Here is a 57,671-nt window from a genome sequence, read left to right on the forward strand (position 1 = left end):
GATTTATGATAAACGTTTCATATTCGTGGATAATGTCGTTATGTATTTCAATCGGTTCAATCTGGCAATGCAATTCTTCTTCAATTTCCCTCGTTAGGGCAGAAAATAAATCCTCATTAGGTTCAACCTTCCCACCTGGAAACTCCCACATATTCGGAATCGACATTTCTGGTGATCTTAGAGCACATAGGATTTCATTTTGTTCATTATCAATGATTGCTGCTACTACCTTTAACTGTCTTCTTCATGAGGACCTCCGTTTAATTCAGTACTAATAAACATAATAACATTTTTAAAAAAACGTGCCAGGACATATGAATTTTAGTTTGGGAAAATATCTTTATATAGTTCCACTATTTTAAGCTTTATAGCAATATGCAGTTTTTTCAAGATGAACATATATTTGGTTTGTATAACGATGAGAAGATTAAGTTTGGTTATAGTAGAAACTTTTATGGTACTGAGAGCTTTTTTTCAATGGTATCTCAAGGTTCAACCGGTCATACCTAACTAGTGTTTTTTCATTGTAAGAGTTTAATGTAAATTAATACAATATTAAGAAGGGAAGAGTAAATATCCCCTTTTTAAAAAGTAGAGAAGAAAGTAGTTGAAAGCATCTTGCAAAAAGAAATTGTTATTAAATTTCCTATGTTTAAAAAAAGTCATGGAGAATATATGTTAGCAACCGAAGAGTTTGAGGAAGTATGGGAAGAGCTTTCCACAATCTCAAATCTTAATGTTGATACAAAATATGGGGGAATTCATTTTTCATTTGATTGGAAAAATCATGTCGAAGAAATTAAGAATTATAACTTGTTAAGTAATATATATACTTTGGAAAATTACTATAATAAATTGTTTACCGAAGAAGAAGTACCTCAGGAATTATTTAATCCTAAAATCATTGAACTAAAATGTAATATTACGACACAACATGACCATTTTCCTCATCACGATTCCGATATGGAGGAAAGAATTGTTATTTACCATCTGGAGAATGTATTGGTTAAAGTTTTTTTAGCGATGAATATTAGTACTCCTGGATCCTTTAATCCTTTATCTCAAAAACTAAGTAGATTTGCTTATGATATATACTATTACACCCCGGATTATTTAGAATGTGCCAGAAGCAAAACTATCAAATTTCAATGGTTTACTATAGAAAGGTTAAAATTAAGTGAAGTTTGGCATTGGCTAGACTCTAATTTGGAATCAAGACAGTTGGCAGAAAACAGGACTGAAAGAGCACTATACTCAATTCTACATATAAGTAGGGAGGGCAGTATTACACCTGCTAGCATTTTATGGACGGCATTGGCTCTTGAGGCGTTATATAAAACCCCAAAATTCAATGCGAAAAACGTTATGATAAGAAGGATATTTTCAGTTTTGGATATCTCAGAAGATATGAAAGAACCATTAAATGAAAAAATAAATGAATTTTATTCACTTAGAAGCCAATTGATACATGGTGAATTAGAAATTAATAATCCGCTATCTAATAACGTATTAGATAATAGGATTTTTGATTATCAAGCTTTAATTATGGATACAGTCGAGTTTGGTCTAGCTATTGTTTTAGCTACTCTTCATAAAATGATAAAAGAAAACGTTAAGATCTTAGAGTTTTAAAAACCGTTAAAAAGGCGTTAGATTATTTAAAGCTGATTGAGCAGCTGCAAGCCGAAATTTCCGCTACCTCTAAAGACCTTGGAGTTGCTAAGGACTAGCTCCAAGTGAATTCAGAAATTTTATAGTATGTGCAAGGCACCTCTATGAATTTCAAAATATTTGAAAAAATGAGGGCGAGGGGGGAGTCCCCATGTTAAAATGAGAAGTATGGAATTATCTTACTTTTGGGAGGATTTTCAAGTGGATGATAAGTTTAGCAAGCCAAAGAGTGTTGGGGAAATTTTGGATCATACGTTTACACTGAGCAAGACGCATTTTAAGAAGTTCATGGCCGTGCTTTTGTTTATCATGGGACCGGTGTATCTCATTGATGCGCTGATTCAGGTGGGTGCGGGGAAACCATTGTTTCGCAATAAGAGTGGCGAAGGAGATTGGTTTGGGCAAATGTTGGCCAGCTTTGAGGGAACAGCTGAAGTTGCCCCCTCGGTTATGACGGGTGAAGTTGTTGGAATCGTCGTAATCGCGCTGCTTGGCCTGTTTTTATTTCCGATTGCCCAAGGTGCGATTCTTTTCGCGGTTAACCATGTTCGTAAAAACGAAGAGTACACGGTAGGTTCGGTATTCAAATTGGCGTTGTCACGCTATTGGGCAATGCTTGGAAGCTCGATTTTATACATTCTCATCGCCATCGCCTTTATAACCATCCCGACTACCGGAATAATCGCAGCCGGTATGATTGGCGCGTTATTCAATGATGCTACGGGCATCATCCTGGCCGTCATCGGTTCGATTGCTCTCTTCCTTGTGGCGGTACTGTTATTGACGCGCTTCAGCTTTTACTTTGGCTCAGTCGTACTGGACCGCAAATCGCCAGGGCTCGGCCGCAGTTGGAAGCTGACGAAAAAGCGGACATGGAAGCTGCTCGGAATCTATATTGTCTTTTCCCTCATTACGACTATTATTGCGTCATCAGTCGAGGTAGCCTTTACCGCCATTTTGGGGAGCAGTGTATTGTTGTCGATTATCGTCAACCTAGTTTCCATTTTGACAACGATGTTTTTCTCCGTTGGCTATTGTGTCATCTACCTTGATTTAAAAGTGAGAAACGAGGCGGATGACCTGAAGGAATTGCTTTCAGAATATGAGCCTCTTTCTTCTTAATAGCTAAAATCGAATTTGAGTTGGGTGAAGGATTTGATTGATTCTACTGAGGCAAAAAAAGAACTTGGAGAAATCCTTAAACAAGAGGAATATACAGTTTATTCTAAACCGCCTGGGCTCTTGGAAAAATGGTGGAATCAGGCGATGGCCTGGCTTGCTGATCTATTGGAAAGCTGGTTTCCTTCCCTGGAACAAGGATCCAGGTCAGCTGCGGCGCCACTGCTCATTGCGATTATTGCCATTGCTGTTCTCCTTCTAGCCTGGTTTGCCTATTTGCTGATTCGAAATAGCCGAAGGAAAATGCTGAACAGGGAACAAAAGCCGCTTCAGTTTTCCCGGGAAATCGACTGGACGTATGAGATGCATATGGAGAGGGCTTCCAGGCTGGAAGCTGAAGGCCAGCTCCGTTCGGCTGTCCGCCATTTTTTCCTCGCCCTGCTATTGTTTTTGCACGAGCAAAAGTGCATTGAAGCAAGACAGTGGAAAACGAACTGGGAATACTTCGCTGAACTAGGTAAATCCAGCAGGGCTGATGCGGATCGTTTCTATGAGCTTGCTTCTGTTTTTGATGAAGTGACATACGGTGAAAGACAAATCAGCAACAATGATTTTCTCGCCTTCCGCGGCAAAATTGCTGCATGGCTGGTGGAAGGGAGGGTGGAGCAGTGATGGGAAAACGTGGATCACTCCTGCGCTCATGGCTTCCCTTTGTTGGGCTGGTTACGGTTTTTATAGGCATTCTTATAATTGGATATCAGCCTGAAGCAAGAAAATATCCAAAATACATCGCCTCATCACCGGCACCATCTGGGGTGAAGGCGATCTATACGTTCCTGCAAGAAAAGAAAAGTGCGAAGGAATGGGTGCACCCGCCAAAGGTACTGCCCAAATCGGCCCACGGCCAGCTTCTGATTATGGTGGAGCCACTGAATATCTCGAAATCTGCAGAAATGAAGCAGTATGAGAAATTCATGGAGGCGGGAAATTCGATCCTGCTTCTGTCACACATACCGGATGGTTTCTTCGCTTTGAAAACCGAAGCGGTAGAACCGATGGAAAAACCGAACCTGCTGGCCGACGAAGAAGAGAATACATACAAAGTGAATGTAAACCTGTCTAACAGGCTGATTCCAGCCAAAAAGGATAAGGTCCTCTTCCGCGACCAGGAGGGTGCTGTCGCCACCCAAAGGGAGGTTGGAAAAGGGAAATTATATGTTCTCGTAGCGCCAGAACTTATCACAAACAGTGAAGTGCTGAAGGAGGACAACCTCGCCGTCTTTTTGAAAATCGTGAACGATGCTAACCCTTCTGCCGTTTTGTTTGATGAGTATGTGCACGGTGAGCGAACCGCCCTGTCAGGAGTATTCGTTTATCCGAAATGGTTTTTGCTCCTCGTCCTTCAGGGGATGATTGCCACTGCCATTTTCCTTTGGCTAAAAGGGAAACGGTTTGGTCCGGTTTACGCACCGCGTGAGGAGTACGTACGCTTCAGTGACGAAGGCATCCGGGCGCTCGCAGCTTGGTATATCCGCGGCAGGCGTTACGGGGACAGCATCAAGATTCAGGCCGACTTTACGAAGCGGATGCTTCAGGAAAAATGGCGAATTCCTTATTCAATGCCATGGAGCGATGCGGCAGATTATTTGGAAAGAAAATGGACTATGAGATCCGAAGAGGAAATAAAAGATTTTTTACAGGGGCTGTCCGCCGTTTTGGCGAAAGGCGGGCTGAACAAACAAGAGTACCTGCTTTGGTCGAGGATTCTCGACGACTTGAGGATAGAGGTGGAGAAAGGTTGAATAAACAGCTGCAAGCATTATTGGATTCCTACGAGGAAAGGATTCTTGGACAGGGTACGAATCTGCGCCTGCTATTGTCTGCGGTCCTGTCAGGAGGCCATGTGCTGCTCGAAGGAGTACCGGGCACCGGGAAAACAAAAATAGTGCGGACACTTGCCGGCCTGCTCGGCGGGGATTTCAGCCGCATTCAGTTTACGCCAGATCTGCTGCCGAGCGATATTACCGGAAGCATGATTTACAATATGAAGGAAGGCAGCTTCCAGACACTGAAGGGGCCTATATTTACGAATATCCTCCTGGCGGATGAAATCAACCGCACACCCGCCAAAACACAGGCTGCATTGCTTGAAGCGATGGAGGAGAAGCAGGTGACGATCCAGGGCGATACCTACCGTCTGCCAGATGTGTTTTTCGTTGTCGCCACGCAAAACCCGATCGAATTCGAAGGGACGTACCCACTTCCCGAGGCGCAGCAGGACAGGTTCCTATTTAAGCTGACCATTGGCTTTCCATCCTTTGAGGAGGAAAAACAGGTTCTGAAAAACGACCTGCACGATGTTTTTGCTGTCGAAGACATACGGACGGTCCTTGATCTTGAAACGTTTATCTCTATTCGAAATGAAATCGCGTCGATTACAGTCGAGGACAAAGTGCTCGATTATATGATGCAAATAGTCAGGAAAACGAGGGAGTCCGACTATATCCGTTTCGGGGCAAGCACACGTGCCGCGATTTCCATCGGAAAAGCGGCGCGCGCCTGGGCCTATCTGTTGGGCCGGCAGTACGTGACGCCGGATGATGTGAAAATGGTGGCAAAACCAGCACTGAGGCACCGGATCCAGCTTGCACCGCATATGGAATTGGAGGGAGCGGCCGTTGACCAGATCATTGAAGAACTTGTGGGATCGGTTCCTGTTCCGAGATAGGGGCATTGTCCCGACTAAAAGGCTGCTAATGGCTTTTTTGCCGCTTTCCGCTCTTTTATTGGGTGCAGTCATGGTTAAGGTTTCCTGGTGGGTGATTTTTGGTGCGAATGTGCTTTTCCTGGCACTTAGCCTGGCCGATTTGCTTTTTACACCGAAGCGGAAGGAGCTGTCCTTCCGGAGGGTATTCCCCGGCGAAATGGAGCGGGGAATACCGGCCAGGATTGAGGTGCTGGTAGCAAACCAGTCGCGGCACGCATTCTTGTTCCGGTTCATCGACGGAGTACCGCAAACCTTCCGGCAGCCGTTTCCTGTCACAGGCAGTGCAAATGGGCACTCGGAAACAATCATCCCATATGAAACGGTTGCTTCTGTCCGCGGAGATTATCAGATTGGTAACTTATTCTTTCGTTACCGCAGCAGCATCGGGTTATGGGAAAAGCAGGTGACGCCTGACCTTGCCGACCTGGTCAAGGTGATCCCTGACTTGACGGAAACGCGCAGGTATCTGGAAAATGCCCAACAATTCCTGTTGCATGAAGGTACTGCTATTCGCCGGAAAAGGATGGGCGAAGGAGATTTTGCTAAGGTACGGTCCTATGTGCCCGGAGATGATCCGCGGAAAATCAATTGGCGCCAGACTGCAAAGCTGCACGAAGTGATGGCGAATGAATACGAACCCGAACATGGGAAGTACATCACGCTCCTAATCGATTGCGGGAGGATGATGGGAGCCGAATTGAAAAAAGGCAACCGTCTGGAACAGGTGCTGGAATCAGCGCTGACAGTGGCGGCCGCTGTGCTGCAAAAAGGCGACTATGTATCAGTCCTTGCTTTTTCAAAAAACATTAAGGTGTATGTCCCGCCTGCAAAGGGGATGAATCATCTGCAAACAATTCTTCAGGCGATTTACGGCCTTGAAGTCGACCCCGTCGAGCCGAATTACGGAGCAGTGCTACAGTATCTCGAGAATGTCCAGAAGAAGAGGAGCCTCCTGCTGCTGTTCAGCGATGTCCGGACCTTCCTTCATGAAGAAAACGCGCTCGTTTATTTGAAACGGCTACGGCAACGGCATTTGTTTTTCATGGTTGGAATCGAGGATGGAACCTTAAAAGAACGGATCGCAATGAAGCCTGACGAGGTGAAAGCGGCGATGATCAAAAGTATCGCCCAGCAGCAGGAGCTGCTTAAACAAAGAGGCAAAAACAAATGGGAAAAGCAGGGCCTCCAAATGGTGGAGGCCAAAGAGGAACATCTCGCCGTCACGGCGATTTCGCATTATATCGACATCATGAACCAAAATGCTCTTTAGGGGCTGTTCTTGAAAATCTCAGTCCTCCGACAATGGCATAAAGCAGAAGCGCAAGGACGGTTAAAACGGCCACCGTGTACTTCGCTTCGAGCGAAATGCTGGCAGGTGTGATATAGCCTTCAATGATCCCGGCGATGACAAACAAGGGAATTGTGCCGAGCAGCATCTGGACGGACCGTTTTGCCTGTCTTTTCAGCTGGGAGCCGCGAGACAGGTTGCCGGGTACAAACAGCTTGTAGCCCATCAAAAGGCCTGAACCGCCAGCGATGAAGATGGCAGTCAATTCAATCATGCCATGAGGGACAATATATGCCCAGAAATCATACGATTTCCCTGAGTGCCAGAAAAGGGCGGCAAGGGCGCCGACGATGACACCGTTGTAAACGAGCAAATACGCAGTCACGAGCCCGAATGTAATGCCGCCGGCAAAGGCGAAAAACGCGACCTGGATATTGTTCGTCATGATTTCCGTGGACATGACAGCCGAATCGATTGATTCATGCCCTTCCCCGAGCCGATCCGGGTCGACCGCATGCGAGATGCTATTGGGAAGAAGTGTATATATATGGAGCGGGTCGTTCATGACCGCAACAAAGCTGCCGGCCGCTCCAACGGTAAACAGCACGAACGCGATGAAGACGAACCGCCATTGTTCAAGCAGAAGCCCAATGAATTTTGTGCTGAAAAAATGGCGGATTTGCTTGCCGCTTGAGATTTGGTCTTTATACAGGAGATTATGAGCCTTTGAAACGAGGCCATTCAAGTATCCTGTGACGTCATCATTCGGAAAATGCGTCTGGCAATAGGATAGGTTTTGGGAGGCCTTCTGGTAAAGCCGGTGAAAAGAGTCGATTTTTTCTCCGGTGATTCCCTTCTTGCGCCCACCAAGTTCGGAAATGAGCTGTTCAAGCTGTTTCCATTCTTCGCGATGTTTTTTGATCAGCTGTTTTACGTCCATATAGGCACCTGCTTGTACTGGATTTCTTTGGTATTTCCTTCATTATAGATTTTTTTGCCGAGAATAGAAAGATTAATAGAAAACTGTAAGAGCCGGAGGAATAGCATGCAGCAAGAAAAAATCGATATCAAAACACCGGAATACGTTTCTTTACAATTCCAGACAGCAGGACTTGGCAGCAGGGCGGCAGCGTTCCTGATCGACCAGGCGCTGTTAATGGCATTCAATATTGCTGTTGTACTGATTGTTTTACTTTCCCTTGGGGCTGGCTTTGAGGTCTGGCTGATCCGCTATGCCGAATCATATGTACTGGGATTGCTTATTATCGGGCTGTTTGTCGTCAATTGGGGATATTTTTTTGTGTATGAGTTTTTCTCCGGCGGTAGGACGCTTGGGAAAAAGCTTCTAGGCATCCGTGTCATGCAGGAAAACGGGCACAGCATCACGCTTCTGTCGAGCCTGATCCGTAATCTGATCCGCATCATTGACATGCTGCCCGGTTTTTATTTCATCGGCATTGTCATGATTTTTCTCCATAAACGGCACAAGCGGCTCGGTGACCTCGTCGCCGGAACGATTGTCATTCATGAGCGAAAGGTGAAAAAGGGAAAAAAGAGTTCGCCGCTGGAAACGGAAATGAAGAACAGGGGCGTCAGCAAGGAAACGCTGGCACTTGACGACTGGACAATCAAATCCTTCAAAGCCAAGGACTGGAAGCTCATCAGCACATACGCCGCCCGCTTCCTCCAGCTCCCCAAAAACGAAAAAACCGAACTAACAAAGCAAGTTGCCGCCATACTATTTACAAAAGCAGGAGTCGAGTGGCACGCCCAAACAGAGGCAGAACTCGAAAATAACCTTCTCGCTCTTTACCTCCATTTGAAGGAAGAATGGGAGTTTGAAATGTAGCAAATTGCAACGGTCTACAGTTGGACAAAATACAAGCCGTTGACAGTATTGGGGTTTCCGTATAGATATTAAAATGGATGTGGGGTTTGAGAAAGCCGCTGAGGCACAAGAGAAAATTCGTCAAGCAGCCATCTCTGAGGGTTTACTAGATACTGCAGAGAAAAATGCGGAAAAAGCGTTAAAAGTATTTTTTGAGAATATTGGTTATACGGTTAATGTTAGGTTTAACTAATTGGACGGCCTGCCCATGTTACTTGGGGCAGGCCTGTTATTTACTGGGGAACCATAGAGATTTGTCGAATTCTACTTATTGTAGAAATCGCCAATTAATAACCAAATATTCTTACGTCCTTTTTTGCGATTATTTAAAGAGACACTTCAGATAGCAATAAGTAGTCTGACTCCTGATGCTCTATTGATTTTGCAGCAATCGCACAAGTTCTTCCTTCTCATTTGTTGTCAGGACCTTTTCTGCTAACGGAAATAGCACTTTCTCTTCATTGGCAAAATGCTGTGTTAAGGTGGTGAGCGCTTGCACAGCGTATACTGTAATTGTTTGGGCGCCGTCTTCATCTATCGTTAATCCCGTTCGGTCCGCTTCCGTCAGAAAATCAAATAGATGTTGATCCACTTTCTTGTGTTCCATTTCCAGTGTTTCAATAGTCCTAGTATTCTCCTCGAGGTGGCGCGCCATCATGGGGAATAACCCTTCTTCCTCTGCTAAGGAATGTGCCTTCAGCTTCTCATTGAAAGCTGTGACCAGCAAGTGTAATTGCATAAACAGTCCAATCACCATAGGACCCGACTCGAATTCAATGTCTTCTGTAAGTTCCTCCATTAGAATCATATCTACCCGAAGCGATGCATGCTCGTTCATTAATTGTTGAAGAGGAACGCAGAATTCAGCGCTTGATGCTTCCATTGTAAAATTTCTCCTTTATCCACAGGACTTTAACCACTATTTTTACTCTTCTTACTATCATACTGCAAAATTATCAATTACATTGTGATACGCATCATACACGAGGGTTGAATGGGTTCTTATCTCATTTTTGAAAGTCCGCGGCCAATTTGAACTATTTCAACTGAATTTTAATTACTTCTTAGTGCTGAATATTATTGCATATCATTGTTCAAAATCATGGAAAGGGAAAGTTCTTATGTTAAGGGACTTTCCCTATCTTTTTTGAGGAATTTAATTCCGACTTATGAATAGGGAGGAAAAGATAATAGCGCTTAAAAATATTGTTTTTATTTCAACTAAACCATTTGACTGGGTAAAGGAATGCCCATCCAACCCACATAGAGTGTGCTATAATTGCTAGGTTACTATTTTAATGGACAAAAATTTTTTGTTGTTCGTAAAGCAGGTGGACATATGGTGAAGACACAAAAAACTACATATCGATGTCCGATCACTTTGACCAATAAGGCAAAGGATAAAATGCGAGAGCTTGGGTTGGACGAGCGATCGTTTTTTTTATTGGAAAAATCCTTTCATATTTATATAGAAAAATATCCTCAATCGGAAGACGGTCTTGTTTCGGCTGCCTTGTTTTTTGACCCTGAGAGAAACGAAAGACTAAAAGACTTGTCCAGCAAGTTTGTTATTGTCCTGCATTGTTTGGTGAAGCAGGACCGAGTTGTTGCAATTAATGTAACGACGAGACCAATACATATTCCTTTGGCTTCCAATTGGCGCCGCTCGGTAAGTATAGCGTTTGACTCGAGTGCTCAAAACGGTGCCCCGGTACCGATTGAGTTATTGAAACTGATCCATACCATGCCGGTTGCCCAGGAAAGTTCGATGTACGTGAAAAAGCGGATTGCGAGCTGGGAAGGCTATTTGAAAATCCAGGAGCAGTCTGCGGATATTCCTGATATCACATCCCGCTATTCCGCGCTGATCTTTAATGCTGATTTTACCCGGGTAAAAATAATCGGCTGCCAGATGAGTGAGCAGGAATGGAAGTCACTCAAGGATATGAGCGTGAAGCTGAAGGGAAGCGGGCTGGATATCGGTAAAGTCCTGAAAGCGAATCGCTCGGCCTCCACGGTTGAGGTAGAATTGCACGCATATATGGAGGAACAGGCCCGCAGCCAGCGGCTTGATTCACACCCCAGGGAAGTGGTTTTTAGCAATTTCGCTACCTTGAGCCAGGTGAAAAGGCTGCGGCAAGGGTTTAAGCAATTGGAAAACGGCTTGGCCGCGAATCCTGAACTGGAACGGCTTTTATTTGAAAACAAACCGCCTGTCAAAGCGGTGAAAAAGCAGGTTGAGCTGCAGTTTCACAATCGATTGAACGAGTTCCAGAAGGCGGCTGTCACAGGGGCGATGTCTGCCGAAGATTTATACGTTATCCAAGGCCCGCCGGGAACAGGGAAGACAACCGTTATTTCGGAAATTTGCCTGCAAAATGCGAAGGCAGGACTGCGGACTCTCGTAGCGTCACAGTCCAACTTGGCGGTCGACAATGCCCTCGGCCGATTGCTTGCAAATAAGGATATCCGGATCCTCCGAGTCGGCCGTACGGAAAGTATTGAAGAAGAAGGAAAAAAGTTCATAGAGGAAAATGTAGGCCAGTATTGGAAAGACCACACACTGCAGGAAGTGTCCAATCAGGTTGAAACACGAAAACAACGAGAATCTGAAATAGAAAATGAATGGGCGGCGAATGAACGGGAACAAGAACGGCTCCAGCAAGAGCTTGTCCGGGTGGATGCGGAACTTGAAGCCAAAAAGGAAGCGCAACAGAAATATGAGGAATTCCAATCCGCTATCGATCAATATAAAAAAGACATCCAGGATGCTGAACAAGAACGGCATCAAGTCCAGGAGCTTTTACGAAAAGTAGAGCAGTCACTTCATATGTTGAATAGCACGATTGAAAAAGACGAAAAGTTCCTCGCTGGAGCGCCTGGCATTGTTGTGATTCAAGAACAGTTGAAAGCCAACCAGCAAGAAATTGTTCGGCTGCAAAATAGTGTTGCACTTCAGAAGATTAAAGACGAGATAAATGAAATGAATCAGGCGATCGAGCAAAGTGCTGCAGAATGTGAAAAATGGAAAGAGGCAGTGGGACAGAAGGATGCCCTGTCAGAACGAATAACCGCAGCCAAAAAAATCGACTCGTTGAAATGGATCATTCTCGAACAAAATTTTACCCGGTCTTTGCAAGTCCAGACACTCATCGGAAAGCTCGATTTTCTTCGTGAACGAAAAGACCAGCTCAATAAACTGCAGGACTATGACGCCAGACTACATGCTGCGATAAACTATCTTGAAAAGCTCTTGGGCAACCAATCCGGGCAGATGAAAAACACGCCCCCCATAGCTGCCAATGCAAATGAAATTGACCAATTTTTAACGCAACTGAGAAGTGAATTGATAGGAAATTCAACGATTCATTCTAAAAGACTTTCCACATACCTGGAAGGGCTATACGGCAGGAGACAGTATATCTGGCAAAAAGCGCATCGGGTCAAATTGAATGACTCTGATAAACGAATGGCCCAGGAAGCCATCCTCCAATTGAAGCAGGAACTGATTGGCCAGCTTAAGCCTGTCCATGACGATTATAAAATGATTTTTCAAAACAACCAGAGGCAGCTGGGTGAGCAGAGCACCAAGCTTGCTTTTTTGCAAATCAAGCAAAAGGAAATGAAGGAGACGGTGGAATTCATCCCTGATGCGAAGGACTTGCTGCATCAAAAAGAGGCCCAATCGCTTGAACTGCAGAACGAGAAAGACCAGGTTGAGCAAGCAAAGATCAGGTTTGAACTGAAACGCCAGAAGCATGAACAAGAGGCTCTTCAGCTAAAGGAAGCAGAGCAGAAACAAACCGGAATCGAAGCCCGTCTGGCAACACTCTCCACTTTGCTTAATGAAAAAGAAGCTGAACTGATTCCGCTGAAAGAATTGCTTTCTTCTGAACCAGAACGGGAGCACGAAGAGGTATTAAAAAAGCTTGCGAGCAATTCGTTTACACGGGAGTCGTTGAAACAGGAAAAGAAGAGGCTTCCGTTGTTCCAGTCAATCCAGGGAATGTGGCGTTCTTTGCTGGAAGAAGCAACTGACCATGACCTGAATGAAATCCGAAAACTTTATGTGAAACATGCCAATGTAATCGGAACGACGTGTGTGGCATCGGCCCGAAAAGATTTTATCGAAAGCTACCCGGAATTCGATGTTGTCATCATCGATGAAGTATCTAAAGCAACCCCGCCGGAGCTTCTTTTACCGATGCTGAAAGGCAAAAAGATCATTCTTGTCGGCGACCATCATCAGCTTCCGCCTTTGCTTGGAAACGATACACTTGAGGAAACACTTCAGGAAATGATGAAAGACAATGAAGACTTTGAGGGGATAGCTGAACTGAAAAAGCTGCTGCAGGAGTCGCTGTTTGAACGCTTGTTTAAAAACCTGCCGAAAAGCAATAAAACGATGCTTGCGATTCAATATCGGATGCATGAAACCATAATGGAAACTATTTCGCCTTTCTATCTGCAAGAAAACGAAGAACTGCAATGCGGCTTGACCGACTCCGATTTGGTCCGGGACCATAAGCTTGAGTCCCCACTCATCCAGCGCAAAAATCATCTTCTTTGGCTCGATATGCCGAATGAGCCTGGATTTTTTGAAGAAAAAATGCAAGGCGGCAAAAGCCTGTATAATCCAGCCGAGCTGAAAAGAATCGGGGAACTGTTGCTGGAATTGAATCAAGCAACGGCAGAAGCAAAGCGAGCAGGGAGAATGGGTTTGGAAGAGAAGAAAAGCGTTGGCGTCATAAGTTTTTATGGCGAGCAAGTGAAAAGGATCGACCGCCTTCTTCACCAGGAATTGCACTTGCCCCACTTAACGATCCGCACAGGGACAGTCGACAGATTCCAGGGCATGGAGATGGACGTGATCCTGTTAAGCATGGTGCGCAATCACGATCAGAAGCATGACGATATTGGCTTTGCCAAGGACTACCGCAGGCTGAATGTCGCATTGTCGCGGGCAAGGGAACTGCTTGTGATGATTGGCAGTACAAAAATGTTTATTGAAAAAACAAAACATGCGGGTGCAAAACAAATGTATAGCCACGTTTTGGAATCTGTAAAGAAACATGCTGGGCTGCGAACCGTGGAAGAGGTGAGCTTGCTTGGATAAATTAGCAAAGCAATTACGTGCGTCTTTACTGGAAAATCCAGCAGTCGAAATTAAGGATTCGATGATTTGGCAAGTGCCGGTAATCACTTATTCCGTTGCGTTCAGCCGGGTAAAGCGGTCCAGGATGGACATTCTCATGAAAATGATGCTGCTAACATTCGAACAAACCGAAATCCGCCGGGCAGCCAATTTGTCTGAGCTACTCCTGGTAGAGGAGCTGTTCATTGAAGATTTATTGAAAAAAATGCAGCTTATTGGCTTGATACGGCTGGAAAAAGGGACTTACATGCTGACACCGAAAGGGCATGGGCAGCTAAAAACCGGAATCATGGAAGAGGAATTGGAAGAAGAATCGACAAGTCTTTCATACAGCCCGTTCCACGATGAGTTTTGGCCGGAGATGAGCGAGCCTTTACCTGAAACAAACAAAGACCTGCCTCTTTTTCGGTATGCGGAGAATCAGAATCCTATAAATGAAGAAAGAATGTTGCAATTTCTCGCCGAGAGGGTGAACGGTGTGGAGGAAGACGGTTTTCAAACGGTCGTTACCTCTGTAAATAGCTTTGAACAGCAGGAAGTTGAACATATCCCGTGCCTGGAATTTCAACTGTACAATAAAGAACAGGACACATTTTACGTACGTGTTTGGAATACAAGGCACAGGCGCTGGGATGAAGCGTTAGAAAAACACATAGAAGAGCAGGAACGCTTGAAAAAAATAACAGCTTCGGCATACTCCATTAGAGAAACGGGAAAACCTTCAACACGCAGCGATTCTCAGTAATATAGTACAGTATTGTTAAAGGGTATTTATAGGGCAGCCCTATAGGACAAATGGAGGGGTCTTGTGTCTATACTATTTGCTTTGATTTTTATAATCGGTATTTATTGTCTGATACGGGATTTTATAAACCTTAAGAAGGCAATTCGCCTGGTTGAAAATGCGATTTTCCCTGTGACAGAAGAGCACTTTTCTAATGTCCTTATTGCGGGGGAATGGAAAATCGCATCGAGGCTGTCGAAACGGGCAAAATCCTATCACATCGTCAAATGGGGAACAGGAGTGGCCCTCGTTCTTTTGGCAGCCTTGCTGGTAATTGTTATATATACCGATTGGTTAGGTTCGTATCTCTTCAGTTCTGCCTATTTGTTCTATATGCTCCTAAATGCAGTCAAGCACCCCGGCAATTTTTATATTGTGCCGAATGGAATCATTCTGCAGAGCAAATTCATATCTTATTCGGATATAACGGATTACTCGGTGGAGAGGATTGTCCGTTGGCATAATTTGTACGGATACGATTCCCGGGTAAACAATGGATTTAAAGTCAGTTTCGATTTTAAGAAAAAGCTTACTCCATTAGATTATGTAGTAATTACTGAGAGAAAGGAGCTTGAGACGGTTATTGAACTGCTTGATGCCCAGGGAATACATTCAAAAAAACAAATCGATGAGCCTCCTATTGCAGCTGGTTTTAAGGGAGATAAAGGATGAGATCTACGTAAGGGATAAGATGTAGCACTAGCCTTTTTTAAAATTCTAAACAATAACAGCTAGCACTGTAAAAGATGGCGTCCATGAGCTGGGCGCCTTTCGTTGTTTTTGCCGGGCGGATAATGGGAATAAGTATAGTGAACGATACTGGTAAAGGAGGCGTTAGCTTTGAATGATGATAAGAAAAAGCTAGAGGAAGTCCTTACACATTCGCTTGAAGTGGAAGAGGATCTGATGCGGACATATTTAATCACAGCCGACAATATCCATGACGATGCTGAGCTAAAGAATCGGCTTGAAAATTTCGCGGAAGGCAATGCAAAGCGTACGGACCAGCTGATAAACGAACTTAAGGAGCTTAAGGGCGAGTAATTTGAAAAAGCTGCTAATTGGTAGACGCAGTTTTCAGGTGACAGACGCCATTAGATTTCACGGAATGGTCCCATAACGAAGACAATAGATATAGTAGATAAGTGCCAATAAGCCTCCTCTATTTCTTAGAAGGGGCTTATTTTATTTTAAACCGGCTAGAATAATAGAGACTTTTTTTCGACACTTATTGACAAACTTATTTGTAAAGCTATATACTAAATTTATGAAAGCGATAACATGTTTGAATATTTTTTTAGTTTGTATGTTAACCGGTTTCTAAACAGATCCTTGATTCAACTAATTTGATCGAGGTATTTTTTTAAACATTTAGTTAACCGGTTTCTAAAAACAGGTCAGTGATGAAATACAACAAAATTGACTTCCAGATTCTAGCTACATAATAGTGAAATTAAGAGATTGTTTGTTTTGTAAATCGGTTTCTAAAACCTGGTTGGCGATGATATGCTACAAAATTCATTCTTGGTCCTAGATGCCAAAATAGTAAATTTATATTTTTGCTTTGTTAACCGGTTAACTAAATCGGTAAACATCCATTTTAAATGAAAAGAAGGTGGGTTGATGATATGAGTCATAAGGCTAAAGGGGAAAAAATTCGGGTGACCATTAATGAGGTTGCTAAAAAAGCAAGCGTTTCCAAAACCACAGTATCCAGATATTTAAATGGAAAATATGAATACATGTCGGAAGAAACAAAGGAATTGTTAGAAGCTGTCATTGAGGAACTGGGCTATCGCCCTAGTAATCTTGCAAGAAGCTTGAAAGCGAAGAATTCCGGTGTCATTGGCTGTATTATTGCCGATATTGGGAGCCCGTTTTCCTCAATTGTTTTAAAAGGAATTAGTGATTATTGCAATCAATTGGGTTACAAAGTGTTATTCGCAAACATTGGCAATGATCCGGTCAATGAGAAAGAAAGCATTCAATCCTTATTGGATAACAAAGTAGATGGCCTAATTATTAACACAACCGGCAAAAATGATGACTATCTTTTATCCCTAAAAAATGAAGGAATCAAAATTGTTTTGGCGGACCGCAGTTTAAGCAGTCCCAATGTGTTGGATACGGTAGCAACGAATAATTATGACGCCACCTATGACTTGGTTAAATATTTGAACGAGCAGGGTTACAAACGGGTAGCATTTTTCACCCAGGATATGTCGGTTATTAGCAGCCGTTACAAGCGCCATGAAGGGTTTAATGACGCGATGGAAAACTATTTTCATCAGGATGGAAATTTGACTACCTATGTTATCAATATTGATGATCCCCAAAATACAGATGTTAGTTTAAAGGAGTTTGTAAGCGCTTCGAATGGTGAGCCCGCTGCTATTTTTACGGTTAATGGCATGACGTTATTAACAGTTCTGCATGGTATGAAGCGGCTAGGTATTGAAATCTCCCCGCAGTTGGGGATATGCGGATTTGATGACTGGGGTTGGGCCTCCTTGATTCCTCCTGGCATTACTACCCTGACACAGGAATCCTATGAGTGCGGCGTTCAATCTGCAAAGCTATTGATTGAGCGCATTAAAGAGTCAGGAGAATTCGAACCACAATATATAGAGTTGCCGGCTAAGCTTGTGAAACGCGGATCTACAAATCCGAAGCTATTAAAGGAGGTTGATCATAAATGAATAAACAGGAAGTAAAGGCGCAGCTGCAAGGAAAAATCATCGCGGTTATTCGCGGGAATGATCTAGAAGAGGCCAAAGAAATCTGTAAAACAATCGTACACTCAGGAATTACCACTTTGGAAATTACCTTCAGCCTTCCGAAAGCGGAAGAACTAATCAGTATTTTAAAATCAGAACTTCCGGAAGCCGTCATTGGAGCAGGTACGGTTTTAACGAAGGAACAAGCAGAATTAGCTGTTTCGCATGGAGCGGATTTTGTCGTTTCTCCTTGTGTTGTAGAAGAAGTGGGTGCCTATTGCAAAGAGCATGAAATTTTTTGCTCATTAGGGGCTGCTACCCCAACAGAGGCTTATCAGTCCTATTTGGCTGGAAGCGATGTGGTGAAATTATTCCCAGGTGAGTGTGTATCAATGAAGATGATCAAAGGGATTAAAGCACCAATGCCATTTATTGAAATGATGCCGACAGGGGGAGTGGATGATACGAATATTAACGATTGGTTTGAAAGCGGTGCCTTTGCAGTCGGATTAGGCGGTTATTTAACGAAAGGCATTCATACCGGCAATCTGGACGTATTGAAACAAAGGTGTGAAAAGATTTTACACGCATTAGAGTAGGAGTGAAGAAACTTGAAAAAGGATCAAATTGTCATTAATACACTTGTTTATCTAGAAGATTTAAAAGCTGGTGTACCTCAAAGTGAAATGCTCGACTGGGTTCAAGAACTCGGATTAAAAAACATTGAAGTTAGAAGAGAGTTTATCAAAGACCACAAAGAGCTGCAGGATATTAAAAACAAATCTGAGCAATATGGAATAAACGTCTTTTATTCCATCCCGGATGTGCTCTATGAAAATCAGCAACTAAAAGAAGAAACGCTGGAAATGTATTACAAGGAAGCTTACGACATGAATTGCCACTCTATCAAACTTACTATTGGCGATTATGGCCAAGTTTCTGAAGCAGATTTGAAAGCGATTACTAGGTTGACTGAACAATACAACGTTAAGCTCACCGTTGAAAATGACCAAACTGAAAGCAATGGAAGATCACAAAAAATCATTGATTTCTTGACCGAGGTAAAACAACTTGGCGGACCGATTACGTTTACGTTCGATATCGGGAATTGGCTGTTCCAAGGGGAAGACCCGGTCGAAAATGCCAAGCTGCTTCAGCCGTTTGTCACTTATATCCATATAAAGGATATAGACCAAGAGAAAAATACTAGACTTTTGAATGACGGACTAGTGGACTGGAAAAAAATACTCGAAATTTTGCCAAAGGATCTGCCGGCAGCGATAGAGTATCCGATTTCCACAAAAGATGTACTAGTTTCCGAGATAGATAAACTAGTCGACTTGTAGGAGGTGATTTAAAAAGAACGTTGCGATTATTCGGCAAAAAACCATTTAAGTATCCATTGATAAACAAATTACTCTAGGGGGAAAACAGAATGGCATTAACGATTGGTATTATTTTATTGCTGACGTTTATCGGATTTATCGTTTATGCAGTTAAAGGCGGAAACCTAATGATCGGTTTCTTGATTATGGCTGTTATTTGGTCAACGCTTGGAATGATTGGCGGCGAACTTACTTGGGAACAAACGATGACGCAGATATTCCAAGGCGGACCGGAAAGTTGGGGGCCGACGGCGGTTGTCGTTGTTTTTGGTAGCTGGTTTGGCCAAGTGTTAGTAAGAACAGGGGTTGCTTCAAAGATTATCCGAATGACTGTTGAACTTGGCGGGGACAAGCCTCTCGGTACAACAGTGCTATTGTCGGTTGTCACGGGTTTAATTTTTACAAGTACATTTGGTGCAGGCGCAGTTGTAGCCATTGGGGTTATTGTTCTTCCAATTCTTTTATCACTAGGTGTACCAAAATCCCTGGCCGTTTCTTCATACATTATGTCAGTCGGTTCAGGAATGTATGTCAACATCGTGTTATTTAAGCAAATGCAAGCAATCTTTACAGGTTTCGAATACAATGCAAGCTATTTGAAATTCGGTTTTATAGCGATGGCAGTTCAACTACTCATTGTCATTCTCATGTTGTCCGTTAGACTTCGTAAAACAAAAGTTAGCCGTGCCTGGGCTGCTACAGCTTCGAGCAGTGATAATCAAAATGTACCAGGAATTGCGCTTATCACGCCATTAATACCAGTTGTCCTTGCAATCGGATTTAACTGGCAGCCGATTCCAGCGTTCATTGTAGCTGCTTTATTTGCCCTATTTGTTACTGGGAAAATTAGATCCTACAAAGATGCAGAAAAAGTTATTTCTAAAACCTTCTATGATGGTGTAGTCGACGTTGCCGGTTTACTTGGTTTCTTGTTCATTCTTCCAATGTTCAATAAAGTATCAGGTGCCGTTTCACCATTCTTTGAAAGTATTTTGGGCGGAGTCATGCCAACTAGCACTTTAACGGTTGCAATTCTTTTCATGGTCATTGCGCCGCTTGGATTATTCCGTGGTCCATTAACGGTATTTGGCGCCGGAGCTGCAACAATCGGTATTTTAACAGGAGTAGGCGACTTCCCAATGGCATTCTTATTCCCATTAATGTATATTCCAACGATTACAATGAATATTTCAGCTTGTCCTACTCAATCTTGGAACCTATGGTCCATTAACTATACAAAAACAGATACAAAAAGCTTCTTGCTTTCAGGTGTACCATGGGCATGGGGCGTGGCTATCGTAAATATTGCCATTGCCTATTTGATGTTCGGCTAAGAAATGCCTAGAAATCGGTTGTTCCAGCTTAAGGAGCAGCCGATTTCATTAGAGTGAAAACACGTTTTGGAAATGGAGGAGTAATAATGGCCAAACGAGCTATTCGCGTCGGTATCGATGTTGGGGGAACTCATACAAAAGCAGTCGCAATTAACAATGAAACACATGAAATCGTCGGTAAAGGCTCCGTCATGACCACCCATGATCATCCAAGTGGTGTGGCTGCAGGTGTAATCGAAGCGTTTAAATTATGTTTAACAAAAAACAATATTAATCCTGAGGATGTTATTTTTATCGCTCACAGTACGACTCAAGCAACAAATGCTCTTTTAGAGGGCGACGTCGCAGAGGTTGGGGTTATTGGAATCGGTAGTGGCGGCCTTGGTGGGTGGCTTGCAAAAAAACAAACAAAAATCGATGATATTGATTTGGGTACTGGGCGAATCATTAAGACACACCATCGCTACATGAAACAAAAACAAATAAACGAGGAAACAATCAAAAAAACGATCAGAGAATTAAAAAGCGAAGGTGCAGGAGTATTTGTCGCTTCCAAGGCATTCGGTGTCGATGATTTAACGGAGGAAAAAGAAATCCAAAAGCTTGCTGAAGAGCATGGCATTCCTGTATCGGTTGCATCTGAAATCAGTAAGCTGTACGGTCTGACTCGAAGAACGAGAACCGCTACCATTAATGCCAGCATTCTGCCAAAAATGCTTGAAACTGCAAACAGTACAGAAGACAGCGTCCGTCAAGCCGGGATTCAGGTTCCTCTAATGATCATGCGCGGTGATGGCGGTGTTATGGGAATCGATGAAATGAGAAAACGTCCTGTCTTAACCATGCTGTCAGGTCCTGCGGCCAGCGTTGTTGGTGCCTTGATGTATTTAAGGGCATCAAACGGTATTTATTTTGAAGTAGGCGGAACGAGTACGAACATTGGGGTAATTAAAAATGGACGCCCAGCTGTTGATTACTCAATCGTTGGCGGGCATCCCACGTATATTAGCTCCTTGGACGTACGCGTATTGGGGGTAGCCGGAGGAAGTATGGTCCGTGCATCCAAAGAGGGGATTGTTGACGTGGGGCCAAGAAGTGCCCATATTGGCGGAATGCCTTATGCCGTCTTTACACCAATTGAAGAAATCGTCGACCCGCAAGTTGAGTTTTTCTCTCCTAAAGATGGCGATCCAGCTGACTATGTCTATATTAAACTTAAAAACGGCAAAAAGATTACGATTACAAATAGCTGCGCAGCGAACGTATTAGGAATTGTAACTCCTGAACATTATGCATATGGAAACCCTGAGGCTGCCCGGAAAGCAATGGAGCCGCTCGCAAACTATATGAATAAGACGGTCGAAGAAGTGGCTAAAGAAATTTTACAAAAATCGTATGAAAAAATAAAGCCAGTTATCGAAGAATTCGCGGAAAAATACAAACTGGAAAAAGACCAAATTTCTCTCGTTGGCGTTGGAGGAGGCTGTGCATCGTTGCTTCCATTTACGGCTAATAATATGGAATTGGAGTACAGCATCCCGGAAAATGCCGAGGTTATTTCTTCGATTGGTGTTGCCTTAGCGATGATTCGTGACGTAGTGGAACGGGTCATCCCATCACCAACGAAAAAGGATATTGCGGATCTCAAGAAAGAAGCGGCAAGCATGGCGATCGCCAACGGAGCCGTCCCAGATTCCGTCGAGGTTCAAATCGAAATCGATTCGCAGACGAATAAAGTAACAGCGATTGCAATGGGTTCTTCGGAAGTTCAAACAACCGATTTGTTAATGGCCTTAAGCGAAGAGGATGCTAAAGAACTCGCTGCCAAATCAATGGGTGTACCGGTTGGGGAAACCCAATTGATTACGATGAGCGATGTCATATATGTCTTCTCTGCTAAAGGAAAGAAAGAAGGCGCTGAACAACTCAGAATCGTAGACAAAAAGGGCTTTATTAAGGTACAGCGCGGAGACGGAATAGCTGAAAAATGTACCGTAGCAGAAGCACAAGAAGTGATTAACAAGATGTGGGAAACGTTAGCCATCTTCAAGAGTGATATTAAATTAAGTCCTGATATTTATCTATGTATTGGCGGGAAAGTATTGGATTATACAGGCATGGTGGATAAAGACCAGTTATTCATGGTCGTTGATACAGAATTAGCAACGATGGAACCACATGAAGAAATCATTATTGTCGGAGCAAAAAATGATCTATGATCGTCGAAAAAGTGAAATTTTTAACAAATATAACGGATGAAGAGTGGGGTCACTATGCTTTTAGCAGAGACCCTCTCAACCGTAAAATCACGGATCACCTAAAACAAGAACTGATTGAAAAAGCAATTGAATGCGGCAAGCAGCAAGCCGATCAAGTAAGGCAGAAATATCCCGTTTATTCAGTTAAGGAAATAGCAGCCAGGATGAACACAAAAATAAGTGTGAAAGATTCATATGGCACAGAAAATTATATAATGTTTGCTTGTTATAACAGTCCGAACAGCATTACGTTATTTAAAGATAATATTGAACTTGTCAATAAATTGATCCAAGAACATCAGCTCGGGTCCATGCTTAATCAAGTTGATGTGGAGGAGCTTTTAATCGCTCATGAATTGTTTCATTTTATTGAAGAGTATGATGCTGATATTTTTACAAAAAACATGAAAATAACCCTTTGGAAACTCGGGAAATTTCAATATAAATCACGGCTGGCAGCAATTAGTGAGATTGCAGCGATGCAGTTTGCAAAAGACCTGATGTCGCTAGACTTTAACCCATTTGTTTTTGATGTGTTAATGTTGTTTCCTCTAGATGAAGGGAAAGCAAATCAGTTATTCAATGAAATTACAACGATCACAAGGAGCTAATCTGAATGAGTAAAGTACTGTTATTTGGCGAACCAATGGCGATGTTCACAGCGGAAACAGAGGGTCCGCTCGAAGAGGTCGAGTTATTCAGAAGATCACTTGCTGGTGCAGAGGTGAATGTCTGTACAGGCCTTGCCAGGCTAGGCCATGAAGTATCCTACGTAACAAAGCTTGGACAAGATCCAATGGCCCTTTATATTAAGAGTTTTTTAAAACGGGAAGGGATTGGAACTGAGTTCCTGACCTTTGACCCTATTTATAAAACAGCCACTCAATTAAAGAGCAAGGTTTCCGAAGGGGATCCCGCCGTTGCCTATTATCGCAAGGGCTCAGCTTTTTCACATATGAGTGTGGCTGATATTGATCAAATCAATTTAGATGGCGTTGATCTTGTGCATGTAACAGGGATTCCGCCAGCTTTATCATTAAGCTGTCGTGAAGCAACTTTCCGTTTAATCAATCGTGCCAGAGAGCATGGCATCTACATTACCTTTGACCCTAATCTTCGCCCAAGCTTATGGGAAAGCGAAGAAGTCATGGTAAAAGTGATCAATGAACTTGCCGCTAAATCCGATTTGGTTTTGCCTGGCGTTTCCGAAGGATTGATTTTAACAGGCACGGATGATCCTGAGAAGATTGCCGATTTTTATCAGGGACTGGGTGTCAAGGAAGTCATCATCAAGCTTGGAAGCAAAGGGGCTTACATCAGAACTCAATCCGAAAGCTTTTATCAAGAAGGCTTTAAAGTGGAAAAAGTCATCGACACAGTCGGAGCCGGAGATGGCTTTGCTGTAGGCGTCATTACCGGCAAGTTGGAGGGACTGTCGATTCAGGATACGATTACCCGTGCGAATGCGATCGGTGCGATTCAGATCACATTTGTAAGCGATAATGAAGGCCTTCCAACGAGGGAAGAATTAGACCAATTTATTAGGAGCCATCAATAATGAAGCTTCAATTAGCGGTTGATCGGGTATCAATCGAAAAAGCGATTGAAATCATCCGTGAAGCCGAAAAGTATATTGATATTATTGAAATCGGCACTTCGCTGGTCAAGGATTTTGGCCTTGAATCTGTCAGGCGAATCAGACAGGAATTTCCGGACAAGGTTATTTTGGCCGATATTAAAACAGTCGATGAAGCGGAATATGAATTTGAAGCCATTTATCAGGCTGGTGCCGATATTGCCACTGTTCTTGGCGCTGCATCTTTGGAAACAATCCGAATTTGTCAGAATGTCGCCCGAAAATATCAGAAGAATTACATGATTGACCTCCTTGAGACATCAGCTGAAAAGCAGCTGGAACTGAAACAATTTACAGATGGAATCCTTTGTGTGCATCTTCCGTCCGATAAAAGCACAGGTTTACAAGCTTTAATCGAAAGTACGTTAGCGCAGATTGAGGATTTTCCAAGATTGGCTGTAGCCGGGGGAATCAAACCGGAAAATATTGCTGAAATGAAGAAGGCTAATTTTGAAATAGCAATCGTCGGCAGCAGCATAACGAAATCCCTTGATATTCGTGAATCTGCAAAACTGTTTAAATCGTTAGTGGGGGGAGAAAAATGAGCCTGCTAGATGCCATTTTAAAAGAAATAAATGAAGTCGTTTCGAAAGTGGATGAGCAATCGTTGGAAAATGCCGCGGCGATTGTTAAGAAGGACAAAAGAATCTTTGTGGTCGGTGAGGGCCGCTCAGGGCTTATGGCAAAGGGGTTTGCGATGAGGCTCATGCATTTGGGCTACGAAGTTTATGTAGTTGGTGAAACCATCACACCAGCCATTAAAGGAAATGATGTCGTAGTTGCGGTTTCTGGCTCAGGCAAAAGTGCGAATGTCGTATCCGATGCGGAAAAAGCAAAAGAAAAAGGCGCGACAGTCCTGGCGTTTACCAGCAATTTGGAATCGGATCTGGCTCGCAGCTCGGATGTGTCTGTATTAGTGCCTGGGACCGTAAGAGGAGACCAGGGCGATAACAGAAAATCGATTCAATTGTTAAGTTCTTTGTTCGACCAAAGCGTTCACATTGTTCTTGATGGAGTATGTTTATATTTGAGCAAACGTGACGGTGTATCCAATGAAACGGCGACACGGAAGCATTGGTAAATAAAATGATACTCAATTTAAAAGGTCCACGCCTGGCTCGGTAAGGCGTGGACCTTTTAAATCTGCCTTTGAAAAAGATATTTGATAGATTTATTTAAAATTTATTGATTTGCGCTCCGCAAAGGAAAGTTTCCAGGAATAATCATCGCGATGACAACTTTAACGGTATGAGGAAAAGAATATTTTGAATAAGAGGAAGGCCAAATATAACTGGAAAAAACGAACGATTTATTTTGTTGACAATATAATGTTCGTATATTAACCTATTAATTGTGGTTAAAGCATGGGAAACTTATTAAAATTAATCTAATATGGTTCATTTATGAAGATTAATAGGGGGTTTATTCATGGATACAGTATTTGATTATGAAGATATTCAACTTATTCCAGCAAAGTCGATCGTAAAAAGCCGTTCTGAATGCGATACATCTGTTGAGTTTGGCGGTCGGAGGTTCAGACTGCCTGTAGTTCCGGCAAATATGCAAACGATTATTGACGAGAGCCTTGCTATCAAATTTGCAGAGAATAATTATTTCTATATCATGCATCGTTTTCAGCCAGAAAGGCGAATGAATTTTGTCAAAGAAATGAAGACTCGTGGGCTATATGCATCAATTAGTGTTGGGGTTAAAGAAGAAGAATATAGATTTATTACCCAGTTGGCAGAGGAAAAACTAACTCCTGAATACATCACAATCGATATTGCACACGGCCATTCCAATGCCGTCATCGAGATGGTTCAGCATATTAAAAAGCATCTTCCCAAAAGCTTTGTGATTGCAGGAAATGTCGGAACTCCTGAGGCAGTAAGGGAGTTGGAAAACGCTGGTGCCGATGCAACTAAAGTAGGGATTGGACCAGGTAAGGTTTGTATCACGAAAATCAAAACAGGTTTCGGAACTGGCGGCTGGCAGCTTGCGGCACTAAGATGGTGTGCCAAAGCAGCAAGCAAACCGATTATCGCCGATGGCGGCATCCGAACGAATGGAGACATTGCAAAGTCTGTCCGTTTCGGCGCATCGATGGTTATGATTGGTTCCATGTTTGCCGGCCACGAAGAATCCCCGGGTGAAACCATTGAAATCGGAGGCAAGCTGTATAAAGAATATTTCGGTTCGGCTTCCGAGTTTCAAAAAGGAGAAAAAAAGAACGTCGAAGGCAAAAAGATGCATGTTGAGTATAGGGGCCCTATTAAGGACACTCTTATTGAAATGGAGCAGGATCTTCAATCGTCAATTTCGTATGCTGGAGGAAACAAACTGTCCGCAATTCGGAACGTCGATTATGTCGTTGTCAAAAATTCCATTTTTAATGGGGATAGGATCTACTAAGTGACAGCAACGAAAAGCAGCTGATTCTTTTAATAACGTGTTCGGTTTTTAAGTGCAAAAATTAAATTAGCACGGTAAGCAGCAGCCCGATTCGCAACTGAATTGGGCTGCTGCTTTTTGTTGTATAGCGACATGTTCATCTTTATTCAGTAAGGTGGAACCCCCTGAAACCCGAGGGCAAGAAGGCAATATCTAATTCCTGTTCTCTACTTTACAGAATTTATGAAATTATATTTGACAGTACCTTCCAACCAGGCTAATATAAGAATAAATTAACATTTAATGAATACTTAATGTTATTCCTTAAGTTTTAATTAAAGCGTGGAGGGTAGTATTGATGAAAAATAAATTAAACATTGAGATTAAATTTTTATTTCACAAGCCAGCTGAGCTCATTACTGCAATGTATACCATTGCCAATTGGGAACAATTTGAGAATCAACGGATGGAACTAAAAATGCCAAGAAATGAGGAGGTTTATAAGGTATACGTTCAAATAAAAGAACGATTATCTCGTTTTTTAATCCAGGAACTTGAGTTTTTCTTTAAACTCGAAAGTGTTACGTATCCTCTCTTTTTTATGGAATATCTCTATCTTCAGCCAACCATTGCAACGATACCTCAGCTACTAGAACATATTCATGAGGAATCTTCAGAGACTCTCCTTCACTCTATGATGGGGATTATAGAGGATCGAGAAACACGAAGTCGTCTTGTTCAAACTTTGAAGGAAACAAACGACCCGACGAACTATCAAATTATCATCGAAGAACTTATTCAGATAAGAGAAAGTACTGGATCATCGAATTTAGATACAATGATCGAATGTTTCCAATACCCAAAAGAAGCAGCGCAACGATTCTATATATTAGTAAGCAGGTTCTACGAGAGTGCATATGTACCTATAGAAAAACATCTTGAAGAAATCGCATTTAACGCAATCCCAAAATATGAGGAACTTTATCATGAGGATCCAGACCATTTTTTTGAAGAGTATATAGTATCGGATATTAGCTCTTTTACTAAAGCTACGTGGATTCATGTAAGTCCGTTTTCGCAGTATAGAATTTACACTTCTTTCATGAATAATAAGTTATCTCCGAACTGGATAGTACTTGGCTCAATACTCGATCAAGCAATTCAATATCGCGAAGAACTGGAGCGGGTCGAGCAATTTTTCAAAGTATTTTCCGATAAACGTCGTCTTGAAATCATTCGAAAGTTATTCGAAAGACCATGGTACGGACAGGAGTTGGCGCAGGATCTAAAATTAACTCCAGCTGCGATTAACTATCATATGAATTTTTTGTTTGATCTAAAAATTATTACCTCCAAAAAAGTGGATCATCGTATTTATTATTTGCTTCATCCCGAAAAATTAGAAAGACTGTTTGATTTAGCTCGAAGGAAGATTTTTCCGAGTTCATCTTCTCCATCTTCCATGGATGAGGTACTTCATCCAGATTGAAGGTTACATCTACTTTCTATCAATCTGTAGGAAATTAGATTTTTATTACTCGTTCACCTATTTTGAACTCGGGGGAGAAGAAATATGTTTTCATTTTTAAAGAGGAATCCACGGTATTTCAGGTATTGGATTGCTACATGGTTTTCCGAATTTGGGGATTGGGCTCGTAATATGACGCTAATGTTTATGGTATTAGAGTTATCCAATCATTCACCAGTTGCAGTTTCTCTTAATATGTTTTTTGAATTTGCTCCGATCTTTATTTTTGGCTCGATTGTAGGGGTGTTTGCGGATCGTTGGAATCGCAAAATGACGATGATTTTTGCAAACATCTTTAGAGTTAGTATGATCCCAATATTTATGTTAGCTCTATTATTTGAATCCCTTACTCTCATCTATTTAGGTGCATTCATGTGTGCGATTGGAACACTTTTTTATCGAGCGCCTGGCCCAGCGTTCATTATGCAGTTTGTAGCTGAAGAGGATCGGAAAACTGCAGCTAGTCTACGACAACTCACAGTGAGTATCATGATGCTTGTTGGTGCAGGAATAGGAACGACATTATATGTATGGTTAGGTGCAATTTGGTCATTAGGTTTAAATATGTTCGTGTTTTTAATTTCAGTCCTCCTCATTCTTTCCATTAAAGTTTCGGAACAAAATGAAGTGAAATCAAATCAAAAGAATTTGGGTTCCATCTGGCTTGAAATGAGAGAAGGATTTCAATATTCATGGTCACATCCGATCGTTCGGCCGATTTTGTTTACCAATGTATTTGTGGGCTTTGGAAGCGGGCTGATCAACGTATCCTCTGTTTTTATTCTCACGGAATTTTTAGGGCTTTCTGAAAAAATGTTTGGACTATTTGTATCTCTTCAAGGTGGAGGAATGTTACTAAGTGTCTATTTGGTTAGCAAGATCAAACTATCGATGAATCGAATGGTATCCTATGGAATGATTATTGTAGGTGTAGGATTGATTGGATTAGTCATTTACCCGAGCTTATATATAACTTCAATTTTTTTACTCCTCTTCTGCTTTGGGCAAGTTGCGTTAAACATAGGATTGGGAACTTTGATGCAAACAAAAGTAGATTATCAGTATCAAGGACGTGCAGGTATGACGATAAATACAGTATCCATGGGCTTTATGGTCATAGCAATGTTATTTACCGGTTGGTTACATGAATTGTTTACGATTCAACCGTTAATTATGTTAGGTGGCATCTTAATAGTTTGTGGCGGTGTACTGTGCTTTATATTATTTTTAAGGGTGATCAATTCCAAAGATGAAGTATTGGTCACCAATGCGGTTTCGAAGCTTACGAGTGTGTAAATTGATAAGGCTTATGAAATGAGGCCAGAGGAAGGTAAGAATATGATGGGATTTATAACAAAAATGGAGGAAGTATTCGGATGTTTCATAAGTTTAATTTTGACATAATTTATCGTGAACGAGATGATATCACCCCTCTGGTGGTAATGATGTGTGGTGTGGCTGGTTCTGGGAAGACTACATTCTCGAAACAATTAGAAAACGAGGGTTTTGTACGTCTTTCAATTGATGAGGAAATATGGGCTACGAAGGGTCGTTATGGGATTGATTTCCCAATTGAAAGGATTGAAGAATATAAGAAAGATGCAGAACAAAAATTGTGCAATCGGTTAATCACGTTAATTCACGATAAACAACAGGTGGTAATTGACTTTAGTTTTTGGAATCGTGTAAAAAGGGATAAATATAAACAACTTATTGAAAAGTCCGGAGGTAAATGGAAACTTATTTATTTAAAGGTTCATCCTGATGAATTGCGTGAACGGCTAAAGATACGAAATAAACGTTTTGATGCTAATGCGTTCCCAATTACAGAAGAATTATTATCCTTCTATCTGAACGGTTTTGAAACACCAGTAGGTGAGGGGGAGATTGTCGTTGAAAATTAACCCTAAAACGGTCGACCAGAAAAATCTGGCTGACGTTATTGGACGTCATCTTTTGACGAAATATGGGGTAAAAATCATTGTGTGTGACAAAACGTATGATGGTTTGTTTTTACAACAGTAAAAACTGGAAGAGTGGAAGAAGAGTTTACTAAAACTCCATCCCAACAGAGAGAATGAATACAGTTGTTGGAATACCGTGTCGAATATTTCCGGGGAAATCTCGATTAAAATTGAAGGGTTAAAATTGGTTTTAAGAAGACTTATTCAATCGGGCTGTCCCAAAGTCAATTTTGACAATGGTACAGCCCCAGTTGTTATGGTTTATCCAAAGCTAATTTGATTCGTTCAGGTGGTTTTTCCTTACTAGCCTCGGTTGGTACTTTTTTCTTGCTCCCAAAGAGATACAATACCAAGATTATCATCATAAAAGCTGCAGAATAACTAAACGTCATGCCGTACCCAACATTTTTTGCTAAGAACCCGAGACCCACTGACCCAATGGCCAAACCGAAATCAATAAAAATTAGAAGCATCGAATTGGCGGTTGCTTTTTTGTCTGGTGGAACGAGCGTTAATGCCCAAGCCTGGACAGTTGGATGGATGACCCCATAAGCGATTCCGAATAATATTCCTGAAACCCAAACCATCACCATGCCAGTAGAAAAACCCAATAAGGCCAAACCTGCAGCACCTGCGATACCTGCAGGAATCATAAGGATCCTATGGCCCCATCTATCAAAAATTTTACCAGAGACTAACCGAACTAAAACCATCGCAATTGCTTGTGCGATAAAAAACTGTGAAATCTTTCCCCCGACATTAATCTCTTTTCCAAACGCTCCTATAAAGTTAACCGTTCCTGCGATTGCCATATAATTGAGTGCCACCAAAATACATGGAAGAATGACACGTTTATCGAACATGTACTTATAAAAAGGCTCTTTATTTGTCTCCTGGGGTTTTTCCTCTTCTTTTTTAATCGTATTGTTTTTTGTAAAAAAACTGCACACTAATGAAAAAGCCATAAGCCCGAGGGTTAATACCATCATGGAACGGAATGAATAATGTGCAAGATATGAAATCGCGATTAGTGGCCCCATTGTCGTCCCAACGCTAGTAGACATTGCGAAAAAAACAATGCCCTCACCTAACCGGGATTTAGGAACAATATTACTTGAAATCGTAAAGACTAAAATCGTAAGCATACTAAATCCGATACCTTGTAGTGCTCTAATAAAAATTAAAAATCCGATGGAGTCATTTAAAAGTGTAAGCCCGATTGTTCCCAAAAAATAAACAAGCGAGATAATGAGGAGCAATTTCATATTCACTTTTTGGATGATCACACTGGCAAAAAAGCGCGTAACCAATGATGCCAACATTAAGGTCGTGGTCATGATTCCTGCAATCGCAGGATTTTTAGTTATAGTTGATACGAAAATTGGGAAACCCGCTGTAATCATATAAAAAGAAGCGAACATGACTAAAGACAATATAATGATGATTACATATTGGTTTGTCCATAGTTTAACTTTTATTTTACGCATAGGTATAAGACCGCCTCCCAAGGCTATTGCTAAAATAGTGGTGATTTTGCAGTAAAAAATTGCTTTATGTCAATTATTCTTCCCTTATTTTTATAAAATATTTTGAGGCGTTTTAACCTTTAACAAAGGGAATGCAACTCTAAAACGTGCCAGGTCATTAGATTTATTTAGGGGAAATGGTAAATTAGATCCGGTCCCCAATTAGGAAATCACACCTTAAAACACTCACGATCTTTGGAATTCCGAAGGTTGTGGGTGTTTTTTAAATGATTTCCAAATGAGCTTTTTTTATAAGGAATATCACCTGTTTTATTGTTTGGAGGAAAAAAGTGTTTTTTGCCGAATATAGTGACTAGAAAACATTCACAATGGGGGCGTCCCAATGGAAATCCATGACGTGGTTAAAGTAAATAACATTACTAGTGGAAAACTTGAGAATGGAGTATTCAGTTTTACATATGGAAAGAATCCTTCGAACGGAAAACAGGTGAAATACCTGCGTGAAGGTGAGATAGGGATATATAAGTACAAGCATCACATATCGACCAATGACTTAGAGATACTGAATTTGCCGGATAAAAGGATATATCAAAACAAATACGGAAAAAGTTTTTTGAAAAACTGGGGGCAGGACGTTAAACAGGAAATTGCCAGGCGGATGAAAGAAGAGGGGCTCTTATTGGAACGAGAATTGGAAAACGGTAAAAAAGCTATAGTTAAGTTTGTTTGGGATGGGGAGATACCAAAAGAGTTTTTAGTTTAAAAATTGGTTTTTTCTGGGCGGACTCATTTAGAGGAATCCCCCTTCCTTCAGAGATATTATTTAAAATGGAATTAAAATTAGGAGGAGTGAGTTTGGCAAAATATTTTGTTCCAACAAAAGGGGTAGGGTCCTGGAGAAAACTGTTAGCAGATCCGAATAAACAATGGAAGGAAGGATGCTCTGCATACGAGTTAGCACACTGTTGGGAATATGCAGAAAACCTTCCATCTTGTGTGGAGAGAGTATTTAAAAGTAGCAATATTCCTCTCTTTCAAGACGTGAAGGTTCTATATGGGTTCCCGGAGTACAAAGTTTCCTTGCCAGGAAGAGGGAAGAGTTCTCATAATGACCTTTACCTTCTAGCTAAAGCCAATAATGAATTATTGACTATTATGGTAGAAGGAAAAGTATACGAACCATTTGGAAAAGAAGTTGTTTCAGCCTGGATAGAGGCTTCTCCCTCTGTAGGGAAAACAAGTAGGCTAGCATCCTTGTTAGATTTGTTAAATTTAAAAGAAGGGGAAACTAAAAATATAAAGTATCAATTACTGCATCGGACAGCTTCATCAATAATGGAAGCGAAAAAAGTAAATGCAAACAACGCTCTTATGCTTGTTCATTCCTTTAGTGATGAGGGCAAATGGTTTGAGGACTACGCAAGTTTTGTACAGTTGTTTAGGCTGGAACCGCTGAAGAATGCCGTTATTGGCCCAGTGGCAGTTAATGGCGTTAACCTTTATTTTGGTTGGGTGCATGGTACTAGGGTGCTGCCAAAAGTGTATTTCTTCAACCAATTTAAAACCGAGAAAGCTAGAATGTTGGCGAAGGAAATTGATAATTATATTTACAAGAATAGTGCTTTTAAAGGTGATGTGTGGAATTATCATCATCGATATAAAAGCGGCACTCGATCAGACTGTATCAGTTATGCCAGTAAGAAGGATTCCTATAAATTCGTAACCATAACCACTGCTAGAAATGTGGTATTTGTCCTTGACCTGGGAAAAAAACTTCACTCGAAAACAGCAAATCATATGCAAAAAGAGATAGATGAATTGCTAGGGCGAGCATATGAGGAAACCGATAGAAGTATACCCACCCCAGGTGAAGTTTACATTCGATTGGAGTGGGTGGATAGTTTATGGCAAATAAGCCGGTTTATTGATAAGGCTTATGAGTTGAGGGTGGAAAAGTAATTATTTTTTATCAAATGGCTATGGCCATTTCCATACACCCCTGACTTATTTCTTCTTGTTTTACTATCATTCAAGAATGCGGGAATATGTGTGTAATTTTAGCTACTTAAAATAATCCCATTAATGGAGAATTATATAAAGACCAATCAACCATTAGGCTGCAAATGACTTACTTAAGTAGACTACCTTAACTGAATTATCAGGAATCAGTTGTGCATTAGGAATTACTTTTATATATTTATGGTACTACTTGGCCGAAAGCTAGCCCACATTAATAGATTAGTAAGGAGAATGAATAGTGGAAGAAAAGGTTGAAAAGGCAATACAAGACATTTACCCTGATGATTTTGCTTGGTGTTATGGATGTGGCCGATTAAACAAAGATGGCCATCATCTTCGGACTGGTTGGCAAGGTGATAAAACGGTTACCATTTTTACTCCTGAATCAAAGTACATGGGAATACCGGGTTTTATTTATGGTGGAATGATCGCTTCGTTGATTGATTGCCACGGGACGGGATCTGCCTCACTTGCTTTACACCGAAAGAATGGGAACGAAATTGGTGATGGGTCGGTACCGCCCAGGTTTGTTACCGCTTCCCTCAATGTGGAATTCCTGAAACCAACTCCACAAGATGTTCCACTAAAAGCAATTGGCACTGTGGAAGAAATCCATCCGAAAAAGTGGAAGGTTCATACGGAGGTATTTGCAAATGATCTGCTTTGTGCCCGTGGAGAGGTCGTTCTTGTCGTAATGCCCAGTACGTTTTTAAAATAAAAATTTAGGTGCCAGGCACAGCCCGAATCATTATATGGAGAATTAATACCGTAATTAATTAATTAGAAAAGCCAGGGCTGAACACATAGCTGCACTGGCTTTTACTAATTTCATCAATTAAACGAAAAAAGCCCCCTGATTTCTCAGGGGGAAGGTTAGGGGGCTAGATCGGATTAATTGATTACAATCTTATGCGTTGTTGAATTGGTTGCACCTTTGTCGTCGGTAACAGTCAACGTGACGGTATAGGTGCCTTTCTTATTAAATGTGTGATCAACAGTCGCCCCGGATCCGGTTGTTCCATCACCGAAGTTCCACTGGTAGCTTTCAATCTTTCCATCTGGGTCACTGGATTGAGAACCGTCGAATTTTGTAACCTTTTTCTGCTTGGCTGTTGCCTCTCCTTTAATCACTGCAATTGGTGCTTTGTTCTCTGCAGGAGGTTCAACTTGGCCGCCGCCGGAAGATACATACAACTTTCCTGGCGCGACTGCTTCAACTTGATTGCCTGCTTGATCAGATACTCGGACTGCGATAACACCGCCATCCATCTTGAGCGAAGCAGGAGTTGTGTAGGATCCTTCATAATGTCCCGGAGACGTTTCTGTCATTGTTATCCCATTATTGCCGCTAGAAGGCATCAATGGCAATTCGATCCGGAACGAGGCGTTAAGCCCTGGTTCACTGTCAAAAGATACTTGTACGGTTTCACCTGCTTTAATGTGAACATCGGCAGCTGGTGAAATGTTTGTAAGTTCTGGGGCGCTAAGGTCAACAACTACATTACGGGTAATGGTAGTTGTGTTGCCAGCGCGGTCGGTTGAAACTACAGTAATCGTATTTTCACCGGCGTTTACTAGTATTTTGTGTGAGAAAGTACCGTTGGCGTTAACGTTTACGGATTGGCCGTTCACTGTTAGGGTATCAAAATGTTCATCGTTTGTTGACCCTGTTACGTAAACCAATTCAACATTTGTTCTGTAATCTTGAACTGGCGCTGTAACATCAAGGACCGGCGCTGTCTGATCCAATGTCACGATAGTAGGTTCGGAACGATCAGAAATTTTTCCGTTTACAACTACTTCAACAGATAATGCATTCGCACCCGCATTTAGCGTTGTTGGGATGCTGAACTTTCCGTTTTCAACAGTGCCAGTGCCAACCTGCTCTGTACCGTTGTACAGCTTCACTGTAGCACCATTGGCTTGAGAAGTTCCTGCCACTGTAACATTTTCATCCTTCGTGAAGGAACCGTTTACAGGAGAAGTGATAACTGGCGCGCCAACAGGGTATTGGACAATCGCGCGGATCATGTAGTTCCCTTCAGCTGCAGGAGATTGGCTCCAGGCTCCGCTGACTCTTTGCCAGCTGCGTAAAGCATTCGTGCCACTTTCATCAGTAGCTAATCCTGGTGTGTTAGGATTCGCGAATGTTTGGATATAAACAACGTAGAAATCTCCTTCAACCATAACCGGTTCTTGGAATTTTACTGTTGTCCATGTGCCATCGCGTTTGGCAGTGCCGTTGAGTGGGCCTGCGAGTTGTCGGCCTGGTGAACCATTTGCACCAGTAGCGTCATAAATCGCGTATTGGAATGCTGTGCCGCCCGGAACCGGCCATTCTGTATCCCAGAAGCGGAACATTGCGCCTGTTACTTGCGCCGCGCCATTTTCAGGCGTCATGCGCACTGCCCAGGCATTGCCGGCTGCGTTCCATGCGCGTGCATTCTCGCCTGTACCGTCATCATATCCGATTGTTCCTTCAAATCCGATAAATGGTTTCAATGCTACATTCGCTTCAACTGACCCATTACCTTTAACGGTGACAGTTGAATTCTTATTGTAGTATTGGTCGGCGGAAACCGCGAGAGTGTACGTTCCTTCCAGTACTTCAAGGGAGAATGCGCCGTTTTCATCTGTTCTTACTGGTGTAATACGGGCATCTTCCATTACCATTACTGTTGCATTTGCGATTGGTGCTCGGGATCTTTCATCCGTCACTACCCCTGTAATGATACCGTGTGGGATCGGTTCAAGAGTAAAGCTGACTGATGTATCCCTGCCGTCAACAATTTTGATAGGACGGGTTTGCGGATAGAATCCATAGGCGTCTGCTTGAAGAGTGTAATCTCCGGCTACATGAATCATGCTAAAGCGTCCGTTGCTTGCATCCGTTCTTGTAGAACGTCCTGTTTCAAGGACAGTAACGGTCGCATTCGCAGGCAAGCTTTGTAACCCAATTCCGCCTTGTGGCTGGGTAGGCAATGCATCCTTTTCTGTTCTTGACAGTTTCACCGCAGGTGCTTCATAAACTGGTTTCGGTTTGACCATTGCCTGAGAATCACTTTCAACGGCTTTTTCGAACTTTTGCGGTGCTACAGTCGCCAAAACGGCAAAGTTATCGATATACCATCCGAGTTTTACAACACTGCCATCGGATGTAACGCGGAATCTTACTTGAACCTGTTGGCCCGCATAAGAGGCTATATCGTAAGAAACTGTAGACCAGTTTTTGCCGTTTGTTGAGTGGCTGAATACGCCCAGCTGGGTCCAGGTTGTTCCGCCATCTTTTGTAATTTCGACGAAGCCTTTATCGTAATTTGTTTCAAGCTCATACCAGTGCGAGAATGCAAGTGTCCCGTTAGTTACCTGTGAAAGGTCGATTACTGGGGATACGAGTGAGAAGTTGCTGTTGGTCTCATACGTACTATCAAGATCGGTTCCCCATACATTCGGAGCGGACGGGGGAACAGGTGCACCCGTGCCGGAAGGCGTACCGCGCTCCCATTCATCACGTGTACCGGAATGTGTCCAGCCGTTATCCGAATCACCATCAAAATTATCGCTGTAAACCGTTACTGGAGCCGTAACTGTGACAGACACTTCATTAGAATTTCCGCTCTCGTTGCCAAAGTAATCTTTTGCTGTAACGACATAGTAATATGTTTCGCCATTGGCTGTGTTGGAATCTGTAAAACTGTTCGCAGTTGTTGTTCCGATTTGCTCATAGCCCACGCCGGAGACTGAGGAACGATAAACAAGGTATTCTTTTAAATCTGCATCAGCAACAGCTGACCAGTTAAGCGTTACAATTCCCAGAGAATTTGCCTGGGCGGTTAAGTTGGCCGGAACTGCAGGTGCAACATCATCCGCTCCTATAAGTGACACATCATCGATATACCATCCATCTCGTGTTACGGACCCATCGGTATGCAGATTGAAAATTACATAAACCTGTTCTCCTGCAAATGGAGTCAGGTCAACCAATTGGTTTTGCCAACCACCGCTTACCCCAGTGAACTGGGCTACTGAAACAAATTCATAATCGGTGGATTCAGCGGCTACATACACAACGCCTCTGTCAAAATTGGTCTCCAGGTTGTACCAGTGCTTGAAGGAGAGTAGGGCACCTTCATTGCTATCCAGAAGATCAATTGGCGGCATCATCATGTAGGAGTTGGAATTGCTGAGATATGGTCCGTTAAGTTTGGTTGCGATCAGTTTTGTACCTGAAGCTGCGGAACCAGGGCCTCCGACAGGAACACCCCATTCCCAAGTGTTGTTCGTCCCGCCCGTTGTAAAGCCAGTAATATTTGTTTCAAAGTCTTGGATGTAACCAGGTTTAACACCATTGGAAACTTCGATATTATACTTATTTGTTTCAAACCCGTTATTGCCGTAATCGTTTACGCGGATATAATATTCAGTACCCGCCGTATGCACGAGGAAGTAAGGAATAGCGCCTTCGTACACTCCGTTCTTATAATCTCCAGATGTTCGTGACATAGGAATGTATGTCCAGTGCGTGCTGCCTTTAATTCTGGCATACGCTTCTACTGTAACGACGCCTACATTATCGGATACACGGGCTGTAAATGGAATGTCCAATCCCGTGAACGCCATTGTTACGGGCGTGTGCTCAAGGACAGGCGGCTCGAAATCGTCGCCGGCGGTTGCTACACGGCCGGATACTGAACCAAGTCCGCTCAGGATGGAGCCTACAGCATCAGCCGCGTTGATTAATCCACTTCCGTACCCGTTGTTCGGGCTTGTCGGATACTCGGCATCTGTTAATGGTGTTGCTGTTGTTTGAATAATTTGTTCAAGTTGGTCAACCGTGAGGGATGAATTTACTTGAAGCAGCAATGCGGCTAGCGCCGTTGTATGCGGGCCGGCCATTGATGTCCCGTTCCATCCGCCTTCATAGCCTCCGCCTGGTACAGAGGAGCGCACATTTACTCCTGGCGCGGATACTTCAGGCTTAATTTCTCCATAAGGAGACGGGCCTCTTAGTGAGAATGAAGCTACTTTGTTGTTAATGTCTGTTGCCCCTGTTGCAAATGATTCCGGATAGTTGGCAGGGTTCGCAACAGAACCAGGTCCTCCCGGGTTGCCGGTACGGACATTTCCCGCTGAAAACTCTGGGAAGATTTGTGCGGCGCGCCACGACTGGACCATTGGCCGGAACCATTCGTCAAGGCCAGGGCCGCCGCCCCATGAGTTGTTGACAACATCCGGAGCCATTTCCGGGTGGAGATTGCCATTTCTGTCAACCGGGGCAATCAGCCATTGGGCGCCTCGCAAGATAATCTCATCTGTCGTAGATGGATTGAAAATCCGGACTGCCATCCATTTCGCTCCTGGTGCCACACCAATTTGGTTCGTTCCGTTCGCTTCCGAACCAACCATCGTACCCATCGTATGAGTGCCGTGGCCATCCGTATCGGCAGGCATGGTTGCACCACTGTGAGCATCGTACCAGCTGAATTCAGGATTGGCGACATTGCCGTTCGAATCGTAACCGCGCCATTTGCGCTGCAATGCAGGGTGAGTCAGTTCTACACCTGTATCCAGATTCGCAACGACAATCCCAGTACCATCGATACCCATCCCCCAAGCTTCAGGAGCATGGACTTGATTGATGTTCCACTCAGTACTGCTAGGTTGGATATCTGCTTTTACAGTCTTTTCCTCAGTAACCGCAGTCTTTTCCGCTTTATCGAGGAATCGCTCTTCGTTAGGAAGAATCTTGGCCACTTCAGCGCGTAAAGCGATTTTCTCCATAATGTCCTTCGTACTCGTGACGGACATTGCGTTAACAATGAAGAAGCTTTCAAACTTTTTTACTTCTCCTTTTTTTTGCATAGTTTCTAAGTATTTTTCCAATCCATATTGTGTACGTGAAGCTGTCTCCCGCAAAGAGGAAACAACAGCGTTACGCATGGCAAGCTTGGCAACGGCTGGAGTTTCTTTTTTCTTTAGCGATGCTTGATGAGCGTTTTTCGAAACGGCATTAACATCTGATTGTTCTTTCATCTTAATGAGGTAGGTGACATAATCCTCGTCTTCGAATTGTTTGGCTAGTTTAGGAGCGATTTTGTCAGCAGCTAGTTGGGGTGCGTTTGTTTGAAGATCAACTTTTTGTTGAGAAGCACTTCCTGTTGCAGAGGCCGGAGCTGTGAGTGTTAGTGCAAGTACGAATATAAGCCATTGAGAAACCCATTTACGTAATCTCTTGCTTTTTACCAATACGTTTCATCTCCCTCTCACCTAATGAATTCTTTAGAAAAAATGAATAGAGTAATAGACAAACCTCCTTTCTTTCTTCAAGGGTAAAGGAATCTGAATATTTAGACAATGGGTAAAAATATGCCCATTAATGTATTTTGGTAGGGTTTTCCCAATATGGAAAATGAATACAATGTTATTGTAATAGAAAGAAAATGAAGCAACAGATGAGGAGGTTATGAAGAAGCAGCAATTGCTTTTGGTTGGAGAAGGAAAACTGAAATCATTCTATTATACTGTATTTTTCCTGTGAAAATTTCGACAAAACCGTCTATCTGCCGAGTGAGCCGTTCTATCAGCCATTTGGTGCGTTGTAACAGAGATTAACGTTGCTTTATCAGCCATCTAATCAATTTGGACTGTCGGCCCCGGCAACTTTCGTAATCCTCTCCATTCGACAAAATCCGTTTCTAACAACTGAATTTTAAATTTTGGGAATCCGTAATTTTCCAACTCAAAAACGAATGATCGATGGATCACTCGGACTGTAAAATTGGTAGATAAGGAAGCCAGTCTGGAGGTAAAGAATATTTTAGTGAATTGAAGAAACAAGCAATGAAATTTTTTTAAAAATAAAAAGTTTCTATTGAGGGAGGTTAATTAGAAAAAAATTTCCCAAAAATTTAAATGATTGAAAAGGTTTTCACGGTATGTTATTTTTATTACGTAAACGTTTTCGTTAGAAAGAAGTAGGAATGAAGAAGGTGGGAAATGGCAGGTATGGCTTCTACTATTAAAGATGTCGCGAAGAAAGCAAATGTTTCAATCGCAACGGTTTCTCGGATTTTGAATGGCCAGCCTGGTTATTCCGTGAAGACGAAACAAAAGGTCCTTCAAGTGATTGACGAACTGGGATATCAACCGAATGCTGTTGCCAGAGGCTTAATTAATAAGAAGACTCATACCATTGGAGTGTTGTTTCCATCGTTGTGGGGATCCCTTGTGACTGAATGGTTAAGAGGGATCGAAAAGGCAGCGAGTGACGGAGGGTCGAGCGTCATTGTGTGCCACACGGAATCCAATGGGGAGAAGACGATGAAGTATCTCCAGCTTTTAGGTGAAAAGCGTGTAGACGGAATTATTTTCGCAAGTGAAGTCTTACAGGAAGAGTACTATCAAGTGATTAAAAAAATGAAAGTACCACTTGTCCTTCTATCTACTAAGTCGGATTCATTGCCAGTTCCCTATGTGAAGGTAGATGATTTCCAGGCAGCCTACTCGGCAACGGAGTATTTGATACAAAAAGGCCACAAAAGCATCGGGATGATTAGTGGCAACAGTGAAGATATCATAGCGGGTATACCAAGGATTGATGGTTTTATTAAAGCCATGAAGGACAATGATATCCCTTTTAATGAGAATAGTATTGTCAAAACACGTGGCTTTGGATTTGACGAAGGGAAAACCGGTATGCGGGATTTGTTAAGTCAAAAACCTGATGTCACAGCCATTTTTGCTGCAAGCGATGAAATCGCGATAGGGGCTATTTCAACAGCCTATCTTCTTGGAAAGAAGGTACCGGAAGAGATATCGATTATCGGATACGATAATATCGACATTGCAAGCATGTCAGTTCCACCGCTGACAACGATTCATCAGCCATTCATTGAAATGGGCGAGATTGCCGGGAAGATGCTGCTGGACATGATGGAAACTGACCAAGTTCCTGACAGCAAAATTATTAAACATACCATTATTGAACGAAATAGTGTAAAGGAAATATAATCCCTTTCCTTTTCATATTGTTTTACGTAAACGTTTACTCTCAATTATGCGTATTTACATAAACGTTTACCTAGTATTAGAGAATGTTTTTTTAAAAGAATCCGTTTTTTTACCTGTTTACGTAAACGTTTACTCAATAAACTAAAAGGGGAAATTCACATGTTAAAGAAAAAAATCGCAATGGGTTTTATGGGTATTGCCCTTGGAGCAACACTATTGGCAGGCTGTTCTTCAGGTGACGGGGCAAGTGGGGATGGAAAGGTTACTCTTCAATTGTTCTCGAACAAAGGTGAGAACATTCAAACCTATAAAGGGCTCATTAAAGAATTCGAAGGGCAAAACCCTGATATTAAAATCAAGCTCGATGCTCCTCCAGAAGCTGAAACGGTACTCAAGACCCGTTTAACAAAAAATGATCTTCCTGACTTAATGGCCATCGGCGGGAACGCCACTTATGGAGAATTGGCGAGGGCAGGAGTTCTAAATGACTTCTCTGATTCCGAATTGGTCAAAACTGTCCAGCCTTCCTATGTCGATATGATAAGCAGATTGGTTGGCCCGGATAAAGAAGGAACATTTGGATTGCCATATGCTACGAATTCAAATGCGGTCATCTATAACAGGGAGAAGTTCGATGCGCTTGGCCTCGAAGTTCCAAAAACGTGGGATGAATTTGTTGCAGCCTTGGAAAAAGTGAAGCAAGCTGGCGAAATTCCGATTTACTTTACTTTAAAAGATGCCTGGACTGGGATGATTGCTTGGAATTCACTAGGCGCTAATATTGCCGGCGAAGACTTTGCAGAGAAGAAAAATAAAGGCGAAGCGAGTTTCGCAGAAAGCTATGATGAAGCTGCGGACAAGATGCTGACACTCACAAGCTATGGCCACAAAGATAACATGGGAGTTGGGTACGGCGACGGCAACAATGCGTTTGCAAGCGGAAAAGGGGTTTTCTACCTGCAAGGGAACTGGGCTATCCCTGAAATCAAAAAAGCAAACCCTGATATTCAGCTTGGCGTATTCCCGATGCCTGTCACAAACGACCCGGCACAAAACAAACTTGTATCGGGCGTTGACGTTGTCCTGACGATGAATAAAGACACCAAACACAAAGAAGAAGCGACTAAATTCCTTGAATTCATGATGAATAAAGATACGGCGAAAAAGTACACAGACGAACAGAAAGCATTCTCTGCTATTCAGGAAGTTTTCCAGGAAGACCCGGTATTTGAAGGGATCAAAGCAAACTTTGAAACGGGCGCGCTTACTAGCTTCCCTGACCACTATTACCCTGCAGGAATGGGAGCGGACGGCTACCTGCAAGAATTTGTTGCTAAAAAGGACAAGGCAAAGTTCTTGAAAAAATTAGATGCTGAATGGGAAAAGGTTCAAAATCGTTAATAGGAAAGACAGGGCGTCGGCTGTTAAAGGCGCCCTGTCCCTTCTATAATAGGGGGTATTACCTTAATGAAGAAAAGTAACTTTTACTTGTTGGTTGCTGTCCCGGCATTTGTCCTGTTCTTTATCTTTCATACTTATCCTGCTTTACAGGGAATATTTTATAGTTTTACAGATTGGAAGGGCTACGGGGACTGGAATTTTGTTGGACTGAAAAATTATTTAAATGTTTTTAAGGATGACCGGGCAGGGAATGCCTATCTGTTCACGTTTCAATTTGCAATTGTTACGACCATTCTTGTAAATATTATTAGCCTATTGGTGGCGATGGGCTTGAACTCGAAGATTAAGTTCCAAAAAACATTAAGGGCTGTTTATTTTCTGCCTTATATTTTAAGCATTCTGATTGTAGGGTTTATCTTCAACTTTATTTTTGCCCATATGCTTCCACAAGTTGGCGAGGCCTTAGGCTGGGATTGGCTTGCGAAGAATATCTTGGGGGACTCGGACCTTGCCTGGCTGGGAATCGTTCTGGTTGCCGTCTGGCAGTCTGTAGCGTTTAGTACCATTCTTTACTTGGCGGGGCTTGTGACGATTTCAGAGGATTTGTACGAAGCTGCCAGCATTGACGGGGCTGGAGCCTGGAGAAAGTTCTGGAGTATCACGTTCCCGATGATTGCTCCATTTTTCACCATTAATATGGTTTTAGCAATGAAAGGTTTTCTTCAGGTTTTTGACCAAATCGTTGCGTTAACTGGAGGAGGCCCGGGAAGATCGACAGAATCGATTGCGCTTCTCATTTATCGAGGAGGATTTGAAGGCGGGGAGTTCGCTTATCAATCAGCGAACGCTGTATTGTACTTTATCGTCATTGTTGCCATATCGGTCTTCCAACTAAAAATATTGAACAAAAGGGAGGCTGGGTACGAATGATGCAAAAAAGGACAAACTGGACCGTCACCATTTTATTAATCTTAGGCTCATTAGTGATCCTTTTTCCATTGTATCTAACGGTGACCATTGCGCTTAAAACGCCGCCTGAAATGGCAGGAAACCTGTTGGCGCTCCCAAAATCATTGTCATTTGATAATTTTACTCGGGCTATTGAGATGACGAATTTTTTCAATGCTTTAAAAAATAGTGTGATTGTATCTGTGGTTGTCACTTTTTTCACTGTACTGACAAACTCTCTGGTTGCTTATGTAGTTGCAAGGAACATGCACAAAAAACTCTATAAATCTTTGTTCTATTATTTTCTGAGCGCGATGTTTATACCTTTCCCGATTATTATGCTCCCGCTTGTTAAACAAACAAGTGCCTGGGGGATGGATAATTTGGGAGGTTTGATCATTTTATACATTGTTTTTAATCTATCCTTCAATGTTTTTATTTACATTGGTTTTATTCGCTCCATTCCACTTGAACTGGAAGAGGCCGCGATTATGGATGGAGCAAGTTCATGGAAAGTTTTTTGGAAGGTTATTTTCCCTTTGCTTGCACCGATGAATGCAACCGTGGCAATTCTTACTACACTTGGAGCGTGGAATGATTTCATGCTGCCGCTAGTGCTTCTCAGTGACCGGGAAATGGCAACACTTCCATTGGTGCAGTACGTCTTCCAATCCCAGTTCAGTACTGACTATAATCTGGCGTTCGCATCCTATTTAATGGCGCTCGCCCCAATGATTATTGTCTATATTTTTGCACAGAAGTGGGTTATTAGCGGAGTCATGAAAGGTTCTATAAAATAGTAGTACAAGGAAAACTGATAGGAACGGAGTGGATCATTTTGCAAAAGAATTGGTGGAAAGAAAGTGTCATCTATCAAATTTATCCTAGGAGTTTCAATGATTCGAATGGGGATGGAGTAGGTGATTTGAACGGAATTACTGAGAAATTGCCGTACTTAAGCAAATTGGGTATTGATGTTATCTGGCTTTCTCCTGTATACAAGTCCCCAAATGACGACAACGGATATGATATTTCAGACTACCGGGGTATCATGGATGACTTTGGCACAATGGCCGACTTTGATCGAATGCTTGAAGAAGCCCATAAGCATGGAATAAAAATCATGATGGACCTTGTTGTGAACCACTCGAGCGATGAACACGAATGGTTTAAGCAATCCAAATCGTCCAAGGATAACCCTTACCGGGATTATTATATTTGGAAAAAAGGAAAAGATGGGCAGCCGCCAACCAACTGGGGAGCTGCATTCGGCGGAAGTGTCTGGGAATATGACGAACAGACTGATGAGTACTATTTGCATCTTTTTAGCAAAAAGCAGCCAGACCTGAATTGGGAAAATCCTGTCCTAAGGCAGGAAGTGTATGAAATGATGCGCTTTTGGCTCGATAAGGGTGTCGATGGTTTCCGGATGGATGTTATTAACTTCATCTCCAAGGATACCGATTACCCGGAGGGCGAAGTTGAAAATGGATTGCCATATGGGAAGGGCAGCAAGTATTACATGAACGGCCCAAGGATACATGAATTCCTCCAGGAAATGAACCACGAAGCTTTAAGAGGCTATGACACGATCACGGTAGGCGAAATGCCTGGGGTATCCGTTGAGCAAGGAAAGCTTTATACAGGCGAATCAAGAAAAGAACTGAATATGGTTTTCCATTTCGAGCATGTTGGGCTTGGAGATGGAAAGTATGGCAAATGGGATCCAAAGGAATGGAAACTGACCGACTTGAAAAAGATTTTTACAAAATGGCAAAAAGGCCTTGAGAACGACGGCTGGAATAGCCTGTACTGGAGCAACCACGATCAGCCGCGCGCCATTTCCCGATGGGGCAACGATTCGGATGAATATCGGGTGATTTCCGGGAAAATGCTCGCCACCTGCCTTCATATGATGCAAGGTTCACCTTATATTTACCAGGGTGAAGAAATTGGGATGACAAACGTAAAATTCAATTCAATTGAAGAGTATCGGGATATAGAGACATTGAACGCATATCGCGATTTGACCCCAACATTCCTGTCACATGAGGAAATATTCAAGGGAATCCATGAAAGAGGTCGGGATAATGCACGGACCCCGATCCAATGGGACGGAACCCCGAATGCAGGCTTTACGGAAGGAACGCCTTGGATCAATGTGAATCCAAATTATGAAGTCATTAATGTGGAAGCGGCTCTTAAAGACAAGGACTCTATTTTCTATTATTATCAAAAAATGATTCAGCTTAGGAAACAAAATGAAATCATTGTCTATGGAACGTACGATATCATTCTCGAAGAAGATGAACAGATTTATGCCTTCACAAGAACGCTCGAAAATGAACAGCTTTTGGTGGTTTGCAACTTCAGTAAGGAAACACCCGACTTTGTCCTGCCTAAGGGCAGTTCGTACTCTGTTAAAGAGCTGCTGATCTCAAACTATGAAGTGGATACAAATGAGCCAATTGAACAATTTCAGCTCAAGCCTTATGAGGCAAGGGTCTACCGATTAACGAAGTAAGATAATCGAAGGAGGCAGCGGTGCCTCCTTTCTTTATATGGGAGGGAAAGAAATGAAGAAAACCTGGTGGAAGGAAAGCGTCGTTTATCAAGTCTACTGGCGAAGCTTCCTCGATACGGACGGCGACGGGTATGGGGACTTGCGAGGTGTCATCGATAAGCTCGATTATATTCAAACCCTCGGAGCGGATGTGATCTGGCTGAATCCGTTTTATGTGTCACCTGACAAGGATAACGGCTATGATATTGCGGATTACTACTCCATCATGCCAAAGGCGGGTACAATGGAGGATTTCGAAGAATTGCTTGCCGAGGCCAAAAAGAGGGAACTCAAACTAATCATGGACCTGGTTGTCAATCACACTTCCAATGAGCATCCATGGTTTATCGAGTCAAAATCCAGTAAGGATAACCCTAAAAGGGATTGGTATATTTGGAAGGATAGCAAGGATGGCAATCCTCCGAATAATTGGCGTTCCTACTTTTGGCCTTCAACGTGGGAATACGATCAAGTTACCGGGCAATATTACTTTCATTCCTTTGCGGTAGAACAGCCAGATTTGAATTGGGAAAATAGGGAGCTCCGCGAAGCGATTTATAACATGATGCACTTTTGGCTAAAGAAAGGGATTGATGGTTTCCGGCTTGATGCCATCGCCCTCCTTGCAAAACCTGCTGGATTCCCGGATACGGAAGTACCAGAACAAATTAGCTATTTGGCAAACAATCCTGGTGTCCATGATTATTTACAGGAAATGAACAGGGAGGTTTTCAGCCATTATGACGCCTTGATGGTCGGCGAAGTGGCATTCGTTTCGCCTGAAGAAGGGTTGAACTATGTGGATGAAAGCCGGGGGGAATTAAATACCTTATTCCATTTTGAAGTTTGTGACGAAATGCCTGAGTGGGATTTGAAGCGGTTTAAAGATATTCAAAAACGTTGGTATCAAGGGTTGTGGGGGAAGGGCTGGAATTCACAATTCCTTAACAACCATGATCATACCCGATTGGTGACAAGATACGGCAATGATGGGGAATACCGAATGGAATCGGCAAAGCTGTTTGCTGCCATGCTTCATACGCTTCCTGGCATGCCCTATATTTATCAGGGTGAGGAAATTGGCATGACCGGGGTCCGCTTTGATACGATTGACGAATACCAGGATATCGCCATGAAGAACCGGTATTTGGAATTGACTCGTAACGGAGAGGATCCTGAAGAAGTATTAAAGCTTCTTCAACCGCTAAGCAGGGATAACAGCCGTACCCCAATGCAATGGGATTCGAGCATAGATGCCGGATTTACAAGCGGAAGCCCGTGGATTAAGGTGAATCCGAATTACAGGGAAATCAACGTTGAAAATGCCCTGGAAGATGAAGATTCAATTTTTTACTTTTATCAAAAGCTAATAAAATTGAGAAAAAGCAACCCTGTTTTTGTATATGGAGACTACAAGCCGCTTTTGGAAGAACGGGAAGAAGTGTATGCGTATGAACGGAAGCACGAACAGGATAGATTGCTGTATATTGGGAATTTTTCTGAATCGGTCCAGGAAGTAAATCTGGAAGGGGATTTCACTCTAATTGGTGCGGAATTGCTATTAACCAATTACAAGGGGAACGAAAAAGAGGGTAGCATCGTCCGTTTAAAGCCATATGAAGTGAGAGTGTACTTAAAGCAAGATTCTGCTGGTTGAAAAGCAAAACAATGCTGATAGTGCCAATCTGTTTAGGTAGAGACTTTTACTCCTAATCGCCGAATGTTGGCGGAACAAAATATAGAAATAAAAAAAGAGTAGTATTAACGCCAAAAACGTTAAATACTACTCTTTTGCATATTATAGATAAGGATTGAAATTAAATAAAACACATTGAACAAAATGTGCTCTTGTGGTAAAGTTATAAAGATATACATTGTATTTATTTAATTTAAACATATTATTCCTATTATAATTATACAATGTAATCGATGCGATAGTCAACCCTTATCTAAAACTTTTTTTAAGGAGTGTTTTCATGAGTTCGGAATTTCAGCAGGAGCAAAAACGAGTGGACCGTGTAGTGGAGAGGATTACAGAGGAAGTCGACCGTTTGGAAGAGGAAACTGCCAGGCGTAGGAACGAAGTCGTTCAGATCCGCAAAAACTTTTCGGATGAAGTCAAAGTGAATACGGATACCTTTGATGATTTCCTTGAAACCATTATCGGATTGCGGCAAGAGGCTCAAGCTCTGTCCGTAAGCCAAAGTACCCATAAACATGCATCCAAGCGTTTATCCGCGCTGCGCCGAATGCAGGGCGCTCCCTATTTTGGCCGGATCGATTTTATCGAAGAAGGGAATTCTGCTCAGGAACAAATCTATATTGGTATCTCTTCGCTTAGCGATACGGATGGACAAAATTTCCTGATCTACGACTGGAGGGCACCAATCTCAAGTGTCTATTACGATTACCAGCCCGGCCCGGCAAAGTATTCAACACCCGGGGGCATAATCGAAGGCATGTTGGAGAAAAAGTGGCAATATCTTATTCGCGGCGGTGTTCTTCAATCAATGTTCGATACGAGCCTCACGATTGGCGACGAGATTTTGCAGCAGGTTCTCGGCAAAGGGACCGACAAACAGATGCACAGTATCGTAGCGACCATACAACAGGAGCAAAACCGGATCATCCGCCATGACCGCGGGAGGCTGCTCGTTGTTCACGGAGCGGCTGGCAGTGGCAAGACATCGGCAGCGATGCAGCGAATTGCTTATTTGCTTTACAAATATCGAGATCGTCTGAATGCGGATCAAATCATGCTCTTTTCACCTAATACCATGTTTAATAGCTATGTGTCGAATGTTCTGCCGGAGCTCGGTGAAGAGAATATGCAGCAGGTCACTTTTCAGGAATACTTGGACCATCGTCTGAGTAAAGAGTTTCAAGTTGAAAATCCCTACGAGCAATTGGAATATGTTTTCACAGCAGCGAATACTCCTTCGTACGGGCCAAGGGTTGCGGGTATCCGATTCAAAGCATCCACCCGTTTTTTCGAGGCGATTCAATCATACAGACAGTCACTGGAATTTTCAGGAATGCTTTTTAAAGACATTAGCTTCAGAGGGAAACCAATCATTACTGGAAAACAAATAGCACATAGGTTTTACAATCATGACACTTCACTCCGTTTCCATAATAGGCTTGAAAACTTGAAGGATTGGCTAATCAAAATAATAAATGAGGTTCAAAAGATCGAAAGGTCAAAGCCGTGGGTGCTGGAGGAAATCGAGCTCCTGAGCACGGACGATTATCAAAAGGCCCATAGGTACTTAGCGAAAAAACGTGGCTTTAAAAAAGAAACGATTGGCGAATATGAAATGGAGCCATCAGCACTTGCACAATTGCTTGTTCACCAAAAATTGAAGCCGTTACGAAAACGAGTCCGAGCATTTCGTTTCGTCGACTTCAAGGGGATGTACAAACAGCTTTTTGCTGATTCCAATCAGATCAATCAATGGATTGAAGGGGAGACGCCGGGGGAGTGGGATGCCATTTGCCAAGCGACGCTTGAAATGCTGGATAAAGATAAACTGTTCTATGAAGATGCTACTCCGTTTTTACTTTTAAAAGAACTGATTCAAGGTTTTCAGACGAACAGCGCGATCAAACAAATCGTTGTTGATGAAGCCCAGGATTATTCCCCATTTCAATTTGAGTTTTTGAAGCGGTTGTTTCCTGCGGCAAGGATGACTGTGCTTGGCGATTTTAATCAGGCGATATTCGCCCATGCTAGTGAAACGGTTGATTTCAACACACTGGCCAGCCTTTACGGACCGGATGAAACGGAAATGATCAATATAGCGCGGAGCTACCGATCCACAAAACCAATCATCGAATTTACACGAAGGCTCGTTCCGAACGGTGAAAGTATTATCCCTTTTGAACGCGACGGCGAGCGGCCGGTGCTAAAACAAGTGGCCGATCACGAAGAACTGCACAGCTGCATTGCCTCCAAAGTCGCAGAATTCCGAAGCCTGGGGCTTAATAGCATTGCAATCATATGCAAATCTGCCGAGGAAAGTAGAGGTGCATTTGAAGCCTTGTCCAGTAGCATCGATGAAATTAAACTCTTGAAAAGTAACTCGATTGAATACGAACAAGGAGTCGTTGTCGTACCATCGTATTTGTCCAAGGGAATCGAATTCGACGCCGTCATCATTTATGATGCATCGGAGCATGTTTACGGTGATGAGAGCCTGCGCAGAGTTTTCTACACAGCCTGCACTAGAGCCATGCATTATTTGCAGCTTTACAGCGTAGGCGAACCGAGCCCGTTTTTGCGAAAAGTCTTGCAGGAGGGGTTCATCCAATCGGGAAATTAGGAACGAAATTTCAAATTATACAAAGCTGATTATTCACGAAAGTGCCGCTGCACCGAAAAAATAAACAAGGTTCAAATACGATCCCAGACCGGGAAAAATGGAGGCTTCCGATAATGGATGCCTCTTTTTTTATATTTAAACACATATTCACTATAGATACGTTTGTTACCACTTTATGGCGGAAAAATGTACATATTTTGACACTAGTAAAAAAGTTTATAGGATTGGTTGACTGATAATGATTATCATTATATATTAGGGTAGTGAAAAGAATTGAAAAAGATTCTCAATTAAAAATAACAAACAAGAGGTGCAAAGATGAAGAAAAAAGTTTTCGCTTTCAGTATGATCTTTTTGCTAGTTTTCGGTGCATTGGCTGGTTGTGCTAGTTCCAACAATACTGCCAAAAAACAGCCTGCAAAAGAAACCGAAGAAAAGAAAGAGCCTGGAGTAGTCAATCTTTATACAAGCAGGCATTATGAGTCTGATAACGACCTATACAAAATCTTTGAAGAAAAGACAGGAATTAAAGTAAATGTCGTTGAAGGAAAAGGCGATGAATTGATGGAGCGCCTGAATGTAGAAGGAGAAGCAACTGAAGCTGACCTTTATTTCACAGCTGATGCTGGCAACCTTTACGTAGCTAAAGAATCTGATTTGCTGCAGCCTGTAGAAAGTGATGTTCTTTCCAAAAACATCCCGGAAAATCTTCGTGACGATGAGAACTATTGGTTTGGAATGGCAAAAAGGGCCCGTGTCCTTGTATATGCGAAAGACCGTGTAAAGCCTGAAGCGCTGTCTACATATGAGGCGATGGCACAACCGGAATGGAAAGGAAAAGTTGTTGCGCGCCCAGCGGACAATATGTACAACATTTCACTGCTGTCATCTTTTATAGAAGTAATGGGTGAAGACAAAGCAAAAGAATGGGCAAAAGGATTTGCAGCTAATATGGCTAGGGATCCACAAGGAAATGACAGAGACCAGGCAAAGGCTGTTGTAGCTGGCGAAGCGGATGTAGCGCTTATGAATACGTACTATGTGGGGCTTATGTCAGTTTCTGAAGATCCCGAAGAGAAGAAGGTAGCTGAACAAGTTGGGGTTTTCTTCCCGAACCAGGAAACAACAGGAACCCACATTAACGTAAGCGCCATTGCTGTAACAAAGTATGCAAAGAACAAAGAGAACGCAATCAAGTTCATGGAATTCTTATCAAGTGAAGAAGCACAGGGAAAATTTGCCGAAGTTAACTTCGAGTATCCGGCTAATCCTAACGTTGAGCCATCAGAATTTCTAAAATCATGGGGCGAGTTCAAAGAACAGGATATTAAACTATCCGTTCTTGGAAAAAATCAGCAGCGGGCTATAAAAATCTTCAACGAAGTAGGCTGGAAATAATTCAATGAATCAATTGCCGGAGTACCCGTAGGGTGCTTCGGTAAAATCGTTCACAGAAAATACTATTTCAATTGAGAATGATTTTCGTTATAATTTAGTAGAAGGTAAGTAACACAAACATCATCTGAATAGGTTAAAGGAAGTGTCACCGTTGAGACTGAGCAGATTTGTGAAACAACAACTTAATATTTGGTCCCTGCTCAGCCTGGTTCTGATCATTATCATCCTGATACCGAATATCATCATTGGAGCTCAGCTTTTTTCTGAACCGAATGAAAACTGGCAGCATATTAAGGAATATTTGTTGAAAGATTATATCCGAAATACTCTGGTAATTATTTTTTTCACAGGCATTGCAACGACTGCCATAGGAACCAGCTTAGCCTGGTTAGTTGCCATGTATGATTTTCCGTTAAAAAAGTTCCTGAATTGGGCATTAATATTGCCCCTGGCCATCCCGCCGTATATCGCTGCTTATACGTATCACGGAATCGTGAACTATACAGGGGTCATTCAAACGACACTTAGAAATTCATTTGACATCACTGTAAATCAAAAATACTTCAATATCATGAACATCCAGGGTGCGGTATTCATCTTTACAGTGTGCCTTTTCCCTTATGTATATACGATTACAAAAAGTTTTTTTCAAAATCAATCTTCATCAATGATTGAGAATGCCAGGCTTCTTGGAGGAAGCTCTTTATCGATATTTTTCCGGGTGGCATTGCCGATATCCAAAGCTTCCATCGTGGGGAGTGTAACGCTGGTCATTCTGGAAGTACTCAATGATTTTGGAGTGGTCGGCTACTTCGGGATCCAAACATTCAGCACTGCAATTTTCCGGACATGGTACGGGATGAAGGACTTGGATTCCGCGCTTAAGCTTGCCGGATCGTTAATGCTTTTGGTCATCATTGTCCTTGTCCTTGAGAAAATACTGCGGGGAAGGCAGCGGTATAGCTTTTCCTCTACAAAGGTTCGCCCCATTCAGCCTAAAAAATTGAAGGGCATAAAAGCAGGGCTCGTTTTCGCCTACACCTTTGGGATTTTTTCAATAGCCTTTATCGTACCACTCCTTCAGCTAATTAGATGGGCGTCCATGACATATGAGAAAGTGCTGAATAAGGATTTCTTGCTTCTTACCTATAACTCCATTTTTGTGGCTTCGATAGCTGCGATTATAATTGTGATTATCGCACTTGTGATTTCCAACTATACGAGGCTGCATCAGGGGATTGTTTCAAAATTTTTCTCAAGAGTGACAACGCTTGGCTATTCTATCCCGGGAGCCGCAATCGCTATCGCGTTCATTATGATTTTTCTATGGATGGATACGACAAATAAAGAATTTTTGGCAAAAATCAACATGGAGCCGACCATTGTATGGCGAACGACCCTGGTCATGCTGGTTTCCGCCTATATCATCCGGTTTTTGGCGATTGGGTATAACTCCATCGAATCTGGGTTTGAAAAGGTCGGCAATAGTTTTACGGAAGCATCCCGAATGCTGGGTGCCTCCACTATGAAAACTTTTTTCCGGGTAGACCTCCCATTGGTAAAAGGAGCTGTTTTCAGCGGCTTTATTCTCGTCTTTGTCGATATTCTGAAAGAACTGCCATTGACTCTATTTTTACAGCCGTTCAATTTTTCAACCCTTGCCACCCAGGCATATAAGTATGCAAATGATGAGAGAGTGCAAGAAGCATCATTGGCCTCATTGTTAATCATCCTATTAAGCGGAATCTTTATTTTCTTTTTCCATAAACTCGCAGATAAGGAGAGCAGCTAATGTTTATACAAATAAAAGATCTAAACTATAAATATAAAAATGCAAAAGAAGCTGTCATCAAAAACTTTTGCCTGGATATTGAGAGAGGCGAAATTGTTTCGATTCTCGGTGAAAGCGGAAGTGGAAAGAGTACGATTCTTAGGTTGATCGCGGGGCTTGAATGTCCTCAAGACGGTTCGATTAACATTTGCGGGGAAACAGTTTGCAACCGTTCTTGTTTTATCGCACCTGAAAAAAGGGGAATTGGTTTTGTATTTCAGGATTATGCTCTTTTCCCGCATATGACTGTGGCTAAAAACATTCTGTTCGGTTTGAAAAAGAAAAGCAGGAAAGAAAAGCGTGAACGCTTAGATGAAATGCTGAATCTCGTTAATCTGTCTGACTATGCCAACCGTTACCCTCATGAATTAAGCGGCGGACAGCAGCAACGTGTCGCACTTGCGAGAGCACTTGCTCCGGAACCTTCTTTATTGATCCTGGATGAGCCATTCAGCAATCTCGATGCGGGCTTGCAGGAAAAAATCAGAGGCGAGCTCAGAGCAATTATTAAAAAGACCGGCATCACATCGATTTTCGTCACCCATGACCAAGAAGATGCACATGCCATGGCAGACCGCATTGTCTACATCGAAAACGGTAAAGTTAAGACCTCATCAGTGAGAGCGGAGAAAAAACAACCAGCACTGTCATTAGTCTAGCTGTTCCCTGGTCAACGGATTTGCATGAACAGTGCTATCTACCAAAAAAATGATTATACCAATATATAAGGTCCACGCCTGCTCGTTAAGGTGTGGATCTTTTTTTTTGCATTTTCCCTTAGAAAAAGTAAATTGATAAACTTAACGGATCATCGTTTTTAATATCGCTATCGGGCAGGTCCAGCTTATTACGCGTTAGATATTTGAAAAAGGTATAAATAGTTTATGACGGATTTAATTCAACTAACTTGGCAGTTTAAAAGTGATTCGAAACTATGTATGGATTATGATGGGATTATAGCAAATATGGAGGAAGTATCCAGATGTTTAAATAGTTTAATTTTGACATAATTTATCGTAAAAATGGTTGGAGCAATCAATGCTCCAACCATTTCTTCGCTATTTTACTTACCAAAATGCCTGTTAATTCTAACACAAATTACTAAGTAGATAGCACCGTTAATTCAAATTTTGTACTTTATAACCAAACCCCTTCGTTATGTCTTTGCCTGTTTTTTGGTAAGGTGTCTCTTTGGGTTTGGTAAGTATATCCACAGATAACGATACGGATTAACTTTTCTGAGATGGCAGAGAAAGGTAGAGTTCTTTCTTTATTGCCGATTAATTAGTTTAATTCAAAATATTTGAATTAAAATATTATTGTCCTATAATTATTGATAGATACCCGTTGTACTCTATTCATTGCGTATCTAAATCTTTTTAAGATAGATATGGACTATATCAATAGATTGACGCCCGGGGTAATCATATACATCACGAAGGGGGAAGCAAGATGAATATTCAAACTGCGTTAGTTGAAGAAAAAGGGAATATTCGATTGGAAAATGTACAGATCGCAGAACCTAAATCAGATGAGGTTCTAGTAAGAATGGTTGGTACAGGGATCTGTCATACAGATTTAAGCGTTTCTGAACAAGAAATCTCTACGCCGCTTCCTATTGCATTAGGACATGAAGGGGCAGGAGTTGTTGAAAAAGTAGGGCCAGGCGTAACTGATTTTAATGTAGGCGATCACGTAGTAATTGGATTTACCTACTGTGGTACTTGTCCTGCATGCAAACAGGGAAAACAAGGAAGTTGTGAAAATATAGGTGCTCTTAATTTTGGCGGAACGATGAAAGATGGGACAACACGTCTAACTCATGAAGATAAGGAAGTAGCTACACTTTTTGGTCAATCTTCTTTGGCGACGTATTCTATAGCTCATGTTGATAGCCTTGTAAAAGTTGATAAAGATGTAGATTTAACTATTTTAGGTCCTTTAGCTTGTGGGATCCAAACTGGGGCAGGAACGGTTTTGAATGTATTAAATCCAGAAGAAGGTTCAACTATAGCTGTTTTTGGATGCGGTGGAGTGGGTCTTAGCGGAATTATGGCGGCCAAGTTGTTAAACTGTGAAACTATTATCGCGGTAGATATTGATGAAGAACGCTTAGCCTTGGCAAAAGAGTTAGGCGCCACTCATACCTTAAATGGGAATGAAGTTGACGTTGTAAGTGAAATTCATAAAATTACAGGAAAAGGTGCGCAATATGCTTTTGAAGCGACTGGCGTTCCAGCATTAGTCCTTCAGTCTATCAGAAGTTTAGCAGTAGGTGGAACAGTTGCAGTCGTTGGCGTAGGTGGAGAAGCATCCATCCATATTCATGATGACTTGGTTGCCCCAAATCGTACCGTTGTAGGGGCAACAGAGGGACATTCTAACCCGCCTGTATTTATCCCACAGTTAATTAATTACTATAAGGAAGGTAAGTTTCCATTCGATAAACTTATCAAGAAATATCCGTTTGAACAAATTGAAACAGCTATTGCAGATATGAAGAGTGGAAAAGCAATCAAACCTGTAGTAACTTTTGAATAATGAAAAATAGGAACAGGTACCTCGGTCTTTTAAGCCTAGGTACCTGTTTTTTGTTTTTAGAAAAATTAAGGATTCTAGTGGTCTTTTCGACAATTACCAATAATGGGTGCTCATCTGACGAGGAAGTATAACTGTGATAAAAGAGGGAGCTTAACTCAGGCTGTGCCAGGCAGCGTTCTATAAAAAATGCAGAAATAATGGAAAAGGCTGACCACTATTTGGTCAGCCTCATTTACTTTCTACGATTCCGCCTTAACAGCTTTATCTTTTTCAAAAAAGACAATAAGCCCTGGCAGGAGGATTCCCCGGATCAGGAATGTATCGAGCAGGATGCCAACTGCGACGATGAAGCCAAACACGAACAACAGCTGAATTGGCTGGGTCATCAGGACTGCAAATGTCGCTGCAAGAATCAGGCCTGCGGAAGAAATGACTCCGCCTGTATTGGCTACCGCTATCTCGACGGCCTTCTTTACAGGATGCTTCTTCCTTTCCTCCTGAAAACGGGACACCAGCATAATGTTGTAATCAATTCCGAGCGCAACCAGGAATACGAACGAATAAAGCGGAACCCGGTTTGAAATTGTATCAATATCGAAGAACAGGTTCGTCAGGAACATTCCCAAACCAAGCGCAGCCAGGAATGAAACAAGAATGGTTCCCATCATGTAAATCGGCATGCGGATCGTTTTGGTCAGAACAATTAGCATGACAAAGATGAGAAGTGTTTCAAGGGCAACGATGACGATCAGGTCACGGTCATTAGTCGATCTGTCGTCGACCGAGCCCGCCGTTTCACCCGCGAAATAAAGCTTGCCATCCAGGCCGCTATCGTCGGCGATTTTTTCCTTATCAGTTATAATCGCTTCCATCGCATCCATTGCTTCAACAGAATAAGGGCTTTCCACAAATGTCAGCTGATAATTCAGGACTCTGCCTTCTTCCGCAACACCATTCAGGCGGACATTGCTGACAAGGGCTTTTGAGGAGAGTTCTGTTGCAAGCGCCTTTTGCTGGTCTTCAGAAACAGCTTCCTTGCCTTCGTATATGACGGTTGTAGGAGCTAGGTCGCCTTTTTCAAACTTTTCCTCAAGAATGTTATAGCCCTTTCGCGAAGGCATGTCTTCCGGAAATGAATTCATTGTATTGAATTCATACTTCAAATTGAACATATTGCCCGCAGATAGCAACAGGAAGGCTGAAACAAGTGCAACCGCCACACCTGGCTTGCTCGTTACAAAACGGCCAACCCTGCTCCAGATTGAA

General features: G+C 42.4%; 46 protein-coding genes (2 of these 46 running past the window's edge). 40 read left to right on the forward strand and 6 right to left on the reverse strand.

The window, feature by feature from the left end; all coding sequences use genetic code 11:
* Positions 1-217, reverse strand: the 5' portion of a protein-coding gene (locus AR337_RS17185) for a (deoxy)nucleoside triphosphate pyrophosphohydrolase (RefSeq protein ID WP_059173231.1). 152 nt of this gene lie to the left of the window's left edge; 217 of the gene's 369 nt are visible here — the first part of the coding sequence; it begins with the start codon at positions 215-217; its stop codon lies beyond the left edge, outside the window.
* A gap of 401 nt (positions 218-618) precedes the next feature.
* Here AR337_RS17185 and AR337_RS17190 point away from each other — a divergent pair, with 401 nt between their 5' ends.
* The 6 genes from AR337_RS17190 (at position 619) to AR337_RS17215 (ending at position 6,827) form a co-directional block, all read left to right on the forward strand.
* Complete coding sequence (locus AR337_RS17190) at positions 619-1,632, forward strand: hypothetical protein (protein ID WP_156424437.1); 1,014 nt, start codon at positions 619-621, stop codon at positions 1,630-1,632.
* A 240-nt stretch (positions 1,633-1,872) separates the two neighbouring features.
* Positions 1,873-2,793 carry a hypothetical protein gene (locus AR337_RS17195; protein WP_059173312.1) on the forward strand — a complete coding sequence of 307 codons (921 nt, stop codon included), beginning with the start codon at positions 1,873-1,875 and terminating at the stop codon, positions 2,791-2,793.
* Between the two features lie 33 nt (positions 2,794-2,826).
* Entirely contained in the window at positions 2,827-3,462 is a 636-nt protein-coding gene (locus AR337_RS17200) for a DUF4129 domain-containing protein (protein WP_059173233.1), read from the forward strand.
* Complete coding sequence (locus AR337_RS23305; protein ID WP_059173234.1) at positions 3,462-4,592, forward strand: DUF4350 domain-containing protein; 1,131 nt, start codon at positions 3,462-3,464, stop codon at positions 4,590-4,592. Before AR337_RS17200 ends, AR337_RS23305 begins: the two co-directional genes overlap by 1 nt.
* A complete protein-coding gene (locus AR337_RS17210) occupies positions 4,589-5,518 on the forward strand; it encodes a MoxR family ATPase (RefSeq protein WP_059173235.1) in 930 nt (309 codons plus the stop codon). Before AR337_RS23305 ends, AR337_RS17210 begins: the two co-directional genes overlap by 4 nt.
* Positions 5,469-6,827 (forward strand): DUF58 domain-containing protein, encoded by a 1,359-nt coding sequence (locus AR337_RS17215; protein WP_253701860.1) that lies wholly within the window; start codon positions 5,469-5,471, stop codon positions 6,825-6,827. The genes AR337_RS17210 and AR337_RS17215 overlap by 50 nt, the downstream gene beginning before the upstream one ends.
* Here the strand turns inward: AR337_RS17215 and AR337_RS17220 are convergent.
* Positions 6,805-7,785: a stage II sporulation protein M gene (locus tag AR337_RS17220; RefSeq protein ID WP_059173236.1), complete on the reverse strand. Its 981-nt coding sequence runs from the start codon at positions 7,783-7,785 to the stop codon at positions 6,805-6,807. The two genes, AR337_RS17215 and AR337_RS17220, sit on opposite strands and share 23 nt — an antisense overlap.
* Positions 7,786-7,890: 105 nt before the next feature.
* On the opposite strand from AR337_RS17220, the gene AR337_RS17225 reads away from it, so the two are divergent.
* Together AR337_RS17225 and AR337_RS22855 are read left to right on the forward strand one after the other, a co-directional pair.
* Positions 7,891-8,694, forward strand: a complete 804-nt coding sequence (locus AR337_RS17225) for an RDD family protein (RefSeq protein WP_059173237.1) — start codon at positions 7,891-7,893, stop codon at positions 8,692-8,694.
* Between the two features lie 73 nt (positions 8,695-8,767).
* Entirely contained in the window at positions 8,768-8,926 is a 159-nt protein-coding gene (locus AR337_RS22855) for a DUF4230 domain-containing protein (RefSeq protein WP_082687036.1), read from the forward strand.
* Between the two features lie 180 nt (positions 8,927-9,106).
* Here AR337_RS22855 and AR337_RS17230 read toward each other — a convergent pair whose 3' ends face one another.
* On the reverse strand, positions 9,107-9,616 hold the full coding sequence (locus AR337_RS17230) for a hemerythrin domain-containing protein (protein ID WP_059173238.1): 510 nt from the start codon (positions 9,614-9,616) through the stop codon (positions 9,107-9,109).
* A 456-nt stretch (positions 9,617-10,072) separates the two neighbouring features.
* Here AR337_RS17230 and AR337_RS17235 point away from each other — a divergent pair, with 456 nt between their 5' ends.
* The 18 genes from AR337_RS17235 to AR337_RS23965 all read left to right on the forward strand — a co-directional run bounded on the left by AR337_RS17235 (position 10,073) and on the right by AR337_RS23965 (position 29,946).
* On the forward strand, positions 10,073-13,849 hold the full coding sequence (locus tag AR337_RS17235; protein WP_253701863.1) for an ATP-binding protein: 3,777 nt from the start codon (positions 10,073-10,075) through the stop codon (positions 13,847-13,849).
* Entirely contained in the window at positions 13,842-14,633 is a 792-nt protein-coding gene (locus tag AR337_RS17240; RefSeq protein WP_059173240.1) for a hypothetical protein, read from the forward strand. The genes AR337_RS17235 and AR337_RS17240 overlap by 8 nt, the downstream gene beginning before the upstream one ends.
* Positions 14,634-14,696: 63 nt before the next feature.
* Complete coding sequence (locus AR337_RS17245) at positions 14,697-15,344, forward strand: hypothetical protein (protein ID WP_059173241.1); 648 nt, start codon at positions 14,697-14,699, stop codon at positions 15,342-15,344.
* Between the two features lie 168 nt (positions 15,345-15,512).
* Complete coding sequence (locus tag AR337_RS17250) at positions 15,513-15,716, forward strand: hypothetical protein (protein WP_253701866.1); 204 nt, start codon at positions 15,513-15,515, stop codon at positions 15,714-15,716.
* Positions 15,717-16,300: 584 nt separating this feature from the next.
* Positions 16,301-17,371, forward strand: coding sequence for a LacI family DNA-binding transcriptional regulator (locus AR337_RS17255; RefSeq protein WP_059173243.1), 1,071 nt, complete (start codon positions 16,301-16,303; stop codon positions 17,369-17,371).
* Positions 17,368-17,988 carry a bifunctional 4-hydroxy-2-oxoglutarate aldolase/2-dehydro-3-deoxy-phosphogluconate aldolase gene (locus AR337_RS17260; RefSeq protein ID WP_059173244.1) on the forward strand — a complete coding sequence of 207 codons (621 nt, stop codon included), beginning with the start codon at positions 17,368-17,370 and terminating at the stop codon, positions 17,986-17,988. Before AR337_RS17255 ends, AR337_RS17260 begins: the two co-directional genes overlap by 4 nt.
* A 12-nt stretch (positions 17,989-18,000) precedes the next feature.
* The gene (locus AR337_RS17265; RefSeq protein WP_059173245.1) at positions 18,001-18,735 is read left to right on the forward strand and encodes a sugar phosphate isomerase/epimerase; all 735 of its coding nucleotides are present in this window, start codon (positions 18,001-18,003) and stop codon (positions 18,733-18,735) included.
* Between the two features lie 89 nt (positions 18,736-18,824).
* Positions 18,825-20,108, forward strand: coding sequence for a hypothetical protein (locus tag AR337_RS17270; RefSeq protein WP_059173246.1), 1,284 nt, complete (start codon positions 18,825-18,827; stop codon positions 20,106-20,108).
* An 86-nt stretch (positions 20,109-20,194) separates the two neighbouring features.
* Complete coding sequence (locus tag AR337_RS17275) at positions 20,195-22,327, forward strand: hydantoinase/oxoprolinase family protein (protein WP_059173247.1); 2,133 nt, start codon at positions 20,195-20,197, stop codon at positions 22,325-22,327.
* Complete coding sequence (locus tag AR337_RS17280; RefSeq protein WP_059173248.1) at positions 22,324-22,977, forward strand: hypothetical protein; 654 nt, start codon at positions 22,324-22,326, stop codon at positions 22,975-22,977. The genes AR337_RS17275 and AR337_RS17280 overlap by 4 nt, the downstream gene beginning before the upstream one ends.
* Positions 22,978-22,982: 5 nt before the next feature.
* The gene (locus AR337_RS17285) at positions 22,983-23,924 is read left to right on the forward strand and encodes a sugar kinase (RefSeq protein WP_059173249.1); all 942 of its coding nucleotides are present in this window, start codon (positions 22,983-22,985) and stop codon (positions 23,922-23,924) included.
* The gene (locus tag AR337_RS17290; RefSeq protein WP_059173250.1) at positions 23,924-24,547 is read left to right on the forward strand and encodes an orotidine 5'-phosphate decarboxylase / HUMPS family protein; all 624 of its coding nucleotides are present in this window, start codon (positions 23,924-23,926) and stop codon (positions 24,545-24,547) included. Before AR337_RS17285 ends, AR337_RS17290 begins: the two co-directional genes overlap by 1 nt.
* The gene (gene hxlB, locus AR337_RS17295) at positions 24,544-25,083 is read left to right on the forward strand and encodes a 6-phospho-3-hexuloisomerase (RefSeq protein WP_059173251.1); all 540 of its coding nucleotides are present in this window, start codon (positions 24,544-24,546) and stop codon (positions 25,081-25,083) included. Before AR337_RS17290 ends, hxlB begins: the two co-directional genes overlap by 4 nt.
* 347 nt (positions 25,084-25,430) lie before the next feature.
* A complete protein-coding gene (gene guaC, locus AR337_RS17300) occupies positions 25,431-26,414 on the forward strand; it encodes a GMP reductase (protein ID WP_059173252.1) in 984 nt (327 codons plus the stop codon).
* Between the two features lie 337 nt (positions 26,415-26,751).
* Positions 26,752-27,882: a helix-turn-helix transcriptional regulator gene (locus tag AR337_RS17305; protein WP_059173253.1), complete on the forward strand. Its 1,131-nt coding sequence runs from the start codon at positions 26,752-26,754 to the stop codon at positions 27,880-27,882.
* Between the two features lie 84 nt (positions 27,883-27,966).
* Entirely contained in the window at positions 27,967-29,217 is a 1,251-nt protein-coding gene (locus tag AR337_RS17310) for an MFS transporter (protein ID WP_059173254.1), read from the forward strand.
* A gap of 80 nt (positions 29,218-29,297) precedes the next feature.
* Entirely contained in the window at positions 29,298-29,825 is a 528-nt protein-coding gene (locus AR337_RS17315) for an ATP-binding protein (RefSeq protein WP_059173255.1), read from the forward strand.
* The gene (locus AR337_RS23965; protein ID WP_301335730.1) at positions 29,815-29,946 is read left to right on the forward strand and encodes a hypothetical protein; all 132 of its coding nucleotides are present in this window, start codon (positions 29,815-29,817) and stop codon (positions 29,944-29,946) included. The genes AR337_RS17315 and AR337_RS23965 overlap by 11 nt, the downstream gene beginning before the upstream one ends.
* A gap of 193 nt (positions 29,947-30,139) precedes the next feature.
* On the opposite strand, the gene AR337_RS17320 is transcribed toward AR337_RS23965, so the two are convergent.
* Complete coding sequence (locus tag AR337_RS17320) at positions 30,140-31,372, reverse strand: MFS transporter (RefSeq protein WP_082687038.1); 1,233 nt, start codon at positions 31,370-31,372, stop codon at positions 30,140-30,142.
* A gap of 382 nt (positions 31,373-31,754) precedes the next feature.
* Here AR337_RS17320 and AR337_RS17325 point away from each other — a divergent pair, with 382 nt between their 5' ends.
* The 3 genes from AR337_RS17325 (at position 31,755) to AR337_RS17335 (ending at position 34,109) form a co-directional block, all read left to right on the forward strand.
* A complete protein-coding gene (locus AR337_RS17325; protein WP_059173256.1) occupies positions 31,755-32,135 on the forward strand; it encodes a hypothetical protein in 381 nt (126 codons plus the stop codon).
* A gap of 92 nt (positions 32,136-32,227) precedes the next feature.
* Positions 32,228-33,331 carry a hypothetical protein gene (locus AR337_RS23830; protein ID WP_253701869.1) on the forward strand — a complete coding sequence of 368 codons (1,104 nt, stop codon included), beginning with the start codon at positions 32,228-32,230 and terminating at the stop codon, positions 33,329-33,331.
* Between the two features lie 298 nt (positions 33,332-33,629).
* The gene (locus AR337_RS17335) at positions 33,630-34,109 is read left to right on the forward strand and encodes a PaaI family thioesterase (protein ID WP_059173257.1); all 480 of its coding nucleotides are present in this window, start codon (positions 33,630-33,632) and stop codon (positions 34,107-34,109) included.
* Between the two features lie 173 nt (positions 34,110-34,282).
* Here AR337_RS17335 and AR337_RS17340 read toward each other — a convergent pair whose 3' ends face one another.
* The gene (locus AR337_RS17340; protein WP_059173258.1) at positions 34,283-39,637 is read right to left on the reverse strand and encodes a S8 family serine peptidase; all 5,355 of its coding nucleotides are present in this window, start codon (positions 39,635-39,637) and stop codon (positions 34,283-34,285) included.
* Positions 39,638-40,387: 750 nt separating this feature from the next.
* Here AR337_RS17340 and AR337_RS17345 point away from each other — a divergent pair.
* From AR337_RS17345 to AR337_RS17395, 11 genes are all read left to right on the forward strand, one after another.
* Positions 40,388-41,401, forward strand: coding sequence for a LacI family DNA-binding transcriptional regulator (locus AR337_RS17345; protein WP_367576263.1), 1,014 nt, complete (start codon positions 40,388-40,390; stop codon positions 41,399-41,401).
* Between the two features lie 159 nt (positions 41,402-41,560).
* Positions 41,561-42,802: an ABC transporter substrate-binding protein gene (locus AR337_RS17350; protein WP_059173259.1), complete on the forward strand. Its 1,242-nt coding sequence runs from the start codon at positions 41,561-41,563 to the stop codon at positions 42,800-42,802.
* 66 nt (positions 42,803-42,868) lie between these two features.
* Positions 42,869-43,732 carry a carbohydrate ABC transporter permease gene (locus AR337_RS17355; protein WP_059173260.1) on the forward strand — a complete coding sequence of 288 codons (864 nt, stop codon included), beginning with the start codon at positions 42,869-42,871 and terminating at the stop codon, positions 43,730-43,732.
* On the forward strand, positions 43,732-44,550 hold the full coding sequence (locus AR337_RS17360; protein ID WP_059173316.1) for a carbohydrate ABC transporter permease: 819 nt from the start codon (positions 43,732-43,734) through the stop codon (positions 44,548-44,550). Before AR337_RS17355 ends, AR337_RS17360 begins: the two co-directional genes overlap by 1 nt.
* A gap of 38 nt (positions 44,551-44,588) precedes the next feature.
* The gene (locus AR337_RS17365; protein WP_059173261.1) at positions 44,589-46,274 is read left to right on the forward strand and encodes an alpha-glucosidase; all 1,686 of its coding nucleotides are present in this window, start codon (positions 44,589-44,591) and stop codon (positions 46,272-46,274) included.
* A 52-nt stretch (positions 46,275-46,326) separates the two neighbouring features.
* Positions 46,327-47,970: an alpha-glucosidase gene (locus AR337_RS17370; RefSeq protein ID WP_059173317.1), complete on the forward strand. Its 1,644-nt coding sequence runs from the start codon at positions 46,327-46,329 to the stop codon at positions 47,968-47,970.
* 319 nt (positions 47,971-48,289) lie between these two features.
* A complete protein-coding gene (helD, locus tag AR337_RS17375; RefSeq protein ID WP_059173262.1) occupies positions 48,290-50,635 on the forward strand; it encodes an RNA polymerase recycling motor HelD in 2,346 nt (781 codons plus the stop codon).
* A 318-nt stretch (positions 50,636-50,953) separates the two neighbouring features.
* On the forward strand, positions 50,954-52,033 hold the full coding sequence (locus tag AR337_RS17380) for a Fe(3+) ABC transporter substrate-binding protein (RefSeq protein ID WP_059173263.1): 1,080 nt from the start codon (positions 50,954-50,956) through the stop codon (positions 52,031-52,033).
* 157 nt (positions 52,034-52,190) lie between these two features.
* The gene (locus AR337_RS17385) at positions 52,191-53,825 is read left to right on the forward strand and encodes an iron ABC transporter permease (protein ID WP_059173318.1); all 1,635 of its coding nucleotides are present in this window, start codon (positions 52,191-52,193) and stop codon (positions 53,823-53,825) included.
* Complete coding sequence (locus AR337_RS17390; protein ID WP_059173264.1) at positions 53,825-54,523, forward strand: ABC transporter ATP-binding protein; 699 nt, start codon at positions 53,825-53,827, stop codon at positions 54,521-54,523. The genes AR337_RS17385 and AR337_RS17390 overlap by 1 nt, the downstream gene beginning before the upstream one ends.
* 793 nt (positions 54,524-55,316) lie before the next feature.
* The gene (locus AR337_RS17395; protein WP_059173265.1) at positions 55,317-56,405 is read left to right on the forward strand and encodes an NAD(P)-dependent alcohol dehydrogenase; all 1,089 of its coding nucleotides are present in this window, start codon (positions 55,317-55,319) and stop codon (positions 56,403-56,405) included.
* 239 nt (positions 56,406-56,644) lie between these two features.
* Here AR337_RS17395 and AR337_RS17400 read toward each other — a convergent pair whose 3' ends face one another.
* Positions 56,645-57,671, reverse strand: partial view of an MMPL family transporter gene (locus AR337_RS17400; protein ID WP_059173266.1) — the 3' end only. 1,082 nt of this gene lie beyond the right edge of the window; 1,027 of the gene's 2,109 nt are visible here — the last part of the coding sequence; its start codon lies off the right edge, out of view — the gene reads right to left on this strand; it ends in the stop codon at positions 56,645-56,647.

This window comes from Bacillus sp. FJAT-27445, from assembly GCF_001510665.1.
GTDB lineage: Bacteria > Bacillota > Bacilli > Bacillales > Cytobacillaceae > Bacillus_D.

Excerpts from the sequence above, each read along its gene's own strand:
- AR337_RS17395 (WP_059173265.1), top strand. The coding sequence starts at position 55,317 with ATGAATATTCAAACTGCGTTAGTTGAAGAAAAAGGGAATATTCGATTG.
- AR337_RS17255 (WP_059173243.1), top strand. The coding sequence starts at position 16,301 with ATGAGTCATAAGGCTAAAGGGGAAAAAATTCGGGTGACCATTAATGAG.
- AR337_RS17275 (WP_059173247.1), top strand. The coding sequence starts at position 20,195 with ATGGCCAAACGAGCTATTCGCGTCGGTATCGATGTTGGGGGAACTCAT.
- AR337_RS17320 (WP_082687038.1), bottom strand. The coding sequence starts at position 31,372 with ATGCGTAAAATAAAAGTTAAACTATGGACAAACCAATATGTAATCATC.
- AR337_RS17350 (WP_059173259.1), top strand. The coding sequence starts at position 41,561 with ATGTTAAAGAAAAAAATCGCAATGGGTTTTATGGGTATTGCCCTTGGA.
- AR337_RS17280 (WP_059173248.1), top strand. The coding sequence starts at position 22,324 with ATGATCGTCGAAAAAGTGAAATTTTTAACAAATATAACGGATGAAGAG.
- AR337_RS17325 (WP_059173256.1), top strand. The coding sequence starts at position 31,755 with ATGGAAATCCATGACGTGGTTAAAGTAAATAACATTACTAGTGGAAAA.
- AR337_RS17370 (WP_059173317.1), top strand. The coding sequence starts at position 46,327 with ATGAAGAAAACCTGGTGGAAGGAAAGCGTCGTTTATCAAGTCTACTGG.
- AR337_RS17260 (WP_059173244.1), top strand. The coding sequence starts at position 17,368 with ATGAATAAACAGGAAGTAAAGGCGCAGCTGCAAGGAAAAATCATCGCG.
- AR337_RS17220 (WP_059173236.1), bottom strand. The coding sequence starts at position 7,785 with ATGGACGTAAAACAGCTGATCAAAAAACATCGCGAAGAATGGAAACAG.
- AR337_RS22855 (WP_082687036.1), top strand. The coding sequence starts at position 8,768 with ATGGATGTGGGGTTTGAGAAAGCCGCTGAGGCACAAGAGAAAATTCGT.
- helD (WP_059173262.1), top strand. The coding sequence starts at position 48,290 with ATGAGTTCGGAATTTCAGCAGGAGCAAAAACGAGTGGACCGTGTAGTG.
- AR337_RS17235 (WP_253701863.1), top strand. The coding sequence starts at position 10,073 with ATGGTGAAGACACAAAAAACTACATATCGATGTCCGATCACTTTGACC.
- AR337_RS17315 (WP_059173255.1), top strand. The coding sequence starts at position 29,298 with ATGTTTCATAAGTTTAATTTTGACATAATTTATCGTGAACGAGATGAT.
- hxlB (WP_059173251.1), top strand. The coding sequence starts at position 24,544 with ATGAGCCTGCTAGATGCCATTTTAAAAGAAATAAATGAAGTCGTTTCG.
- AR337_RS17285 (WP_059173249.1), top strand. The coding sequence starts at position 22,983 with ATGAGTAAAGTACTGTTATTTGGCGAACCAATGGCGATGTTCACAGCG.
- guaC (WP_059173252.1), top strand. The coding sequence starts at position 25,431 with ATGGATACAGTATTTGATTATGAAGATATTCAACTTATTCCAGCAAAG.
- AR337_RS17345 (WP_367576263.1), top strand. The coding sequence starts at position 40,388 with ATGGCAGGTATGGCTTCTACTATTAAAGATGTCGCGAAGAAAGCAAAT.
- AR337_RS17390 (WP_059173264.1), top strand. The coding sequence starts at position 53,825 with ATGTTTATACAAATAAAAGATCTAAACTATAAATATAAAAATGCAAAA.
- AR337_RS17305 (WP_059173253.1), top strand. The coding sequence starts at position 26,752 with ATGAAAAATAAATTAAACATTGAGATTAAATTTTTATTTCACAAGCCA.
- AR337_RS17310 (WP_059173254.1), top strand. The coding sequence starts at position 27,967 with ATGTTTTCATTTTTAAAGAGGAATCCACGGTATTTCAGGTATTGGATT.
- AR337_RS17380 (WP_059173263.1), top strand. The coding sequence starts at position 50,954 with ATGAAGAAAAAAGTTTTCGCTTTCAGTATGATCTTTTTGCTAGTTTTC.
- AR337_RS17270 (WP_059173246.1), top strand. The coding sequence starts at position 18,825 with ATGGCATTAACGATTGGTATTATTTTATTGCTGACGTTTATCGGATTT.
- AR337_RS17230 (WP_059173238.1), bottom strand. The coding sequence starts at position 9,616 with ATGGAAGCATCAAGCGCTGAATTCTGCGTTCCTCTTCAACAATTAATG.
- AR337_RS17360 (WP_059173316.1), top strand. The coding sequence starts at position 43,732 with ATGCAAAAAAGGACAAACTGGACCGTCACCATTTTATTAATCTTAGGC.
- AR337_RS23305 (WP_059173234.1), top strand. The coding sequence starts at position 3,462 with ATGGGAAAACGTGGATCACTCCTGCGCTCATGGCTTCCCTTTGTTGGG.
- AR337_RS17225 (WP_059173237.1), top strand. The coding sequence starts at position 7,891 with ATGCAGCAAGAAAAAATCGATATCAAAACACCGGAATACGTTTCTTTA.
- AR337_RS17290 (WP_059173250.1), top strand. The coding sequence starts at position 23,924 with ATGAAGCTTCAATTAGCGGTTGATCGGGTATCAATCGAAAAAGCGATT.
- AR337_RS17355 (WP_059173260.1), top strand. The coding sequence starts at position 42,869 with ATGAAGAAAAGTAACTTTTACTTGTTGGTTGCTGTCCCGGCATTTGTC.